This is a genomic window from Massilia agri, assembly GCF_024753255.1.
GTDB classification, from domain to species: domain Bacteria; phylum Pseudomonadota; class Gammaproteobacteria; order Burkholderiales; family Burkholderiaceae_D; genus Telluria; species Telluria agri.
Genome location: NZ_JANUHA010000002.1, coordinates 227401 through 283612, shown reverse-complemented (window position 1 = coordinate 283612; position 56212 = coordinate 227401). Strand labels below are relative to the sequence as shown.

55 protein-coding genes and 1 tRNA gene (1 of these 56 cut by a window edge) are annotated in these 56212 nt (G+C 64.3%); 24 read left to right on the top strand and 32 right to left on the bottom strand.

The features are described from left to right. Positions 1 to 513: the 5' portion of a TetR/AcrR family transcriptional regulator gene (locus NX780_RS04320; protein ID WP_258826616.1), read on the bottom strand. 99 nt of this gene lie to the left of the window's left edge; 513 of the gene's 612 nt are visible here — the first part of the coding sequence; its start codon is at positions 511 to 513; its stop codon lies off the left edge, out of view. A 127-nt stretch (positions 514 to 640) separates the two neighbouring features. On the opposite strand from NX780_RS04320, the gene NX780_RS04315 reads away from it, so the two are divergent. After that, a complete protein-coding gene (locus NX780_RS04315; RefSeq protein ID WP_258826615.1) occupies positions 641 to 1666 on the top strand; it encodes an MBL fold metallo-hydrolase in 1026 nt (341 codons plus the stop codon). Here NX780_RS04315 and NX780_RS04310 read toward each other — a convergent pair whose 3' ends face one another. From NX780_RS04310 to NX780_RS04270, 9 genes are all read right to left on the bottom strand, one after another. Continuing rightward, complete coding sequence (locus NX780_RS04310; protein WP_258826614.1) at positions 1667 to 2977, bottom strand: sugar MFS transporter; 1311 nt, start codon at positions 2975 to 2977, stop codon at positions 1667 to 1669. It abuts the gene before it with no gap. Positions 2978 to 3000: 23 nt separating this feature from the next. Next, entirely contained in the window at positions 3001 to 3969 is a 969-nt protein-coding gene (locus NX780_RS04305) for a glucokinase (protein ID WP_258826613.1), read from the bottom strand. Next, positions 3966 to 6473 (bottom strand): glycoside hydrolase family 3 protein, encoded by a 2508-nt coding sequence (locus NX780_RS04300; protein WP_258826612.1) that lies wholly within the window; start codon positions 6471 to 6473, stop codon positions 3966 to 3968. The genes NX780_RS04305 and NX780_RS04300 overlap by 4 nt, the downstream gene beginning before the upstream one ends. A 41-nt stretch (positions 6474 to 6514) precedes the next feature. Then, on the bottom strand, positions 6515 to 7882 hold the full coding sequence (locus tag NX780_RS04295; protein ID WP_258826611.1) for a GH1 family beta-glucosidase: 1368 nt from the start codon (positions 7880 to 7882) through the stop codon (positions 6515 to 6517). A 97-nt stretch (positions 7883 to 7979) separates the two neighbouring features. Beyond that, positions 7980 to 9014 carry a LacI family DNA-binding transcriptional regulator gene (locus NX780_RS04290; protein WP_258826610.1) on the bottom strand — a complete coding sequence of 345 codons (1035 nt, stop codon included), beginning with the start codon at positions 9012 to 9014 and terminating at the stop codon, positions 7980 to 7982. A gap of 78 nt (positions 9015 to 9092) precedes the next feature. Beyond that, positions 9093 to 10157, bottom strand: a complete 1065-nt coding sequence (locus NX780_RS04285; protein WP_258826609.1) for an ABC transporter ATP-binding protein — start codon at positions 10155 to 10157, stop codon at positions 9093 to 9095. Between the two features lie 5 nt (positions 10158 to 10162). Beyond that, positions 10163 to 11047, bottom strand: coding sequence for a carbohydrate ABC transporter permease (locus tag NX780_RS04280; protein WP_370663578.1), 885 nt, complete (start codon positions 11045 to 11047; stop codon positions 10163 to 10165). An 11-nt stretch (positions 11048 to 11058) separates the two neighbouring features. Beyond that, the gene (locus tag NX780_RS04275; protein WP_258826608.1) at positions 11059 to 11934 is read right to left on the bottom strand and encodes a carbohydrate ABC transporter permease; all 876 of its coding nucleotides are present in this window, start codon (positions 11932 to 11934) and stop codon (positions 11059 to 11061) included. A gap of 6 nt (positions 11935 to 11940) precedes the next feature. Continuing rightward, the gene (locus NX780_RS04270; RefSeq protein ID WP_258826607.1) at positions 11941 to 13191 is read right to left on the bottom strand and encodes an ABC transporter substrate-binding protein; all 1251 of its coding nucleotides are present in this window, start codon (positions 13189 to 13191) and stop codon (positions 11941 to 11943) included. A 348-nt stretch (positions 13192 to 13539) separates the two neighbouring features. On the opposite strand from NX780_RS04270, the gene NX780_RS04265 reads away from it, so the two are divergent. Next, positions 13540 to 14046, top strand: a complete 507-nt coding sequence (locus NX780_RS04265; protein WP_258826606.1) for a lysozyme family protein — start codon at positions 13540 to 13542, stop codon at positions 14044 to 14046. A 228-nt stretch (positions 14047 to 14274) separates the two neighbouring features. Continuing rightward, complete coding sequence (locus tag NX780_RS04260; protein ID WP_258826605.1) at positions 14275 to 14856, top strand: PEP-CTERM sorting domain-containing protein; 582 nt, start codon at positions 14275 to 14277, stop codon at positions 14854 to 14856. Between the two features lie 521 nt (positions 14857 to 15377). Here NX780_RS04260 and NX780_RS04255 read toward each other — a convergent pair. Together NX780_RS04255 and NX780_RS04250 are read right to left on the bottom strand one after the other, a co-directional pair. After that, positions 15378 to 16133 carry a hypothetical protein gene (locus tag NX780_RS04255; protein WP_258826604.1) on the bottom strand — a complete coding sequence of 252 codons (756 nt, stop codon included), beginning with the start codon at positions 16131 to 16133 and terminating at the stop codon, positions 15378 to 15380. Next, positions 16126 to 16686, bottom strand: coding sequence for a hypothetical protein (locus NX780_RS04250; protein ID WP_258826603.1), 561 nt, complete (start codon positions 16684 to 16686; stop codon positions 16126 to 16128). Before NX780_RS04250 ends, NX780_RS04255 begins: the two co-directional genes overlap by 8 nt. Positions 16687 to 16915: 229 nt before the next feature. Here NX780_RS04250 and NX780_RS04245 point away from each other — a divergent pair, with 229 nt between their 5' ends. Then, positions 16916 to 17530: a recombinase family protein gene (locus tag NX780_RS04245; RefSeq protein WP_258826602.1), complete on the top strand. Its 615-nt coding sequence runs from the start codon at positions 16916 to 16918 to the stop codon at positions 17528 to 17530. A gap of 820 nt (positions 17531 to 18350) precedes the next feature. Here NX780_RS04245 and NX780_RS04240 read toward each other — a convergent pair. From NX780_RS04240 to petA, 10 genes are all read right to left on the bottom strand, one after another. Further along, positions 18351 to 21446 (bottom strand): type I restriction endonuclease subunit R, encoded by a 3096-nt coding sequence (locus tag NX780_RS04240; protein ID WP_258826601.1) that lies wholly within the window; start codon positions 21444 to 21446, stop codon positions 18351 to 18353. Then, on the bottom strand, positions 21443 to 22135 hold the full coding sequence (locus NX780_RS04235; RefSeq protein ID WP_258826600.1) for an abortive infection family protein: 693 nt from the start codon (positions 22133 to 22135) through the stop codon (positions 21443 to 21445). Before NX780_RS04235 ends, NX780_RS04240 begins: the two co-directional genes overlap by 4 nt. Continuing rightward, entirely contained in the window at positions 22128 to 23465 is a 1338-nt protein-coding gene (locus tag NX780_RS04230; RefSeq protein ID WP_258826599.1) for a restriction endonuclease subunit S, read from the bottom strand. The genes NX780_RS04235 and NX780_RS04230 overlap by 8 nt, the downstream gene beginning before the upstream one ends. Further along, positions 23452 to 25140: a type I restriction-modification system subunit M gene (locus NX780_RS04225; RefSeq protein ID WP_258826598.1), complete on the bottom strand. Its 1689-nt coding sequence runs from the start codon at positions 25138 to 25140 to the stop codon at positions 23452 to 23454. Before NX780_RS04225 ends, NX780_RS04230 begins: the two co-directional genes overlap by 14 nt. A gap of 217 nt (positions 25141 to 25357) precedes the next feature. Then, positions 25358 to 25433 (bottom strand) — tRNA-Thr (locus tag NX780_RS04220). Between the two features lie 25 nt (positions 25434 to 25458). Then, positions 25459 to 25941 carry a ClpXP protease specificity-enhancing factor gene (locus NX780_RS04215; protein ID WP_258826597.1) on the bottom strand — a complete coding sequence of 161 codons (483 nt, stop codon included), beginning with the start codon at positions 25939 to 25941 and terminating at the stop codon, positions 25459 to 25461. Between the two features lie 140 nt (positions 25942 to 26081). After that, positions 26082 to 26693: a glutathione S-transferase N-terminal domain-containing protein gene (locus NX780_RS04210; protein WP_026354566.1), complete on the bottom strand. Its 612-nt coding sequence runs from the start codon at positions 26691 to 26693 to the stop codon at positions 26082 to 26084. 99 nt (positions 26694 to 26792) lie between these two features. Next, on the bottom strand, positions 26793 to 27554 hold the full coding sequence (locus tag NX780_RS04205; protein WP_258826596.1) for a cytochrome c1: 762 nt from the start codon (positions 27552 to 27554) through the stop codon (positions 26793 to 26795). Positions 27555 to 27576: 22 nt separating this feature from the next. Further along, positions 27577 to 28992, bottom strand: coding sequence for a cytochrome b (locus NX780_RS04200; protein ID WP_258826595.1), 1416 nt, complete (start codon positions 28990 to 28992; stop codon positions 27577 to 27579). A 1-nt stretch (position 28993) separates the two neighbouring features. After that, the gene (gene petA / locus NX780_RS04195; protein WP_258826594.1) at positions 28994 to 29608 is read right to left on the bottom strand and encodes a ubiquinol-cytochrome c reductase iron-sulfur subunit; all 615 of its coding nucleotides are present in this window, start codon (positions 29606 to 29608) and stop codon (positions 28994 to 28996) included. A 225-nt stretch (positions 29609 to 29833) separates the two neighbouring features. Between petA and mscL the strand changes: the two genes are divergently transcribed. The 4 genes from mscL to NX780_RS04175 all read left to right on the top strand — a co-directional run bounded on the left by mscL (position 29834) and on the right by NX780_RS04175 (position 32570). Next, a complete protein-coding gene (gene mscL / locus NX780_RS04190) occupies positions 29834 to 30250 on the top strand; it encodes a large conductance mechanosensitive channel protein MscL (RefSeq protein ID WP_258826593.1) in 417 nt (138 codons plus the stop codon). Positions 30251 to 30313: 63 nt separating this feature from the next. Beyond that, the gene (locus NX780_RS04185) at positions 30314 to 31459 is read left to right on the top strand and encodes a Do family serine endopeptidase (RefSeq protein ID WP_258826757.1); all 1146 of its coding nucleotides are present in this window, start codon (positions 30314 to 30316) and stop codon (positions 31457 to 31459) included. A 26-nt stretch (positions 31460 to 31485) separates the two neighbouring features. Continuing rightward, positions 31486 to 32178 carry a DUF2461 domain-containing protein gene (locus NX780_RS04180; RefSeq protein ID WP_258826592.1) on the top strand — a complete coding sequence of 231 codons (693 nt, stop codon included), beginning with the start codon at positions 31486 to 31488 and terminating at the stop codon, positions 32176 to 32178. Positions 32179 to 32195: 17 nt separating this feature from the next. After that, positions 32196 to 32570 (top strand): cupin domain-containing protein, encoded by a 375-nt coding sequence (locus NX780_RS04175; RefSeq protein WP_258826591.1) that lies wholly within the window; start codon positions 32196 to 32198, stop codon positions 32568 to 32570. Between the two features lie 160 nt (positions 32571 to 32730). Here NX780_RS04175 and NX780_RS04170 read toward each other — a convergent pair whose 3' ends face one another. The 5 genes from NX780_RS04170 to NX780_RS04150 form a co-directional block, all read right to left on the bottom strand. After that, entirely contained in the window at positions 32731 to 33762 is a 1032-nt protein-coding gene (locus tag NX780_RS04170; RefSeq protein ID WP_258826590.1) for an NAD(P)H-dependent glycerol-3-phosphate dehydrogenase, read from the bottom strand. Between the two features lie 19 nt (positions 33763 to 33781). Then, the gene (locus NX780_RS04165; RefSeq protein WP_258826589.1) at positions 33782 to 34222 is read right to left on the bottom strand and encodes an SH3 domain-containing protein; all 441 of its coding nucleotides are present in this window, start codon (positions 34220 to 34222) and stop codon (positions 33782 to 33784) included. Positions 34223 to 34311: 89 nt separating this feature from the next. Then, entirely contained in the window at positions 34312 to 34770 is a 459-nt protein-coding gene (gene secB / locus NX780_RS04160; protein WP_258826588.1) for a protein-export chaperone SecB, read from the bottom strand. A 149-nt stretch (positions 34771 to 34919) separates the two neighbouring features. Then, complete coding sequence (grxC, locus tag NX780_RS04155; RefSeq protein WP_231060583.1) at positions 34920 to 35183, bottom strand: glutaredoxin 3; 264 nt, start codon at positions 35181 to 35183, stop codon at positions 34920 to 34922. A 22-nt stretch (positions 35184 to 35205) separates the two neighbouring features. Beyond that, the gene (locus tag NX780_RS04150) at positions 35206 to 35607 is read right to left on the bottom strand and encodes a rhodanese-like domain-containing protein (RefSeq protein ID WP_258826587.1); all 402 of its coding nucleotides are present in this window, start codon (positions 35605 to 35607) and stop codon (positions 35206 to 35208) included. A gap of 89 nt (positions 35608 to 35696) precedes the next feature. On the opposite strand from NX780_RS04150, the gene gpmA reads away from it, so the two are divergent. The 16 genes from gpmA (at position 35697) to NX780_RS04070 (ending at position 51487) form a co-directional block, all read left to right on the top strand. Next, entirely contained in the window at positions 35697 to 36443 is a 747-nt protein-coding gene (gene gpmA, locus NX780_RS04145) for a 2,3-diphosphoglycerate-dependent phosphoglycerate mutase (protein WP_258826586.1), read from the top strand. Between the two features lie 8 nt (positions 36444 to 36451). Next, the gene (locus NX780_RS04140; protein ID WP_258826756.1) at positions 36452 to 37870 is read left to right on the top strand and encodes a murein hydrolase activator EnvC family protein; all 1419 of its coding nucleotides are present in this window, start codon (positions 36452 to 36454) and stop codon (positions 37868 to 37870) included. 8 nt (positions 37871 to 37878) lie between these two features. Continuing rightward, on the top strand, positions 37879 to 39372 hold the full coding sequence (locus NX780_RS04135) for a S41 family peptidase (protein WP_258826585.1): 1494 nt from the start codon (positions 37879 to 37881) through the stop codon (positions 39370 to 39372). A 64-nt stretch (positions 39373 to 39436) separates the two neighbouring features. Further along, complete coding sequence (locus NX780_RS04130; RefSeq protein WP_258826584.1) at positions 39437 to 40201, top strand: HesA/MoeB/ThiF family protein; 765 nt, start codon at positions 39437 to 39439, stop codon at positions 40199 to 40201. 124 nt (positions 40202 to 40325) lie between these two features. Beyond that, a complete protein-coding gene (gspG, locus tag NX780_RS04125; protein WP_258826583.1) occupies positions 40326 to 40766 on the top strand; it encodes a type II secretion system major pseudopilin GspG in 441 nt (146 codons plus the stop codon). A gap of 9 nt (positions 40767 to 40775) precedes the next feature. Further along, complete coding sequence (gene gspH, locus NX780_RS04120; RefSeq protein WP_258826582.1) at positions 40776 to 41252, top strand: type II secretion system minor pseudopilin GspH; 477 nt, start codon at positions 40776 to 40778, stop codon at positions 41250 to 41252. A gap of 7 nt (positions 41253 to 41259) precedes the next feature. Beyond that, entirely contained in the window at positions 41260 to 41643 is a 384-nt protein-coding gene (gene gspI, locus NX780_RS04115; protein WP_258826581.1) for a type II secretion system minor pseudopilin GspI, read from the top strand. Continuing rightward, positions 41640 to 42260: a PulJ/GspJ family protein gene (locus NX780_RS04110; RefSeq protein WP_258826580.1), complete on the top strand. Its 621-nt coding sequence runs from the start codon at positions 41640 to 41642 to the stop codon at positions 42258 to 42260. The genes gspI and NX780_RS04110 overlap by 4 nt, the downstream gene beginning before the upstream one ends. Then, complete coding sequence (gene gspK / locus NX780_RS04105; protein WP_258826579.1) at positions 42260 to 43261, top strand: type II secretion system minor pseudopilin GspK; 1002 nt, start codon at positions 42260 to 42262, stop codon at positions 43259 to 43261. The genes NX780_RS04110 and gspK overlap by 1 nt, the downstream gene beginning before the upstream one ends. Positions 43262 to 43277: 16 nt before the next feature. After that, complete coding sequence (gspL, locus tag NX780_RS04100) at positions 43278 to 44483, top strand: type II secretion system protein GspL (protein ID WP_258826578.1); 1206 nt, start codon at positions 43278 to 43280, stop codon at positions 44481 to 44483. Next, positions 44483 to 45001 (top strand): type II secretion system protein M, encoded by a 519-nt coding sequence (locus NX780_RS04095; RefSeq protein ID WP_258826577.1) that lies wholly within the window; start codon positions 44483 to 44485, stop codon positions 44999 to 45001. The genes gspL and NX780_RS04095 overlap by 1 nt, the downstream gene beginning before the upstream one ends. Then, positions 44998 to 45771: a type II secretion system protein N gene (gene gspN, locus NX780_RS04090; protein ID WP_258826576.1), complete on the top strand. Its 774-nt coding sequence runs from the start codon at positions 44998 to 45000 to the stop codon at positions 45769 to 45771. Before NX780_RS04095 ends, gspN begins: the two co-directional genes overlap by 4 nt. After that, on the top strand, positions 45771 to 48092 hold the full coding sequence (gspD, locus tag NX780_RS04085) for a type II secretion system secretin GspD (RefSeq protein ID WP_258826575.1): 2322 nt from the start codon (positions 45771 to 45773) through the stop codon (positions 48090 to 48092). Before gspN ends, gspD begins: the two co-directional genes overlap by 1 nt. Before the next feature lie 7 nt (positions 48093 to 48099). After that, entirely contained in the window at positions 48100 to 49521 is a 1422-nt protein-coding gene (gspE, locus tag NX780_RS04080; protein WP_258826574.1) for a type II secretion system ATPase GspE, read from the top strand. 10 nt (positions 49522 to 49531) lie between these two features. Beyond that, a complete protein-coding gene (gspF, locus tag NX780_RS04075) occupies positions 49532 to 50752 on the top strand; it encodes a type II secretion system inner membrane protein GspF (RefSeq protein ID WP_258826573.1) in 1221 nt (406 codons plus the stop codon). Positions 50753 to 50779: 27 nt separating this feature from the next. Beyond that, a complete protein-coding gene (locus tag NX780_RS04070) occupies positions 50780 to 51487 on the top strand; it encodes a hypothetical protein (RefSeq protein ID WP_258826572.1) in 708 nt (235 codons plus the stop codon). Positions 51488 to 51565: 78 nt separating this feature from the next. On the opposite strand, the gene NX780_RS04065 is transcribed toward NX780_RS04070, so the two are convergent. The 5 genes from NX780_RS04065 to NX780_RS04045 all read right to left on the bottom strand — a co-directional run bounded on the left by NX780_RS04065 (position 51566) and on the right by NX780_RS04045 (position 56152). Further along, entirely contained in the window at positions 51566 to 52300 is a 735-nt protein-coding gene (locus NX780_RS04065; protein ID WP_258826571.1) for a helix-turn-helix domain-containing protein, read from the bottom strand. A gap of 323 nt (positions 52301 to 52623) precedes the next feature. Next, a complete protein-coding gene (locus tag NX780_RS04060; protein WP_258826570.1) occupies positions 52624 to 52827 on the bottom strand; it encodes a hypothetical protein in 204 nt (67 codons plus the stop codon). A 29-nt stretch (positions 52828 to 52856) separates the two neighbouring features. Beyond that, positions 52857 to 54191 carry an ATP-dependent protease ATPase subunit HslU gene (gene hslU / locus NX780_RS04055; protein ID WP_258826755.1) on the bottom strand — a complete coding sequence of 445 codons (1335 nt, stop codon included), beginning with the start codon at positions 54189 to 54191 and terminating at the stop codon, positions 52857 to 52859. 14 nt (positions 54192 to 54205) lie between these two features. Beyond that, positions 54206 to 54742, bottom strand: a complete 537-nt coding sequence (hslV, locus tag NX780_RS04050; protein WP_258826569.1) for an ATP-dependent protease subunit HslV — start codon at positions 54740 to 54742, stop codon at positions 54206 to 54208. Between the two features lie 117 nt (positions 54743 to 54859). After that, the gene (locus tag NX780_RS04045) at positions 54860 to 56152 is read right to left on the bottom strand and encodes an STAS domain-containing protein (RefSeq protein WP_258826568.1); all 1293 of its coding nucleotides are present in this window, start codon (positions 56150 to 56152) and stop codon (positions 54860 to 54862) included. Between the last annotated feature and the right edge of the window lie 60 nt (positions 56153 to 56212).

Below are 56212 nucleotides of genomic sequence, written 5' to 3'. Positions count from 1 at the left end.
CTGGGGCCAGAAGGCGAAGGCCTTCACCTGGCCCTGCAGCATGGTGGCGGCGAAGACCGGATCACCGGCTTTCAGTTTGCCATCCGCCTGGGCCGCCCGGATCCAGGCGGTCACCCCTTCTTCGCGCTGGTTCAGGCGCGCGAACACCGGCAGCGCGCGCTCGGGCGCGTGGATCGCCTCCGAAATCGCCACCCGCGCCAGGTCCAGGAAATCCTGCTGTTCGAGGGTGCGCATCTTCAGGCGCAGCAGTTCGCTGAGCTGCTCGCGCAAGGGCAGGTCCGGGCGGTAGGGGAGTTCCAGCAGTTCGGCGCTGGCCTGGAACAGCTGCACGATGGTTTCCGCGAACAGCTCTTCCTTGCTGGGGAAGTGGTTGTACACCGTGCGCTTCGACACTTCGGCAACGGCAGCGATGCGGTCCATGCTGGTCGCTTCGAAACCGTTCGCACGGAATTCGGCAGCCGCGGCTTTCAGGATGGCGTCGCGCTTGAGGTCGGTAAGGCGGGGAGGGCTCATACGCACATTTTACACCGAGTAGTTTACTTTTCAAAAAAGTGAAACTACACTGTGTAGTGTACACCTGACGGATCGACATCCCATGCGCCTCCTCTTCGCTACCCTTTTTCTTGGAATTGCCGCAATCATGAGCTATTGCACCCTTGCCAGCGCGGCTCCCGCGCACACCGAGTCGCCCCAGTTCGCGGACGGGAAGTTCCGCAATCCCGTCCGGATGCGCGAGCACAGCCTGGGCGAGATGGCGCGCCTGTGGTGGAACTTCATGTTCCACAAGCCCCAAGGCACCATGCCCACAGCCGCGATTCCGGTGCATGCGCTCACGCAGGCCGATCTGCTGGCGGCGCCCGACGACACCCTCTACCGCCTCGGCCACTCGACCATGCTGCTCAAGCTCGGCGGCGCCTTCTATCTCACCGATCCGGTGTTCTCGGAACGCGCCTCCCCCGTCCAGTGGGCCGGTCCCAAGCGCTTCCACGCGCCGCCGATCTCGATCGAGGACCTCCCGCCCATCAAGGCCGTCATCCTCTCGCACGACCACTACGACCACCTCGACCATGCGGCGGTCCTCGCGCTGGCGGCCAAGACCGAGCACTTCCTGGCGCCCCTGGGCGTGGGCGACCGCCTGGTCGAGTGGGGCATCGATGCCGGCAAGGTGCAGCAGTTCGACTGGTGGCAGGGCACGCAGATCGGCGGCGTGCGTTTCGTCGCCACGCCGTCCCAGCACTTCTCGGGCCGCTCGCTGAACGACCGCAACTCGACGCTGTGGGCCTCCTGGGTGATCCAGAGCGACGCGCTGCGCCTGTTCTTCAGCGGCGACACCGGCTACTTCGAGGGCTTCAAGGAGATCGGCCGCCGCTATGGTCCTTTCGACGTCGCCCTGCTGGAGACAGGCGCCTACGACAAGCAGTGGCCCGACGTGCACATGCAGCCGGAAGAGACGCTGCAGGCCTTCCTGGACCTTGGCGGGGCCTGGATGCTGCCGATGCATAACGGGACGTTTGATCTGGCCCTGCACCGCTGGCAGGATCCTTTCGAGCGCATCGTCGCGCTGGCCGAGGGCAGGGGAGTGAAGCTGGCCACGCCGGAGATGGGGGAAGCCCTGAACCTCAAGGCTCCCCAGCCGGGCACGCAGTGGTGGAAGTCGCTGGAATGATCAGGCAGCCGCCGCCGGCTGCTTGTGCAGGTTGGCGTACTTCACGCCGAAATAGAGGATGAACAGGTAGCATACGGCCGGCACCATGAAGGACGGCTGCAGGCCGATGGTGTCGGCGAACATGCCCTGCACGAAGGGGATGACGGCGCCGCCGACGATGGCCATGCACAGGATGCCCGAACCCTGGCCGGTGAACTTGCCCAGGCCATGCAGGGCCAGGCTGAAGATGGTCGGGAACATGATCGAGTTGCACAGGCCGACCGCGACGATCGCCCACTTCGCCACCGAGCCCTCGCCGAAAGTCGCAGTGAGCACCAGCACGATGGAGCCGAGGGCCGTGACGGCCAGGGACTTGCCCGGGCTGATGTAGCGCATCGCGGCAAAGCCGATGAAGCGGCCGACCAGGGCGCCGCCCCAGTACAGGCTGACATAGTGGGCGGCGTCCGCATGGCTCAGGCCCGCGATATTGCCCTCGCCGAGGAAGTTGATCAGGAAGCTGCCGATGCTCACTTCCGCGCCCACGTACAGGAAGATCGCGACCGCGCCCAGCACCAGGTGGCGGTAGGCCATCGCGCCGCCCTTGCCGTCGACCGCCGGCTGGCCGTCTTCCGCATGGTCGATCTTCGGCAGCCTGGCCAGGGCGAACAGCACCGCGAGGATCGCCAGCGCGGCGGCCAGTGCGAGGTAGGGCCCCTGCACCGTGGCTGCTTCGAGGGCCTTGTGCGCGGCCTGCTCTGCGGCGGGCAGGGCCGCCAGCTGCTCGGCGCTCAGGGCCACGGTCGACAGGATCAGGATGCCGCCCAGCGCCGGCGCCACCGTGGTGCCGAGCGAGTTGAAGGCCTGGGTCAGCGTGAGGCGGCTCGAGGCCAGGCGCGCCGGTCCCAGCACGGTCACGTAGGGGTTGGCCGCCACCTGCAAGATGGTGATGCCGCTCGCCAGCACGAAGAAGGCGAACAGGAAGAGGCCATAGCCGCCCTTCGAGGCCGGGTAGAACAGGGCGCAGCCGGCGGCCGCGATCATCAGGCCGGTGACGGCGCCGTTCTGGTAGCCGATTCTACGAATCAAAGCGCCGGCCGGCAGCGAGACGATGAAGTAGGCGCCGAAGAAGCAGAACTGCACCAGCATCGCCTGCAGGTAGGTCAGCGTATAGATCGACTTCAGGTGCGGGATCAGGACGTCGTTCAGGGACGTCAGCAGCCCCCACATGAAGAACAGGATGGTGACGATGACGAGCGCGCCGGTGTGCGGGTTGTGCTCGGCCTCGGGGAGGTGCGCCAGCGGCGGCGCCTGGTTCGGGGCGGTACTTTGCATGATGTCTCCGTTCGTAATTGTGGCTATGCGCCCCGGTTCGGCGCGATCTGGTCATCCAGCAGCGCGGACACGCCGTGCAATGCCGGATACTGTTCAGTGACCAGGTAAGTCGGGATGCGCGCCAGGTAGGGGCTGAGGCGTCCCTTGTCTTCGAAGCGCGCGCGGAAACTGGATTCGGTGAACAGCTTGCCCAGGCGCGGCACGATGCCGCCGCCGATGTACATGCCGCCCGTGGCGCCCAGGGTCAGTGCGACGTTGCCGGCCACGCTGCCCAGGATGGCGCAGAAGGTGTCGACCGTGCGCCGGCAAGCAGCCGAAGAACCGTCGAGCGCAGCCCCGGTGATGCCAGGGGCTTCCAGGCGCTCGTCATGCAGCGCCCAGTGGATCAGTTCCAGTCCCATTCCGGATAACAGGCGCTCGGCCGACACGTGGCCAAACTCGCGCCACAGCGCTTCCAGGATCGCGACCTCGTCCTTGTTGGCCGGCGCGAAGCTCACGTGACCGCCTTCGCTGGCCAGCGCGATCCAGCGTCCGTCCGCTGGAATCACGCCGGAGACACCCAGTCCCGTGCCGGGGCCGATCAGGCCAATCGGACGGTCTGGAAGCTCGAGGCCGCCGCCGATGCGTTCGCGGCCAGCGGCAGTCAGGTGCGGCAGCGACATGGCCAACGCGGCAAAGTCGTTCACGACCAGCAGCGTCTCCAGCTCCTGCTCATCGCGCAAGGCGTTGATCGAGAAGCTCCAGTGGTGATTGGTCATGCTGACCCGGTCGTCCTCGACCGGGTTGGCGATGGCCAGCGCCGCCTGGCGCAGGCCCTCGACCGCCAGTCCGCGCGACGCTGCCTTGCCGAGATAGGCGCGCATCGCCTCGCCCAGGGTGGCATAGTCGGCGCAGGCCAGCACCTCAATGTCCGCGAAGGCACTTTGTCCCGGTTCCTGCAGGGCGAAGCGGGCATTGGTGCCGCCGATGTCGGCGAGCAGGCGCAGGCTCATTTCAGTTCCTCGCACTTCACGGCGCCCGCCTCGCTTGCCGCGCCGCCGGCGATCTCGATATTGGCGAAGGCGGCGGCGAAGGCCGCATTGCTGGTCACGCTGAACGGCGCCTCGACTTTCGCCAGATCGGTGCCCTTGGCCTGGAAGCAGGACAGCGGAATGCGCACGACCTGCTTGCCCTTGCCGGCCAGGTTTTTGAACAGGCCGGTCGCGTCTAACGTGCCGCCGCCCATGGCCATGGTGACCTTGCCTGCTGGTGCGTTAGAAACGATGGTATCGAAGCGCAGTGCCGCATCCTTGCCGGCCGCCGCCGGCAGAACCATCGCGCGCGCGCCGCGTGCTTCGATGGTGGCCGGGCCGCTCCAGGTCACCAGCTTGGCATCCTGCTGGGTGTTCACCTGCGAGGTCTGCACGGTGACGCCGGGCAGGCTGAAGGTGGAGTTCAGGTCGGCGCCCAGTACCAGCTGCTGCTCGCCGCTGCGAATGGTCAGCGGGAAGCTGGCGCGGTCGGCCTGGCTGAACACGGGGAAGGTGTTGCTGATGCCGCAGCCGCCGGCCGGGTAGGTGGCGTCCAGCTTGCCGACCTTGGAAAGCGTTGTCGTCTTCAGGCCATGACCGTAGGCGAACAGGGGCGCGTAGTTCTTGTCGCCGACATTGAGCTCGGTCTGGCAGGCCGACTTCGGCCAGGAGAAGGGCAGCTTGCCGGTGAATTCATAGCGTTTCGGGCCGGCGACCAGCAGGTCCGACACGCCCTTGCCCTCGGTGCCCGGCAGCCAGGCGGCCACGAACACATCCGACAGGTTGAGCAGGTCGTTCACGTAGAGCGGACGGCCCGAGACGAAGACGGTCACCACGGGTTTGCCCTTGCCGGCGACCGCCTGCAGCACGGCCAGATCTTCCGGGTGGCGGCCCGAATGGCGCAGGGTGCCATTGGGGCCGATGTCGCCGTCGCCTTCCGCATACGGGCGCTCGCCGATCACGGCGACCACGACGTCGAACTTCGACACGTCGACGCCTTTCGCGTCGAGGCTGAAGCTGACGTTATTGCTGCCGGCGGCTTCGCGGATGCCGGCCAGGATGGTGTCGCCGTTCGGGAAGTCGGCGTTGACGTTGGCGGTGCCCTGCCAGGTGATCGACCAGCCGCCGGTCTGGTTCGACAGGTCGTCCGCGGTCTTGCCGACCACGAGGATTTTCTTGCCGCGTGCGATCGGCAGCACCGGCTTGTCGTTCTTGATCAGCACCAGCGACTCGCGCACGGCGCGGCGCGCCAGTTCACGCGGCTGCATGGCCTCGTCCTTGCCCGCATAGGCGTTCTGGGCCGGGCTCTTGTCGAACAGGCCGGCGCGCAGCTTGACGCGGATGATGCGGGTGACGGCGTCGTCGATGCGCGACATCGGGATCTCGCCGCTCTCGACCTGCTTGATGGTGTTGGCGATGAAGGCCTTCCAGTCGTCCGGCACCATGATCATGTCGTTGCCGGCATTGATGGCCTGGGCGCAGCTGTCGTTGCGGCAGCCCGGCACTTCGCCGATGCCGTTCCAGTCGGTGACGACGAAGCCGTCGAAGCCCATCTTCGTCTTGAGCACGTCGGTCAGCATGGCGCGGCTGCCGTGCATCTTGCCGTAGTCGGTGCCGGTCGAGACGTCGTTCCAGGAGTTGAACGAGGACATGACGGTCTGCACACCGGCCGCCAGGGCCGGGTAGTAGCCGACGCCGTGGATGTTGATCATCTGCGACTTGGTCGACTTGTTGACGCCGCGGTCCTTGCCGTTCTCGGTGCCGCCGTCGCCGATGAAGTGCTTGGCGGTGGCCACCGTGTTGGCGTCGTCCTTCAGCATGCCCTGCATGCCGCGCACATAGGCGCCGGCATAGCTTTTCACCACGTCCGGATTCTCGGAATAGCTCTCGTAGGTGCGCCCCCAGCGGTCGTCGCGCACCACGGCCAGGGTCGGGCCGAACACCCAGGCGATGCCGCTGGCGCGCGTGGCTTTCGCCGTGGCCGCGCCGATTTCCTCGAGCAGCTTCGGATTGCGCGCCGCGCCCAGGCCGATGTTATGCGGGAAGAGGGTGGCGCCAAAGACGTTGTTGTGGCCGTGGACCGCGTCGGTACCCCAGATCACCGGCACCTTGATCGCCATGTCGGTGCTGAGTGACGCCTCGTGGTAGCGCTGGGCCAGGGCCAGCCACTCGGCCGCCTTCGCATGCTTGTTCCCGTTCGGCCAGCTGCCGCCGCCGTTGAGCACCGAGCCGAGGTAGTAGCGCTTGACGTCTTCGGGCGTGGCGGTCTTGATCTCGGGCTGGGTCATCTGGCCGACTTTCTGGGCCAGGGTCATCTTGCTGACAATCTCGGCGACGCGCTTCTCGAGCGCCGCATCCTTCGCAATCGGACTGGCGATGCGCGGCCAGTCGGCGAGCGGCGCGGCAGCTTGCGCGAAGGCGCCGGCGGCGGGGAAGGCGAGTGCGACGGCAAGCGCCAGCACGGGATTGCGAAGGGTGGTTGTCATGGATGTCTCGCTAGTCGTTATTGTGGGTTCTGGCGTATCGCTTATTCGCCGCGCAGGAAGCTGCGGTACCACTTGCCGCTGCTCTTCAGGCGGCGCTGCTGGGTGGCGTAGTCGATGTGGGTAAGGCCGAAGCGCTTCAGGTAGCCTTCCGCCCATTCGAAGTTGTCGAGCAGGCTCCAGGCGAAATAACCCTTCACCGGCACGCCGTCCCTGATCGCCGCGCGCAGCGCGGCCAGGTGCGTCGCTAGGTACCGCCGGCGCTCGACGTCGTCGATCTCGCCATTCGCACCCACCTCGTCGGTGTAGCAGGAGCCGTTCTCGGTGATGTACATCGGGCCCGGGTGGTAGTCGTTCTCGATGCGGTGCAGGAGTTCGGCCAGTCCCTGCGGCGCGACTTCCCAGCCCATGGCCGTGGTTTCCATGCCGTCGGCGGGCGGCAGCACGCGCGCGCCCAGCGGCGCGTGGGTCGGGTCGTTCTGAATGGTCTCGGGGAAGTAGTAGTTCACGCCCAGGAAATCGGTCGGCACCGCGATGGCTTCCAGGTCGCCCGGTTCCACGGTTGGTGCGGCGTCGCCGATGATGTCGAGCGTGGCCTGCGGATAGCCGCGGCCATACAGCGGATCGAGGAACCAGCGGTAGCGCAGGCCGTCGTGGCGCGCCATGGCGGCCAGGTCTTCGGGCGAATTGCTGGCCGGTCGCACCGGGTGCAGGCTGAGGGCGATGCCTGCCCTGGCGTTCGGGACGTTCGCGCGGATCAGGGGCACCGCCTTGCCGTGCGAGAGCAGCACGTGGTGGGCGACCTGCAGTGCGGTCTTGAAGTCGGTGTTGCCGGGCGCGTGCCAGCCTTCGAAGTTGCCGATGATCGAGGTGCACCAGGGTTCGTTATGGGTGATCCAGTGCTGGACGCGGTCGCCCAGGCGGCGCGTCATGGCGTCCACGAACGCCAGGTAGGCATCGACCGTGGCGCGATTGTTCCAGCCGCCGAGGTCTTGCAGGTACTGCGGCAGGTCCCAGTGATACAGCGTGGCCCAGGGCTGCAGGCCGCGTTCCAGCATGCCGTCCACCAGCCGCGAATAGAAGTCCAGGCCCTTCTCGTTCGGCTTGCCGCCCACTTCCGAGAAGATGCGCGGCCAGGCGATCGAGAAGCGGTAGGCGTTCAGGCCCATGTCGCGGCCGATGTCGAAGTCTTCCGGCCAGCGGTGATAGTGGTCGCAGGCGACCAGGCCGCTGGAACCGTCCTTGACCTTGCCCGGGGTGGCGGCGAAGCGGTCCCAGATCGACTCGACCCGGCCGTCCTCCTGGCCCGCGCCTTCGATCTGGTAGGAAGAGGTGGCACAGCCCCACAAGAAGTCGGGGGCGAAATCGCCGCGCTGCGGGGCGGTCGGCTCAAGGGCGTTTGCTGTTGTCATGGTGTGTGTATGTGAAGACCTGATGCAAGAATATTTGGAAAGCTTTCCAACTGCAAGTGAAAAAAAAGGCCGCACTACGGCCAAGGGGCTTGCAGCCTCATTTTTTTCGACTCCGCGACGGCGTGGACGGCAGCTTCGCCAGCGAGGCGCGCAGGGTGACGCTGACCGGAAAGGTGCGCGACACCGGACGCTGCAGGTCGTAGCAGCGGTTCAGCAGGGCGTTGATGCCGTTGAGCGTCATCTCGCGCCAGGGCATGTGCACCGAGGTCAGGCGCGGGGCCGAGAAGGCGGCGCTGGGCGTGTCGTCGTAGCCGATGACGGACAGGTCGCGCGGCACGCTGATGCCGGCCTCCTGGAAATAGGACAGGGCGCCCACGGCCATCTCGTCGTTGGCGCAGAACAGGGCGGTGCACTTGTGGCCGGATTCGATCAGCTCCTTGGCCGCGGCCCAGCCGCCGGCAGGGGAGAAGTCGCTTTCCGCCACCCACAGCTTGCCCGTGTCGATGCCGCCTTCTTCCAGCTCGCGCATGAAGCCGTCGACGCGGGCCACGTTGTCGCTGAGCGCCGCCGGGCCGGAGATGACGCCGATGTCGCGGTGCCGGTAGTCGAGCAGGGTGCGCGCGGCCAGGCGTCCGCCCAGCACGTGGTCGACCGTGAAGCACTGTTCGGGCATCGTGCGGAATTCGTGGTTCAGCGCCACGATCTGCCGCTGCTTGGCGCCGAGGCCGGCCAGGTCTTCGTCGGCGAGGGCGCTGGTCATCATGATGATGCCGTCGCAGCCGCGTTCGATGAGGAACTCGATGCCTTCCATCGCCTGGCGGCGCGCGTCGCCGAGACCCACGCCGAAGGCCACCACCATGTGCAGGCCGGCGGCGCGCAGCTCGGTGTCGATGATCTGCAGGATCGGGGTGTAGAAGGTGCCGCTCAGGACCGGAATGTAGACGCCCACCATGCGGCTGGTGCCGGACAGCAGGGCGCGCGCCGCGTGCGAGGGGCGGAAACCCAGCTCGTCGATCGCCTTGCGCACCTTTTCAAGCGTGGCGGGCGACACCGAACCCTTGCCGCTGACCACGCGCGAGGCGGTGCCCAGGCCGACGCCGGCGAGACGTGCTACATCCTTGATGGTTGCCACTAATGGTCCCTAATCGATAAACGGTTTATTCGAAAAACACTGAAGCATACTGCATTCATCCGACACTGGCACTTGTCTTTACAAGCGCCGGCCGCTGCGCGGCTCGAACAGCGAGACCCGCGCCGCATCGATGGCGAAGCGCACCGCCTGGCCCGGCGCAAGCCGGCGCGCATCGTGCACGATGGCGGACAAGGCGTGGCCGCCGCAGTCCAGCCACACGACCTGGTGGTTGCCCATCGGCTCGACCAGGGTCACGTTCGCCAGCAATGGGCCGTCATCGACCACATGGATGTCTTCCGGCCGCACCGCCAGCGTGACCGCACCCGAGGGTGCGATGCAATCCGGCGCCAGGGTGAGCTGCAGGGCGCCGGCCGTGAAGCGGCGCTGCACGTCCAGGGTGCCGTCGAGGCTCCCCTCGACGAAATTCATCGAGGGCGAACCCAGGAAGCCCGCCACGAAGCGGTTGGCCGGACGCTCGTAGACCTCGGCTGGGGTGCCGATCTGCTGGATGCGCCCGCCCTGCATCACGACGATGCGCGTGGCCAGGGTCATGGCTTCGGCCTGGTCGTGGGTCACGTAGATCATGGTCGAGCCGAGCGCCGCGTGCAGTAGCTTCAGTTCGCGGCGCAGCTCGGCGCGCAGCTTGGCGTCCAGGTTCGAGAGCGGCTCGTCGAAGAGGTAGACGCCGGCCTCGCGCACCAGGGCGCGTCCGATGGCCACGCGCTGGCGCTGGCCACCCGAGAGCTGGGCCGGCTTGCGGTCCAGGAGCGATTCGAGCTGCAGCATCTCGGCCGCACGCTGTACGCGGCGCTGGATCTCCGCCTTCGGCGCGCCCGAGATCCTCAGGCCGAAGGACATATTCTTCTCGACCGTCATGGTCGGGTAGAGGGCATAGGACTGGAACACCATGCCGATGCCTCTTTCACTCGGGTCGGCATGGCTCATGTCGCGCCCGCCGATCTCGATGGCGCCGTCGGCCAGGTCGATCAGGCCGGCGATGCTGTGCAGCAGGGTCGACTTGCCGCAGCCGGAAGGTCCGAGCAGCACCAGGAATTCGCCCGGCTCGACCTGCAGGTCGAGGTCGCGGATGATCTGGTTGCTGCCGCGGGTGATGCACAGCTTGCGCAGGTGGACGTTGGACATGGTCTTTACCCTTTGACGGCGCCGGCGGCGATACCGCGCACGAACCAGCGTCCCGAGATGAAGTAGATCGCCAGCGGCACCGCGGCCGTCAGGATGGTCGCGGCCATGTTGACGTTGTAGAGGCGCGTGCCGGTGGTGGTGTTGATCACGTTATTCAGCTGCACCGTCATCGGCGCATTGTCGCGGCCCGCGAATACAAGGCCGAGGATGTAGTCGTTCCACACGCCGGTCACCTGCATGATGGCGGCGACCACGATGATGGGCAGCGACATCGGCAGCATCACCTGAAGGAAGATGCGCCAGAAGCCGCCGCCGTCGATGCGCGCGGCCTGGAACAGCTCGTGCGGCACCGAGGCGTAGTAGTTGCGGAACAGGAGGGTCATGATCGGCATGCCGAAGATGACGTGCACCAGCACGATGGCGGGCAAGGAACCGAAGACGCCGGCGCGCGCCATCATCCACACCAGCGGATAGATCATGACCTGCACCGGGATGAAGGCGCCGGCCAGCAGCACGCCGAACAGCACATTGGCGCCGCGTGGCTTCCAGAACGAGAGGGCGTAGCCGTTGATCGCCCCCAGCAGGATCGGGATGACGGTGCTCGGCACCGTGATCGCCACCGAATTCCAGAAGCCGCCGCTGACCTGGTTCCAGGCGCTCTGCCAGGGCTCGACCGTCGCGAAGAGCGGCAGGGCGAACACATTGCCGCTCCTGATCTCGTCCATCGACTTGAAGGAGGTGATGATCATGACGTACAGCGGCAGCAGGAAGTACAGTGCGGCGCTGAACAGGAAGGCATAGACGCCGATGCGCGCGGCGCCCAGGCGGCGCTTGCGGCGCGCGGCGGGGAGAGGGGCGTCGAAATGCATCGCGGGGGCGGGCGCTTCCAGGGTGGTCTGGCTCATGCGCGTTTCCTCCGGCTGCGTGCGTAGGCATAGGGCGCCAGCAGGGCCAGCACCGGAATGAGCAGGGTCACCGCGCCGGCCGAGGCCAGGCCGATGTTCGAGCGCAGGAACAGGTGGTCCATGATGAACTTGGCCGGCACCTCGCTGGCCGTGCCCGGACCGCCGCCGGTCATGGCGACCACCGCGTCGTAGAGTTTCACCACAGCGGTACACAGCAGCAGGAAGACGGTGGCGACGGTCGGACCCAGCATCGGCAGCACGATTTGCAGGTAGACGCGCCAGGTCGGAATGCCGTCCAGACGCGCGGCCTTGTAGATCTCCGGATCGACCCCGCGCAGGCCGGCCAGCATCATCGCCATCACCAGGCCCGAGGCCTGCCAGACGGCGGCGATGACGATGGTGTAGATGACCATGTCCTGGTCGATGATCCAATCGAAGCGGAAGTTCGTGAAGCCCAGCGACTGCACCGCGCCTTCGATGCCGGCGCCGGGCGCCAGCATCCACTGCCACACCAGGCCGGTGGCGATGAAGGACATCGCGTAGGGGTAGAGGAAGACGGTGCGCAGGAAACCTTCGCCGCTGACGTTCTGGTCGATGAAGGCGGCCAGCAGGAAGCCCAGCACCATGCAGGCGATGATGAAGCAGACGCCGTAGACGGCCAGGTTGTTCAGCGAGAGCAGCCAGCGCTCGTTGTCGAACAGGCGCACGTACTGGGCGGCGCCGATGAAGTTATCCGACGCGAAGGTGCGCGAGGCGGTCAGCGAAGTCTTGAAGGTCCACAGCGCCGCGCCGATGTAGGCGACCAGCACGGTCAGGGCCATCGGCAATAATGCGATGTGGGGAGTGATCCTGTTGGTGCGGAAGGCAAGCATGGCGGGTCAGTATTTGAGTGCGTTGGCGATGCTCTTCTGGGCCTTCTCGACCGGCATATTCGTGTTCCAGTAGGCGGTCAGGACGTCCTGCATGGCGCCGTTCTGGTCCGGCGTCAGGTAGACCTCGCTGACGCCGGCCTGGCGATCGCGGTCCTTCATGATCTCGATGCCCTTCTGCGCGCACAGGTCGAGTTCCGCGGCATTGACGTCGGTGCGCACGGGGATCGAGCCTTTCAGTTTGCTGAAGCCCACCTGCAGGACAGGCTGGGAGACCACGTTCGCCAGCAGCTGCTGGGCGCGCACGGTCTTGCCGTCGTCCGTCTTCGGGAAGACGAAGACGTCGCCCTGGATCAGGTAGGGCGTCGCGGGGCCGAGGCCCGCCATGCAGCCGTAGTGCTGGCCCGCGACCTGGCGTGCATTCGTGAATTCGCCCTTGGCCCAGTCGCCCATCACCTGGAAGCCTGCCTTCCCGCTGATGACCAGGGCGGTGGCGTCGTTCCAGTTGCGGCCCGGCGAGCCCGGGTCGACATAGGATTTCAGGCGCTTGAAGGCGAGCAGCACGTTGCGGAAGGCCGGCCCGAGCAGGGTCGCCTGGTCGCGGTCGCGGAAGGCCTTCAGGTACAGCTCCTTGCCGCCCATATTCGCGAGGATGGCCGAGAACAGCACGTTCTCCTGCCAGGACTGGCCGCCGTGCGCCAGCGGGATGATGCCGGCCGCCTTCAGCTTGTCGAGGGCGGCGAAGAACTCAAGCATGCTGGCGGGCTCCTTCTCGATGCCGGCCTTCTTGAAGGCGGGCTTCGAATACCAGAACCAGGTCTGCATGTGGATGTTCAGCGGCACCGCGTAATAGTGGCCGTCCACCTTGATCACGTCGATGATGGGCGGGGGCAGCATCTGGTCCCAGTTCTGCGCGCGCGCCACCAGGTCGACGTCGTTGAGCATCCCCGCTTCGATCACGTCGAGGAACTGCTTGGAGGTGTTGAACTGGGCCGCCGTGGGCGGATTGCCGCCGACGATGCGGTTGATGGTGACGGCGCGGGACTGGTCGCCGCCGGCGATCGCGGTATCGATCCAGACGCCGCCGGCTTGTTGGAAGGCCTTGGCCACCTGCTTGACCGCGGCCGATTCGCCGCCCGAGGTCCACCAGTGGATGACCTCGGCTCTCGGCGCCTGTGTGGTGGACGCCGACGCGGCGAGCGCTGGCGCAGAGACGCACAGCCATGCGCAGGCTGCCGCCAGGGTGCGTACTGTGGACATCGTGTCTCCGTTATTCGCCATTATTTTTTTGGTAAGTTGGAAACGTTACCATCGGCTTTGCCCGACTATAGCACCGGGTGAAATCTCGGTCAAACAAATATTGCAATCAGGATTTTGGCACAGTTTTCGTGTTCAGCCGACAAGTTTTGGCCGCCCGCCCGGGCGGCCTGTTTGTTTGCGGGGCAGATTTTCCTGCCAGATTGTTGTACTCGTCCGCAACACGGCTGCGTAAGAAACCGGGCGCGGCCGTGCTGCTTCCTGCGATGCCTCAACTGTCGGACGCGGCCGCTTCCTATGATGGATTCAGGAGGCCGGCGACGGCGCCGGCAGCTTTCGTTGGGAGGAATCATGTCCGACGCAAAACGCAGGGCTTTGCTGGAAACGAACGCCGCGCACCTGGCCCATCCGAATGTCGCGGCCTTTCTCAAGGCGATCGCCGAGGCGGAAGGCGGCGGCTACGACTTCAAATACGGTGCGCTCAGAGGGCGGCGCAACGATCGCTGGCGCTTCAGCGACACCTCGACCCACCCGGGGGCGGGAATCGATGGCAAGACGACGGCGGCCGGGATGTACCAGATCACGCGGCCCACCTGGGAACATCATGGAGGCAAGCTGGGACTGGATGACTTCTCGCCGCGCACGCAGGACCTGATTGCGGTGGAGATCCTGCGGAGTCTCAGGGTAGTTGAACGAATAAAAGCAGGAGAGATCGCCTCCGTCATGCCGACGGTGGCACGCACCTGGGCTGCCTTGCCGAAAGGGCCGGGGCAGGGCAATTATTATCCGCACCAGCGCCACATCGGCTACGAGCAGTTTCTATCGACTTACCTTGCGGCCGGCGGTTCGATGGCATAGCCATTCCAACGCATTGGAGTCATGTGCTCGCGCCCGACGTCTGTTTCCGCTCCTTGCCCGCCGCCGCCAGACGTGTTCGAGTGCGCGTACGAAGGTCAGCCTGTCGGAATTTTTTACATCGACAGGGTTCTATTCGGTACTGAAACAGCAAGCCACTGATTCTACAATCACTTTTATATTGGGCACGAAAATTGCTCAGGAGGATTATCCAATTCTACTGGGGAAAAAATGAAGAACCTGAACGTGCTCCTGGCTGCCGCCGGACTTTGCGCTTCGCTGACCGCCCAGGCTGGTGTTATCGAAACCAGCAATGGCGACCTATGGACCCAGATCGACTTCTTCGAACCGGTCGGGCAATCCTTTGTCGCTGAAGACCAGTCGATCAATTTCGCCTTCTACTACAGGGCAGTGAATTCGCACTATACCAACGGCCCTTTGCGCATCAGCCTGTACTCCGGCGAAGGTGTGGTGGGCACCGCCCTTGCCAGCTTCGAGTTCCAGCTGGCGAATGACTTCACCGGCTTCCACGACGTCGACTTCTCCAGCGTCGTGCTCGAGATCGGTAAAACTTATACGGCTGCGGTCGCCATACCGGGCCAGAACCCATTCTGGGGCATGTCGCGTACCCGCACCAATCTCGCTGGCAGTACGGGCTATCGCTACGGCAATGTGGTGCAGTCGGAAGACTGGACGTTCCGCGTGACCCCGCTGGAACAGTCGAATGACGTGCCGGAGCCGGGTACGCTGGCGCTGCTGGGTCTTGGCTTGGCGGGGCTGGGCGCGGCTACGCGCAAGGCACGCCGCGCCTGATACCGGCAAGCACCGGCTGCCGCGGAAAGCAAAAGAGGCTACGTCCGATCGAACGTAGCCTCTTGCGCTTTGATGGTGCCGACTGCAAACCTCGAACCTGCTTCCCAACCTGCGTGCGAGTGGGTGAGTTGTACCGCAAAACCCAATCATATCAATGACTTACTGATGAGTGCAAGCTATTCGGTGTATGGGCAACGTTGCCTTGTGATACCCGATGTGATGCTCATGTGGTACCTCAGGGGTATTTGCTAGGCTTGTAGTGGCTCGCCTCCGTGGCCGCTTGGTCACCCATCCTACGGGCTGTCTTGTCTTCAATCGGAGGATAAGAAGGGGAGGGGGAATACTGTATCAAGTGTACGAAAAAACCCTCTCACTCGTTAAACGCCCAACAACAACACTGATACGAAAGGGTATAGCGGAATTTCAAATTGATTTGCTGCGGAAGATGGAAGGGGGTCTTTTTCCTTACAAGAAAGAATTCTAAGGCTGATTCCACGTGTGCCCATCCCAGTGCCGAATATTCAAGAAGATTTATTAATTATTTCTTCTGCAAGCATCACCCCAAGAGGCGACAACTTACAAATTCCCTCTGCTGTAATGGCAATTGCCTTTTCTTTTTGCTGCCCTCTGATGATTTTCGTAAAGGCCGACTTGTTCTTATAGTCCACCTTTGCCCTGAGTTCGTCTGCAGATAAGCGATCTTGCTTGTATAGTACGAGTAATATCTTATCGCTTGTCTTCAACTTTTTGTCTAGCACCATGAAAGTTTCATCATCTTCCCAGATTAGGTCGACTTGGCGTTCTAGAATGTTGTCAACAAGCTGAATTGCCTCGGCTGGACTATTTTTACTTGACAATCGGATGAGTTCCGCAAGAACCCATTTTGCTGAATGCAATATGAAAGTAGCATCTAGCTTGTTAGGGGAAATAGTAGAAATGTGCCCGACTCCGCGTTTGTTGCGGATGCAGTACATCGCAAATAAAACGCGAGGGATGAGTATTCGGTATTCTTCGCCCCCCTGTGCCGCTTCATATTTATTCAAAACTCCTTGGTTGAATGAGCTTATTGCTGTATTGAAAGCGGTGAAACTCCCAAAGAGTTTGTTCTCGATGAGCCTTCGCACAGATTCCACAAAATGCCCAGCATCTAGTTCACTGGTTTTCCACTTCTCTAGCCTGAAATTTCCCGCCACCTCCTGATAAGATGTGACAGTATGCTCCACAATTTCTTGCGGATGATCTGCAAGCAATATTGCTTTCAGCAGTTCTTTACGCATCTAGAAGTTCCTTAGCTTTCTTTTTGCCTTGGAAAGTTAGCTTAATATGTTTAGTCCCACCTTTTACTCCATCTGATAAGAAGATGGTTTTATCTTCAAAAATTTTAGCGAAGTTCGTATCAATGCAGCCATGTTCTTCGCAAACTTCACGAATGTCCTTTGAGGTCACCTGCTCATCGCCCATCAGTGCAGCCCCGTAGCAATACAACAATGCTGCATTCGTCTGCTTGGTGCGAGTGGCATCCCCAGGGATGTCGACCGTGAGTTTTAATTTTCCATTTATCTCTGAATAAACCTCGGGATAACTCTCAATCGTTTCTTTAGTAGATAAAGCCGCCGGTTGGTCGTTGCTCTCTGAGTTGGGTGTTACGCTTGCAGTTGGTATGTTGTCGCCGACGGCCGCATCACTCTTCTGCTCGACTATGGTATGCCGAGCCATTATCCGAACAATGTCTGTTAGTCCTTCAAAGTGCTTTGAAACAAACGCTTCCGTTCCTTCAATCTCAAGGACGCCGTCGTGGGCTGAGTATCTGAACTTTGCTCTATCCGTCATGTTTCGCTCCAAGATGTCAAGTAGGTAACATATTGAACTAGACAGTTCTTGAACGCAATAACTTTTGGTAGTACAAAATCGACCATTTATGAACAGGGCTCAGCAATAGGTCTGGCAGATGTTCAAAAATTATATATTTGACTTTTGAACATGTTCATATGTAAGATCAGCCTTATTGAACATTTCTGGGCGCTTATGAACGCTTATGAATATAGGGGGGAGAGCGAAAATGGCGGTCTTTGGCTACGGTCGGGTCAGCACGAAGGAGCAGACGACGGAAAACCAGCGTCGGGAGATCGAGGCGGCCGGCTATGCCGTCGACTACTGGCATGCCGATGAAGGGGTGTCGGGCAAGGTCGCGGCAGCGCATCGCCCGCAGTTCGCTAAGATGCTAGACCAGATTCGCAACGGCGAAACGCTAATTGTGACGAAGCTCGACCGCCTCGGCCGTGACGCCCAAGACGTTGGCGCCACGATTAAAATGCTGGCGACGCGCCGTATCGAGGTTATCGTCCTTCAGCTGGGGAAGCTTGATCTCACTAGCGCCGCCGGTAAAATGATGCTGACCATGCTAGCCGCTGTCGCGGAGATGGAGCGCGACCTGCTGGTGGAACGCACCCAGTCCGGCCTAGCGCGCGCGAAGGCGGAGGGCAAGGTATTAGGGCGCCCGGCTTTGACAACTGAGGAGCAGCGTCAAGCGATCTATGCCCAGCATCACGAAAACGGTATTTCGCTCAGTGCTCTGGCTCGAATCTACGACGTGTCGCGAGCCACGATTATGCGGATTGCCAAGCCAACCCCTGCTTCGCTAGAGCGCTGTCGCGTCACCCGCCAGCCAGCCTAGGAGGCATATGAATTGGTTTTCATGTGGCCGTTCGTCGATGAGAAACCCCCGCGCCTCGTTAGAAGAGCGTCGGTTCCATAACAATCCGTTCAAGGCCGGCATCTGCTAGGAGCAGTTGCCGGCTTTTCCTTTTAATAGAACCACGGGCGCTCTGTGGTCCAAGAGGTAGTGCCGCTAAGTTAGCATGGTGGTTAGTTCAGAAACCTGTGCTTACTTCAGCTATGCGCAACACGCATCATCGAAGAATGGCCCAGCGGAACCGCTACGGAGGCTACTGTGGCTCTAGGCCGGGCAAGTTCATTTCATACTCAGCCCTACTCTCAGCCAGAAAGATGCCCCGTTCAGTCACAATTATTGCTGAGCCGTCCGAGAAGTACTGTGTCTGAAACCTGGATGAGCTGCTCTCTAAGGAATTGTGCGTGCCGCCGCTGATGACCTTGGGTTCCATTCAATCCCATCGCTTCTTGGCAAGTGTGATGGTGAGGCGCTCCTCTTTCGATTTGGGTCGGAAATACTCACGCATATGCCAGCGAAGTCTGCCAAAAAAACTGAGTCCTGGCTCTGGTTCGGGAGGGGCTGACAGTAAAAGTCCTGGGCCATGGCAGCCGCCACCCGCACTCATTCGTTGAAATTCTTCAAAGCTGTCTGGAACGTTCATCAACCGATCTCATGAGTACAAGTTCTTCAGCAGTTGAGCTGTCCGAGTTTGTCAACGTGATAGCCCCATGATGGACACTAACGTTCAGGATGCAGCGCCGGCGCAAGTGCTGTCCGCAGCATCCTATTGTTAGGCCTCTTCCCACCGAGCTAGATCATTCCGCTACTCTGCGTTCTCCGTCGACAACTCGGCTTGGCGCAAAATGAGCTGCGTTGCTTCTTCAGATAGGTCCGGTGGGTAGCCATACATCGCCAACAACCGCCGTACCTTGCGTCGCAGGTCTGCCCGCACGCTTTCCCGCTGGGTCCAATCGAGCCGGGGCATTTTCTTGACCATTTCTGCCAGCTCCCGAGCCATCAAGCGGAGCTGGTCGGACTTCATGATCTCCTTGGCCGAACCGTTCTCTGCCAAAGCGTCATAGAACGCCCCTTCCTCGTCGCTCAGCCCGAGGTCTTGACCTTGCCGCTTCGCGTCGCGGACCCACTTTGCCAGTTCCAGCAGCTGCGCGATTATCTGGGCCGTCGTGACCTGCTTGTTCGTGTAGCCGAGCATCGCCTTCTCAAGCGCCTCGCGGAACTTCTGCGCTTGCACGAGATTGGACCGCTCACTGAGCTTAATCTGGTCGGCCAGCAGTTTGCGCAGCGTCTCCAGCGCCAGATTCTTCTGCTCCAAGGCAGATACCCGTTGGAGAAACTCGTCGCTGAGGATGTCCAGCCGGGCAGCGTCGAGCCCGGCGGCGGCGAATAGGTCGATGACCTCGCCCGCGTCTACCGCCCCCCCGATCACCTGCCGCACTGCGGCGTCGATGTCGGCGAAACCACCGCTTCGACCGTCTGCGGATCCGCCTTCGTCGGCGAGCCGCTTCCGAATCATTGCCGCTACCCGCTGGAAGAACGCCAGGTGCGGTGCGATTTCCCGCGTTTCCTCCCGCGGCACGGCCAACGCGAACGCGGTGGCCAGTCGCTTCACCATGCCCCCGAACCGTTGCCATCCTGTTTCGTCGCCCACCATGTGCTTCACGTCCAGCACATAGTCGATGGCGCCCAGGTACACACGCAACACGTCCGTAGGTTTCACCTCAAGCGCTGCTACATAGTCGAAGTCATGGAAAAAGGCGCGTAGTTGCTCGAACGCCGAGCGCATTGCCGGCACTGCCTCGTCCTGTAGTTCTTTGACTGGCTTGTCAGTCTGACCGGTTGCGTTTGCATAGGTCGCTAGCGCGTCGGCCAGTGGATCGGCCAACCCGATCAGGTCGACGATTAAACCACCGGGCTTTTCGCCGTACACACGGTTTACCCGCGCGATGGCTTGCATCAGGTTGTGTCCAGCCAGCGGCTTGTCCAGGTACATTGTGTGCGCGCTAGGCACGTCGAAACCCGTGAGCCACATGTCCACAACGATGGCCAATCGGAAGTCGTCGGCAGGGTTTTTGAACCGATCCGCCAGTGACTTGCGCTGCGCCTTGCTCCGTGCGTGTCGCACCAAGTGCTCGGGGTCGTTCGGTCCATCGGTCATGATGACCTTCACCGTACCCTTCGAGTCATCGTCGTCGTGCCAAGACGGGCGCAGCTTGCAGATCGCGGCGTACAGCCGTGCGGCGATGTCGCGGTTTATGGTCACGAGGATCGCCTTGCCTTCCATCGCAGCTCGACGCTCTTCCCAATGCTCGACCACGAACTTCGCGATGCGCTCTAGCCGCTCGGGCGCGCCATACAATTCTTCCAGCGGAATGCGAACATTCTCCGGCGTCTCCTGCCCGTTCTCGTCGCGCCTCGCGTACTGCGCGATTTTAGCTTCCGCCTGCTGCGCGCCTGTCTCATCGATCGAGAGCTTTACAATCCGCGGCTCGTAGTAGATTGGCACCGTTGCACCGTCGGCCACTGCCTGCCGGATGTCGTACACATCGGCGTCCTCGCCGAACACATTCCGAGTGATGCGGTCGCCTTTCGTCAACGGTGTGCCGGTGAAGCCGACGAACGTCGCGTTTGGCAGCGCCTCGCGCATCCACCGCGCTCCACCTTCGACGAACCCGTACTGGCTGCGGTGCGCTTCGTCCGCCATCACGACGACGTTCGCCCGCTCACTTATCGTGCCGTGCGCCTCAGTGAACTTATAGATCGTCGTGAACACCACGCCGCCGCTGGCCCGGTCGAGCAGTTGCCGCAGGTGCTCGCGGCTGTCAGCCTGCACGGGGTCTTGCCGCAGCAGCGCGCGGCCCATCGCAAAAGTGTTGAAGAGCTGGTCGTCGAGGTCATTGCGGTCGGTGACAATCACGACGGTTGGGTTGGCCAACTCCGCCGTACGGACTAGAGTGCCGGCCAGCATCAGCATCGTCAAGCTCTTGCCGCTGCCCTGCGTGTGCCAGACCACGCCGCCTTTGCCCGCCGCTTCATCTCCAACGTGCTCTGGGGTCTTGATCGCGCCAACTACGCTCGCCCGTGCCTTGCGCACCGCGCGGAACTGGTGATACCCGGCCACCTTCTTAACGATGTTTCCACGCTCGTCTTCCTCGAATACGACGCACGAACGGAGGTAGTCCAGTAGCGCTGCGGGATTCAGCAGTTCGCGGATCAATGCTTCCAGCGTGGGCTCTCCGCCTTGAGCCGGCCGCCAGAGGGTAAAGCGCTGCCGGCTGCTGGTGATGCTGCCTACCCGTGTCAACAACCCGTCGCTGGCGATCAGCAGCAGGTTCGGCACGAACAGGTCGGGAGCGATGGTTTTGTAACGCCCGAGCTGGTCGATCGCTACATCCAGCGTCGCCGCCGCGTTAGCCGGGTCCTTCAACTCGATCACAACCAGCGGCAGGCCGTTGATATAAAGCACGAGGTCCGGCCGAATGGTCTTGCCGTTAACTCCGGCGACTGTGAGCTGTCGCACAATGAGAAAGTCGTTGTTGGATGGGGTGTCGAAGTCAACCAGTCGTGCCCGGCCACCGCGCATCTCACCGGTGGCAACCTCCTTGTACTCCACCGGCACGCCGTTAGTGAGGAGATCGTAGAACCAGCGGTTGTTCTCAACCAGCGTGGGATGGGGTGGACGACCTATTGAAGCTACGACGTTTTCGAGAGCTTGTGCGGGAATATGAGGGTTTAGCCTAGAGATAGCCATACTCACTCGTCGCCTCAGCTGCGTACATGACGGATCGACACGGTCGTTCGCGTCATCTACCTCTGCGCCGCGGTTGACTTTTAGGCCAACGATACTGAAATAGACGCCAGCAACGTCCTCCACCAGCTGCTCGTTTGGAGATTTGATCACCCAGCGCCTCCGCCTTCTGCGTCAGGGGGCGCAGTAAGAAAGTCAGTAAGAGCGACCTTGTATGCCGCGATCGCTGTGTGATAAAGAACCTTACTCGGCGACAAAGTTTCGCGCCCAATCATGATAGGGTCGATTTCCTCGTCCAGCCACTGATTGAAATCTGGATGGTCCTCGTAATAAACACGATCAGCCGGCGCCTCTGCTAAAGCATCTCGATGCGTGCGATAGAGGAAAGAGGCAATTGTGTCTGCCGCTTGCGCCGCCAGAGTCGCCTGCCGCTTCTCCAGCCGAGCGGCAGCAGCGTCGCGTCCGTGCGATGCCATGCCGTAGCTGTTTCTCAGTTCGCAGAGTCCTTGGATCGTCTGCAGCAAGCCACGAACCGTGCGTTCTATGGACTCGCGGGCGGGGCCGGCATTTGGGAGGCCGCGGGGAAGCAGCGTGAGTCGGTTTGTCGTTTCACGAAGCAGCTTGGGGCAATCCCAGTTCGGGTCTGACGGCGAGCCGAGATCAGCCAGCACAGTTCGACAGACCGACTCTACTAGGGTTTTTGAAAGGTCAAACGCAAAGTCAGGTACGCGTTGAACTGAGTCCTCAATTGCTTGAATCTGTGGCTCAAACACATTGGCGACGGGCAGAACGCTAGCCCTGCAGCCATGCATCTGAAATTCGATGGGTGTTAGTTCAGACATGATGACCTTTTACTCGGATCGCTCCTGAAACTAAGCGAGGTAAGAGATAGTCTCGAAGTTCGGAAAGCTTGTCCGACTCATTCGATAGCGCGAGGAGGAGGTCAAACCAAGGCGCTGTGACATTCTCAAATTCCGCAAGCACCTCTGGAGGAGGAAACACGACGTTTACGGTATCGAAAGTTTGCCGCGTGATAGTGTCAAAAACCGAGCCGTGAGATCGCTGTTTAAGTTCGTCGACAACTTCACGGAGCAACAGATAGAGGTGACGATAGGAAACTTCATCGCTTGGCAATAGTCCGTAGCACGATTGGTTAAACGCCATTGGGCGAGCTACTAACCCGAGACGGCCGACTGTCCCGCGCGCGGAGATGATCGTGCAGCCAATAGGGGCGAGCGTTGCCGCACTTCCGGCCAGACCTGCCTGCGATATGTGCTCACTAGTAAAGTAAACCCAAGGCTCGCCATTCGGCGGTGCATCCTTAATCGAATACCAAGGGATATCGCCTCCCCAGTAGGCTGCCTCTGAACGCTTGGGAGTTCCGCCGCTAATGATCTGGCAAACCTGCGATAAAGCTCGTACCGACCATCCCTCCGGCGCTGGGCCGATTGGCGAGTCGGTCAGGCGGTCGGCTAGCGCAGCAAAGACGGTGGACGGCATGCCCGGGAAGCTCGTTTGCCCGGCAGCCTTGGCTTTGATTGGCGCGAAATCAACGAACCACGCCTTGAACGTCGCCTGCGCGAGTTCGTCCAGCGCTCGGCTAGTCCGCCGGTTCTGCTCGATCTTGTCGTCCAAGGCGCCTAGGACTGCGGCGATCGCTTTTTGCTCGGGAAGTGGTGGAAGTGGGAATCGCAAACCACGTAACTGACCGAGATTGAATCCGGGAACGGAACTGCCGATGCTGACATTGCTGATAGCAGCCTGCAGGTCTGGCGATTTAAATAGGTAGTAGAGAAACAGGCTATCTGCCTTCGTGGGGTCGGGCGACAGCTTCATCTGCTTATTTGAGATCAAATACCGGTCAAACCGAGCCCGACCATCGATCAGCCCAACTTGCCCGATCGTGCCCCAGCAAGTAAATACCAAGTCACCTGGACGCGTTACAGCGCGCGGGAACTCTGCTGCTTTCTCTTCAGACACAAATACGTAGTCATCTTCGACGAGTCGTTCACCGACGGCTTCCGAAAGATTGCTGCCGCGAATAAGTGGTACGCCGTCGTTTTGGAAAAACTTAGCACTAACACTGGAGCCAAATGGTCCAGTTGCAAGACCATCTTTTGTGTCTCTGCGAACATCGTCAACGCCACTCACTAGCCATTCAGCCGGCCACATTGATCATCTCCAACATCGAGCGAACACGGTCTTCGACAGCTTTCGAGTTTGCCAAGCATTCTTCCAACTCTGCCACCAGCCGCGGGTACTTTTCAGTGAACGGCTCGGCGTCATCGAACTGCTCTTCAGCACCAACATAGCGGCCTGGCGTAAGCACGTGGCCGTGCTCGGCGATTTCTTCAATCGTCGCAGGCTTGGCGAAGCCAGGGATAGGGGCGAACACCCAAGGGCCGTGTTCGACCTCGTTCCACCACTCCGGTGCGGGCTCGCCGCGCCAACGGCGGTAGCTGTAGACAATGCGTCCCACGTCAGAAGCGGGAAGAGGATCACTTGTGCCTTCGATGCACTCAGCGGGTTCGATGCCGGTCAGGACGCGTAGGACGCGTGTCTGCATCGTGCCGAGTTTTCTTGCGTCGATAAAAAGCGTTTCACCTGCACGGCCGCCGGGGCGATTCGGCGTGCCGCGGCGGATGTTGCGCCCGGTTTTGTCGCGAGTAAGGAACCAGAGACACACTGGAATGCCGGTGGTGAAGAAGAGCTGCGGAGGCAGGGCGACGATGCAGTCAACGAGGTCGGCTTCAATGATCTTGCGGCGAATGTCTCCCTCTCCACCGGTGTTGCTCGATAAACTCCCGTTCGCCATCACGAACCCGGCTGTACCCCCACCCTTCCCGTTGGGATAAGCAAGGTGGTGAATGAAGTGCTGGATCCAAGCGTAGTTGGCGTTGCCAACAGGCGGGTCGCCATAGTCCCAACGCTTGTCGCCGCGCAGCAGCTGGCCGGACCAGTCACTCACGTTGAACGGAGGATTGGCAAGCACAAAGTCGGCCTTGAGGTCGGGATGCTGGTCGCGCAGGAAAGTGTCGGCGGGCTGCTCGCCCAGCTTGGCCTCGATGCCGTGAATGGCCAGGTTCATGTGCGCTAGACGCCATGTGGTTGGGTTGCTCTCCTGTCCGAAAATTGAGACGTCGGTGCGCCGGCCGCCATGGGCCTCAACAAACTTTTCCGACTGGACGAACATGCCACCGCTGCCGCAGGCAGGGTCGTAGATGCGGCCCTCGTAGGGTTCGAGCATTTCCACCAGTACGCGCACAACGCTGCGCGGCGTGTAGAACTCGCCCCCCAGCTTACCCTCGGCGGCGGCGAACTTGCCGAGGAAATATTCGTAGACACGGCCCAGCATGTCTCGTGCGCGTCCATGGCTGCCTTTGAAGCCGATGTCAGCGATCAGGCCGACCAGCCCAGTCAATCTCACCGGCTCTATGCCGCGACGGGCGTAGTCGCGTGGGAGCTTACCCTTGAGGTTCGCGTTATCCCGTTCGACGGCTAGGATCGCGTCGTCGAGCAGCGTGGCAATATCGGCGCGCGTCGCTTGGTTCTGCAAATTCGACCAGCGCGCTTCGGGTGGGACCCAGAACACGCGCTCGGCGGTGTACTCGTCGCGCGACTCAAGCAGGCGTTCCAGTTGTTCGCCCTTGATGCCGTCTTTCGTCAGCTCTTCACGCAGGTCATCGCGTCGGCTGTCAAAGCTGTCGGAAATATATTTGAGAAATAGTAAGCCTAGAACTACGTGTTTGTACTCGGCAGCGTCCATCTGGCCACGTAGGGAATCGGCGGCTTTCCAGAGTGTATCTGCGTAGGTGAAATCGCTAGTGTTTGCTTCAGTACTCGCCATCAGTGTTCCGTTCTGGTTTTATTTATGGGCCGCATCTCTAATAGGGGACCTGTTCAGAAGGCCTATGTACCAAAGCTTTTCTGCTTGGCCACTACAGTATGGCCTAATCAACTTTGAAATTGTACTGTTTCCAACTGAAATGGATTACACAGCGGTTACATGGGCGCATAAAGCAAAAAGCCCAACCATAAAGGCTGGGCTAAGTGCTTGATTTAACTGGTGCCGACTGCAGGACTCGAACCCGCCACCTGATGATTACAAATCAACTGCTCTACCTGATGAGCTAAGTCGGCTTAATCTTAGAACAACGATTATACGCTATTTGATGCGGGTCAAGGTTGGGCGTCCGCCCTTCTTCGGCGGCTCGTCGTCGCCATCCGGTGCGCCAGTCGTCTCTGCCGGCGCATCCACCTTCGCAGGCACCGCCGACAAAGCCGGCGCAGACGCTTCTTCAGCAGACGCAGCCGGCGCCGGCATCTCCGCCGCCGTCACGTTCACCTCGAAAGCCATGCCCTGGCCATTCTCGTTCGCATAGATCGCCAGCACGTTCTGCACAGGAATGTACAGCTCGCGCGAGACCCCATTGAAACGCGCGCGGAAGTGGATCGCGTCGTTGTCCATCTTCAGGCCCGAGGTGGCGCCGTAGCTGATGTTCAGGATGATCTCGCCCTTGCGGACGTATTCCATCGGCACCGTGGTGGCCGAGTCGACCTTGACCGCGAGGTAGGGCGTGTAGCCGCTGTCCGTGCACCATTCGTAGATGGCGCGCAGCAGGTAGGGCTTGGTGGAGATCTCTGACATTTGTTGGGGTCAATAAACAATACTTGTCGTCCACGCCAGTTTAACGGAATCGCCATCAGGGCGTCCGAAACCGGCGTGTATCGGATCGAGATGCGCGGATCGTGCTGCCGGTGGCGGACCAAGAAGTCCGCCACGCGCCATCAGCGGCGCATCACCTTTTCCGACGGGGTCAGCGCTTCGATGTAGGCCGGACGCGAGAAGATGCGCTCGGCGTACTTCATCAGCGGGGCGGCGGTCTTCGACAGTTCGATGCCGTAGTGGTCCAGGCGCCAGAGCAGCGGGGCGATCGCGACGTCCAGCATCGAGAATTCGTCGCCCAGCATGTACTTGTTCTTCAGGAACAGCGGCGCCAGGGTGGTCAGGCGGTCGCGGATTTCCGAACGGGCCTTGTCGTGGCTCTTGTCGTTCGTCTTGTTGCGTTCGCTTTCCAGCGTGTGCACGTGGACGAACAGTTCTTTCTCGAAGTTGAACAGCATCAGGCGGGCACGGGCGCGCATCAGCGGGTCGGCCGGCATCAGTTGCGGGTGCGGGAAGCGCTCGTCGATGTACTCGTTGATGATGTTCGATTCGTACAGGATGAGTTCGCGCTCGACCAGGATCGGCACCTGGCCGTAGGGGTTCATGGTCGAGATGTCTTCCGGCTTGTTGAACAGGTCGACGTCGCGCACCTCGAAGTCCATGCCCTTTTCGAACAGGACCAGGCGGCAGCGTTGGGAGAAGGGGCACGTGGTGCCGGAGTAGAGAACCATCATGGTTTGTAGTCCTTCAAGAAACAATGGGGTGAAGCGCCTAGCGATTCACCCCGAAAAATGATTGCCCGTATTATAGCCAACCGGGCAATGAAAGCGAATTTACTTCACTTCCTTCCAGTACGATTCGTTCAGGCGCCAGGCCAGGAAGGCGAAAATGGACAGGAAGATCAACACAATAACGCCCAACTTCTTACGTTGGCCTTGCGCTGGCTCAGCCATCCAGCTCAGGTAGGCAACCAGGTCGGCAGTCGCGGTGTCGAATTCCTGCTGGCTCATCGTGCCCGGCGAAACCTGCTCGAAACCGACGAACTTGTGGATCATCTTGCCGGCGTCGTGCGGGTCCTTCTCTTCGGCGAATTTCGCCTGGCGGATGCCCTGCTGCTGCCACATCACGTGCGGCATGGCCACGTTCGGCACCACCATATTGTTCCAGCCGGTCGGGCGGGTATCGTCCTTGTAGAAGGTGCGCAGGTAGGTGTACAGGTAGTCCGCGCCGGTGCCCGAGGGCGAGGATTTCGCGCGGGCGATCACCGACAGGTCCGGCGGCACGGCGCCGAACCAGGCCTTGGCGTCGTCCGGGCGCATGGCCGTCGTCATCATGCCGCCGACCTTGTCTTGCGAAAACAACAGGTTGTCCTGGATCTGCTTCTCGGTCAGGCCAAGGTCGCGCAGGCGGTTGTAGCGCATGGCGGAGGCCGAGTGGCAGTTGAGGCAGTGGTTGATGAAGAGCTTGGCGCCATTCTGCAGCGACGACAGGTCGTGGCGGTCCGGGGCGCGCTCGAGCGGGAAGCCGCCTTCCGCGGCGAATGCCAGTCCCGGCACCAGGGCCAGGACCGCGATCAGTTTCTTCGCAAATTTCATGTTCTTGTCCTTGTGCTCGTGATTAGTGCGGCGTGAAGGTCAGGCGCGTCGGGACCGGCTTGAACCGGCCCATCGTGCTCCACCACGGCATCAACAGGAAGAACGCAAAGTACAGCAGGGTCGCCACTTGCGAGATGATGGTGTAGGCCGGCGTCGGCAGCTGGGTGCCCAGGTAGCCCAGGGTCACGAAACACAGGCCGAACAGGGCGTACACCCACTTGTGCCAGTCCGGACGGTAGCGGATCGAGCGCGCCGGCGAGTGGTCCAGCCACGGCAGGAAGGCGATGATCACGACCGAGGAGCCGAACAGCACCACGCCCCAGAACTTCGCATCCAGCACCTGCGGCAGCATGCCGACGATCAGGACCAGGCCGATGACGGCGATCGCGATCTTGGTCTTGTAGGCCAGGCGGGACTTCAGCCAGATGAACACGACGTAGGCGGCGACGGCCACCATCAGCACGTACATGAAGTCCGCGGTGGTCGCACGCAGCACCGAGTAGAACGGGGTGAAGTACCAGGTCGGCGCGATGTGCGGCGGGGTCTTCATTGAGTCGGCCGGGAGGAAGTTGTTGTACTCCAGGAAGTAGCCGCCCATCTCGGGCGCGAAGAACACGACCGCCGAGAAGATCAGCAGGAACACCGACACGCCGAAGAAGTCCTTGGTCGAGTAATACGGGTGCGACATGATGCCGTCGACCGGGTGGCCGTCCGCGTCCAGGTTGTCCTTGATCTCGATGCCGTCAGGATTGTTCGAGCCGACTTCGTGCAGCGCGATCAGGTGGGCGGCGACCAGGCCGAGGATGACCAGCGGCAGGGCGATGACGTGGAAGGCGAAGAAGCGGTTCAGGGTCGCGTCCGAGACCACGTAGTCGCCGCGGATCCACAGCGACAGGTCCGGGCCGATCACGGGAATCGCGCCGAACAGGTTGACGATCACCTGGGCGCCCCAGTAGGACATCTGGCCCCATGGCAGCAGGTAGCCGAAGAAGGCTTCCGCCATCAGGCACAGGAAGATCGCGAAGCCGAACAGCCAGATCAGTTCGCGCGGCTTGCGGTAGGAGCCGTACATCAGGCCGCGGGCCATGTGCAGGTAGACCACGATGAAGAACATCGAGGCGCCGGTCGAGTGCATGTAGCGCACCAGCCAGCCCCACGGCACTTCCCGCATGATGTATTCGACCGAGCCGAAGGCCAGGTTGGCGTCCGGCTTGTAGTGCATGGTCAGGAAGATGCCGGTGACGATCTGCAGCACCAGCACCAGCATGGCCAGGGAGCCGAACAGGTACCAGATGTTGAAGTTCTTGGGTGCGTAGTACTTGCCCCACTGGTCGTTCCACAGCTTCGACAGCGGGAAGCGGTCGTCGACCCAGGCCAGCGCCTTCTGGCCGACCGGCGCGTTGGCCGGCACTTGCGTTTCCTTGAATGGACCGCCCATGTTATGCCTCCCCTTTTTCGTCTTTGCCGATCACCAGCTTGTTATCGGACAGGTACATGTACGGTGGGACATCCATATTCGTCGGCGCAGGCTTGTTCTGGAACACGCGCGCGGACAGGTCGAAGGTCGAACCGTGGCAGGGGCAGAGGAAGCCGCCCGGCCAGTCGTCCGGGAGGTTGGGTTGGGGGCCGGCGGCCAGGCGCGAGGAGGGCGAGCAGCCCAGGTGCGAGCAGATGCCGACGGTAACGAGCACTTCCTTGTGCTCGGTTCTGGCGCGGTACGGGTTCTTCGCGTACTCGGGCATCGGCAGCTGGAAGACTTTTTCGGAGTTCGGGTCAGCCAGCTCGCCGCTGACCTTCTCGAGGGTGGCCAGCATCTCCGGGGTGCGGCGCAAAATCCAGACCGGCTTACCGCGCCATTCGACGACCTTCATCTCGCCGGGCTTGACGTCGGAGATGTCGACTTCGACGGGGGCGCCGGCGGCTTTCGCGCGCTCGGACGGCTGGAAGGTGCTGACGAGAACCCCCGCCGTGGATACCCCGACGACGCCGCCTGCGGCGCATGTTGCGACCAGCAGTCCGCGTCGGCCTGAATCGACCTGCTTTTCATTACTCATACCAACCCCACTCCGTGAAAATACGAATCTTAAGAATTAATAAAGAGCTTCCAGCAACACAAAATTATATGTGAAGGGCAATACCGATTGGAAAAAAATTATCAAGCGGACACATCTAGAGCGAATATTCGTGCTTGTCCACGCGCGAACACGGATGTGCATCCGCAGCATAAAAGCTTGGGGTATCATGAAACATAGCGGTTCAATAACAATGAAAGGAAAGCCATGTCCATGTTGGGAGAGTTCAAAACGTTCGCAATGCGCGGCAACGTCGTCGATCTTGCGGTCGGTGTCATCATCGGGGGCGCGTTCGGACGCATCGTCGATTCCCTCGTCAAAGACGTCATCATGCCGCCCATCAGCATGTTGTTTGGCGGCCTCGATTTCTCCAATTATTACCTTCCCCTCAACGGCCAGAGCACGTCCTTGCCGCTGGCGGAGGCGCAGAAGGCCGGCGCCGTTCTCGCCTACGGCAATTTCCTGACGATTTTGTTGAACTTCATCCTGCTGGCATTTGTCATCTTCCAAATGGTGCGCATCGTGAACCGCCTGCGTGGTCCGGTCGAGGCGCCCACGGCCGCCGAGAAGGAAGAGATCCTGCTGCTGCGTGACATCCGCGATTCCCTGAAAAAGTCAAACTAAGTGAACGACAGCGTCCACGAGCTTCGCCCGCAAGCCATCCGCCCCCGGCGCCAGCCCGGGGCGATGAGGCGCCTGTGGCTGCTGTTCGCCCAGGTGGTGACGGTGGCGCTGGCGCTCTATTTCGTCGTTGCCACCATGCGGCCCGAATGGCTCGAGCGTGCCCCGACCCAGGTCCGGATCGGCTCGGGCAATGCCGCCGTGCCGGTGCTGCAGGGCGCGGCGCTGCCGGCCTCCGGCAGCTACCGCGAGGCGGCCGGGCGCGCCATGCCGGCCGTGGTCAACATCCTCACCAGCAAGGCCTCGCGCGAGACCCATCCGCTGCTGAAGGACCCCTTCTTCCGCCGCTTCTTCGGCGACCGCATGCCGCCCGACGAGCAGATGGCCAGCCTCGGCTCGGGCGTCATCGTCAGCGGCGACGGCTACATCCTGACCAACAACCACGTGGTCGAGGGCGCCGACGTGATCGAGGTGGGCCTGGCCGACGGCAGGAAAGCGGCGGCGCGCATCGTCGGCACCGACCCGGAAACGGATCTCGCCGTGATCCGCATCTCGGCGCGCAACCTGCCCGTCATGGTGCTGGGCAACCCGGAAGCCGCCCGCGTGGGCGACGTGGTGCTGGCGATCGGCAACCCCTTTGGCGTGGGCCAGACCGTCACCCTCGGCATCATCTCCGCGCTGGGCCGCAACAACCTGCACATCAACAATTTCGAGAACTTCATCCAGACCGACGCCGCCATCAACTTCGGTAATTCGGGCGGTGCGCTGGTCGATACCAACGGCCATCTATTGGGAATCAACTCGGCGATCTATTCGCAGACCGGCGGCTCGGTGGGCATCGGCTTCGCCATCCCCGTCAGCACGGCGAAGAACGTGCTGGACGCCATCGTCAAGCACGGCCAGGTGGTGCGCGGCTGGATCGGCATCGAATCGCAGGACATCACGCCCGAACTGGCGGAGAGTTTTGGCCTGGGCAAGAACAGCGGCGCCATCATTGCCGGCGTCGTGCGCGGCGGACCGGCCGACCGCGCCGGCATGCGCCCGGGCGACATCCTGGTCGCTGTCGGCGGCAAGGAAGTGGCGAACACCAGCGAGATGCTCAACCTGATCGCCCAGCTCGAGCCGGGCGAAAAAGCCCCGCTGCGCATCCTGCGCCAGAACCGCGAGTCCACGCTCGACGTCACCGTCGGCAAGCGCCCGCGCCTCAAATAGCCATTCAAAACACTTCGGACCATTGCATGCACCTGCGTGACCTGACGCAATTTTTAAGCGAGCTCAGCGAGAACAACAACCGCCCCTGGTTCATCATGAACAAGCCGCGCTACGACATCCTGCGCGCGGAATTCCTCGACGTCGTCACGGAACTCATCAAGGAGCTGGGCGCCTTCGACAAACAGGTGGCCGGCTGCGACCCGAAGAAGGCGCTGTTCCGCATCCACCGCGACGTGCGCTTCGCCAAGGACAAGCGCCCCTATAAAACCCATTTCTCGGCGGGCATCGCACCCCTGAACAAGCGCCGTCCCAGCGCCGCGGGCGGGCCGACCTACTACTTCCACATCGAGGCCGACGGCAAGCTGCTGTTCGGCGCGGGCGAGTACCTGCCGCCGGCGCACCGCCTGAAGGCCATCCGCGAGCACGTCGTCAACGATGCGACAGGCTTCCAGAAAATGTTGAAGAATAAGCATCTCCGCGCGACCTACGGCGACCTGCAGTTCGAAGACACCTTGCAGCGCCCGCCGAAGGGCATCGACCCGAACCACCCGCTGGTCGAGTACCTGAAGCTGAAAAGCTATTTCGTGTGGATCGAGGTGCCGCTGCTGCTGAACCGCCCCGAACTCCTGGTGCCGCAGCTGGCCAGCGGCATGAAGGACGCGTTCGCGCTGGTCACCTGGCTGCGCAGCGTGCCGGAGGTGTTCCAGGAAGAAGACTAGACAGAGGAGGGCGACACATGGCCTTGCAACATGCAGTATCGGGCGAACGCATCGCCTTGCAGCGCGGCGACGACGACATCGCCCACTTCACCTCGATCGCGCTGGTGAAGACCGAGCACATGGAGCTGATCCGGCTCGTGCTGCCGAAGGAAAAACCGATGCCCGAGCACCGGGTCGAGGGCGAGATGACCCTCGTCTGCCTGGAAGGGGAAATCGCCTTCGATGCGCACGGACGCACGACGATCCTGCGGCCGAACGAGATGGTTTATCTGGCGGGCGGCGAGCCGCATGCGATCCGCGCCAACAAGGACGCGGTCGCCCTCATGACCATCCTGCTGGGCCCGGTGCGCACGGGCGGACCGACGCGGGATCCGCGCGGTTCCGGCAACTGACACCCTATGGTAGGGTGGACGGCTATGCCGTCCGCGCGTTCAAACAGTGTGTGAACTGCATATGCAGCATCCATTCACATGGGAGCTGAACGCGCGCACGGCAAAGCCGTGCACCCTACTAAACTGAACAGCACTAGCGCCGCCAGCGCCCCTCAATGTTTTAGGCCAGCTCGTCGCGCGGATCGCGCGCCAGCAGGCGTTGCGCCATCTCGGTGGCCGGTACTCCATCGAACAGCACCGCGGCCACCGCCTCGGTGATCGGCATGTCCACCCCCAGCCTGCGCGCCAGCTCGCGCACCGACTTCGCACAGGGCACGCCTTCGGCCACGTGACCCAGTTCCGCCACGATGGCGTCCAGCTGCTTGCCCTGCGCCAGCGCCAGGCCGACGCGCCGGTTGCGCGACAGGTCGCCGGTGCAGGTCAGGATCAGGTCGCCCATGCCGGTCAGGCCCATGAAGGTATGGGCCTGGGCGCCCAGGTGCACGCCCAGGCGGGTGATCTCGGCCAGGCCGCGCGTGACCAGGGCCGCGCGCGCATTCAGGCCCAGTCCCAGGCCGTCGGAAGCGCCGGTGGCGATCGCCATCACGTTCTTGACCGCGCCGCCCACTTCCACGCCGATCATGTCGTCGCAGGAATAGACGCGCATATTGTTGCCGTGCGCCGCAGCCACCACGCGTTCACGCAGCTGCTCGGAGGTCGAGGCCACGGACAGGGCGCAGGGCAGGGCGCGCGCCACTTCCTGCGCAAACGAGGGGCCGGACAGGGCGGCGACGGGGATGTCATTGCCCAGCACCTCGGCCGCCACCTGGTGCGGCAGCAGGCTGGTGCCGGCTTCGAAGCCCTTGCACAGCCACACGGCGTTGGGGATCTTGCGGCCTTTCAGCTGGCCCAGCAGGGGGCGCAGGCCGGCCACCGGGCAGGCCAGGATCAGGAGCGGCGCATCGTCGACACCGGCGTCGATCACGTGGGCCAGGGCTTGTTCGAAATCGGCGCTCACGCGCAGGGCGCCAGGGAGCGGATGGCCCGGCAGGTAATGCAGGTTCTCGCGCGCGGCCTCGGTCTCGGCCATCTGGGCCGGGTTGCGGCCCCACAGCAGCACGTCGTGGCGGCTGGCGAGCGCGATCGCCACGGCGGTGCCCCAGGCGCCGGCGCCGAGGACGGTGATTTTGGTAGGTTTTTTCTGTTCTAGCATGTGGTTTCGCCTTTGGGCATCACAGGCCCCAGATATCGTTCGACCGGACATAGCCGTTGATGCCGTCGCGGTGGCGCACACGGATCCAGGCGAGCGCGGTCGGGTCGACCAGTTCCAGCACGACGCCCTTGTCGGCCGTCATCAGGACCTGGGCATTCTCGTCGGGCCCGGCGAACACCTTGGCGCCGGGCGTGCGCACGATCACGTTGCGGCGGGCGCTCAATCCCTTGGCTTCGGTCCAGGCCAGCTCGCCGTTGGCGTCGCGCACCTTGACCCAGTCACCGTAGCTCGACACGACCTGCAGCGGCATGCCGCGCGGGGCGACATACATCTTCGTTCCCTTGGGCGACGGCGTGTCATACAGGATCACCGAAGGCGCGCCGACGCTCTTGAACTCGAAGGCGGACACGGCTGGCGCTGCCACGAGCAGCAGGCTTGCGAGAAGGCGGTATGGGTTCATGGCGGGTCCAGGAGGATCATGCCGCCGCGGGGAAGCGGGACGCCGGGGAGGCAGCGGACGCCGCAGTGCGGCGTCCGCAAGGGGACAACTTATTGTGCAGGTGCTGCGGCAGCTTGTGCCATCGCCTGCTGGCGCTGTGCGTAGAAGGCTTCGAAGTTGATCTCGGCCAGGTGCACCGGCGGGAAGCCGGCGCGGCTGATCACGTCGGCGATGTTGGCGCGCAGGTACGGGTACACGATATTCGGGCAGCCGATGCCCAGCAGCGGATCCATCTGCTCGGCCGGGATGTTGCGGGCTTCGAAGATGCCAGCCTGCTTGCCTTCGACCAGGAAAGCGACCTTGTCCTTGACCTTGGCGGTGACGGTGATGGTCACGGTCGACTCGTAGATGCCTTCAGCGATGCCTTCGGCGCCGACGTCCAGCGACACTTCGATGGTCGGGGCTTCCTGCTCGAGGAAGATGGCCGGGGAATTCGGTTGTTCCAGCGACATGTCTTTCAGGTAGACGCGTTGGATTTGGAATACTGGTTGCAGGTTTTCGTCGGACATGGAACGCTTTCGTTTTAAGTAATGGTGGACGGACGCGCCGTCCCGGTGCTTTGGTCAAACGCGAGGGCAATTGTATCAAAATCAATTTGGATGCAATACCCCCGCCGACGCAGGCGCCGAAGCCCGTCAAAGCGGGCCGAAGTACGTACTTACTGTCCAGCCAGCAACGGATCCAGGCGGCCCGCCTGGTCGAGCGCATACAGGTCGTCGAAACCGCCCACATGGGTGTCGCCCACGTAGATCTGGGGCACGGTGCGGCGGCCGGTGCGCTGCATCATGATCTGGCGCTGTTCCGGGTCCAGGTCGACGCGGATGCGTTCGATGTCGGTCACGCCCTTGGCTTCGAGCAGGCGCTCGGCGCGCACGCAATAGGGGCAGCTGGCGGTGTGGTAGAGAACGACGTGTTGGCTCATGATGCTTCCTTCCTAAAAGGTTTTACTTGGTTACCGGCAGGCCGGCCGCGACCCAGGCTGCCTGGCCGCCTTCGAGCGCGTGCGCGTCCTCGAAGCCTGCGGCCTGCAACTGGCGCACCGCCTTGTCCGCGCGCGCGCCGGTCTGGCACACAACGATCACGGTGCGGTTCTTCGACTTTTCCAGCTCGCCGATCCGATTGCCCAAGTCTGCCAGCGGGATGTGTTTCGCGTCGCGCAGGTGGCCGGCCGCGAATTCCTCGCCCGTCCTGACGTCGAGCACGAGGGTCTTGCCGCGGTTGATCATCTGAGTCGCCTGCAGGGCGGTGGCGCGCTTGCCGCGCGGGGCGAGGGCTGGCCAGAGCAGGGCAAGACCGGAAATCACGGCGATCGCCACCACGAAGATATTATCGAGAATGAATTTCACAAGGGTTCCAATGGTTGAACTGAATCGGCGCATTATAAAATAGATGCCGGACCGGATTTCAATCGCACCTTTTAACCGAAGAAGAGCTTATGTACAAAATCGTATTCATGCGCCACGGCGAATCCACCTGGAACCTGGAAAACCGCTTCACCGGCTGGACCGATGTCGACCTGACCGAGAAGGGCATCAACGAGGCCAAGACCGCCGGCCGCGTGCTCAAGGAAGCCGGTTTCACCTTCGACGTGGCCTATACCTCGGTGCTCAAGCGCGCGATCCGCACCCTGTGGCTGGCGCTGGACGAGATGGACATGATGTACCTGCCGGTCAAGAACGACTGGCGCCTGAACGAGCGCCACTACGGCGCCCTGCAGGGCCTGGACAAGGCCGAAACCGCGGCGAAATTCGGCGACGAGCAGGTGCTGGTCTGGCGCCGCAGCTACGACACCCCGCCGCCCGCGCTGGAAGAAGGCGACGAGCGCACCTCCTTCAACGATCCGCGCTATGCGAGCCTGTCGAAAGAACAGATTCCGCTGACCGAGTGCCTGAAGGATACCGTGGCCCGCGTGATGCCGGCCTGGGACGAGGAAATCGCCCCGGCCATCCGCGCCGGCAAGAAGATCCTGATCTCGGCCCACGGCAACAGCCTGCGCGCCATCATCAAGATGCTGGACAACATCAGCGACAGCGACATCGTCGGCCTGAACATCCCGAACGGCCAGCCGCTCGTGTACGAGCTGGATGAAAACCTCAAGCCGATCAAGCATTACTACCTGGGCGACCAGGACGCGATCGCCGCCGCCATGGCGGCCGTGGCCAACCAAGGGAAGGCGAAGTAAGCTTGCGTTTGCCATCCACGAAGTCCGCCGGCAGCGCGCTGATCTGTGCGCTGTTGGCCCTGGTCCTTTCCAGCCCCGCCAACGCCCAGCGCCAGACCGAACGCAGCCGCCAGAAGGCGACCGCGGAGAAGCAGCGCGCCGGGGTCAAGCAGAAGCTGGAGGCGATCCGCAAGGACATCGCCCGCACCGAGGACGCGCGCGAGGACGCCGCCGACGAACTGGCGGAGTCCGAAGCGGCCATCTCCGACGCCAACCGCGCCTTGCGCGACCTGGCCGAGGAGCAGGACGCCACCAGCACCCGCCTGCACGACCTGTCGACCCAGGGACAGAGGCTGCAGGAGACAATTGTTAATCAAAAGAAACAGTTGTCCCAGCTGCTGCGCGAGCACTACGTGGCCGGCAACGAAGACCGGATCAAGCTGCTGCTGTCCGGCGACAACCCGAACCGCATCAACCGCGACCTGCAGATGATGGCCTACGTCTCGCAGGCGCAGGCGAAGCTGCTGGATTCCCTGCGCGCCAACCTGGCCGAGGTCGAGGCCAACCGCGACAAGGTCGAGAACGCCCAGCTCGAGCTGCAGGAAATCGCCCAGGAGCAGCAACAGCAAAAGACCAGGCTGGAACAGGAAAAGGGCAAGCGCGCGGCGCTGCTGCAGAACCTGTCGACCCGCCTGGCCGACCAGCGCAAGCAGGCCGACCGCCTGCAGCGCGACGAACAGCGCATGGCGGCCCTGGTGGACCGCCTGACCATCCTGATCCGCCAGCAGGCCGAGGCCGAGCGCCGCCGCCAGGCCGCGCTCGCCGCCGCGAAGGCCAAGGCCGAGGCGGAAGAGAAGGCGCGCGCCCTGGCGCGGGCCAAGGCCGCCGCCGAGAAGGCCGAGCGCGAACGCATCGCGCGCCAGAACGCCAAGCCGGGCACCAGGCCGGAGCCGGAACCGGAACCGCCGAAGGTGGCCGAGCAGCCCAGGCCGGTGGAGAAGCCGAGCGCGCCGCCGCCGCAGGAAGTCCCGCTGGCGCCGCCGGCCCCGGCCGGCGCCTTCGCCGCCCTCAAGGGGCGCTTGAGCCCGCCGGTGAACGGCACCGTGGCCGCCCGCTTCGGCGCGCGCCGCGGCGAAGGGGTGAGCTGGAAAGGCATCTTCATCAAGGCGCCGGAAGGCACCGAAGTGCGCGCCGTCGCAGCGGGCCGCGTGGTGCACGCGGACTGGATGCGCGGCTGGGGCAATATGCTCATCGTCGACCACGGCGGCGAGTACTGGTCGGTCTACGGCAACAACTCGGCCCTGCTCAAGCGCGTGAACGACATGGTGCGCCCTGGCGAGGTGATCGCCAGCGCGGGCAATACCGGCGGCAACGAGGAATCGGGGCTATACTTTGAGCTCAGGTACCGCGGCAAGGTCTTCGACCCCGCAAGCTGGGTCAAATTCTAAGGACACACATGGGTAGCAAGGCGAAGAATCTCGGACTCATCGGACTTGGCATGGTGGCCGGCGTGGCCGCCACCTTCCAGCTCTCGGCCCATGCGCAGAAAGGCGTCGAGTCGCCGCTGCCGCTCGACGAGCTGCGCCAGCTGGCCGACGTCTATGGCCTGATCAAGACCGACTACGTCGAACCGGTGTCGGACAAGAAGCTCCTGTCCGAAGCCATCGGCGGCATGGTCGCCTCGCTCGACCCGCACTCGACCTACCTCGACCAGAAAGCCTTCCGCGAGATGAAGGAAGCGGTGGCCGGCAAGTTCGTCGGCGTCGGCGTCGAGGTGGCCAGCGAGGACGGCTACGTCAAGATCGTCGCCCCCATCGAGGACACCCCGGCGCACAAGGCCGGCATCAAGGCGGGCGACCTGATCACCCGCATCGACAATGTCCCGGTCCGCAACATGTCGCTGGACGAGGCGATCAAGCGCATGCGCGGCAAGGCCGGCAGCAAGGTCACGCTCACCATCGCGCGCCGCGGCGAGGACCGCCCCTGGGTGGTGCCAGTGCAGCGCCAGGAAATCGTGGTCCAGAGCGTCAAGGCCAAGATGGTCGAGCCCGGCTATGCCTGGCTGCGCGTGAGCCAGTTCCAGGAAAACACTGTCGAGGAGCTGGCCAAGAAGGCCAAGGCCCTGTACGCCGAGAACCCGGAGATCAAGGGCCTGGTACTCGACCTGCGCAACGATCCCGGCGGCCTGCTGCCCGGCGCGATCGGCGTGTCGGCCGCCTTCCTGCCGAAACCCGACCAGCTGATCGTCTCGACCAAGGGCCAATTGGCCGACTCGAACCAGCAGTTCTACGGCCGCCGCGAATACTATGCCCAGCGCGGCGCCGACCCGCTGGCGGGCCTGCCCGCGGGCCTGAAAACCGTGCCGATGGTGGTGCTGGTAAACGGCGGCTCGGCCTCGGCATCCGAGATCGTCGCCGGCGCCCTGCAGGACTACAAGCGCGCCATCATCATGGGCAGCCAGACCTTCGGCAAGGGCTCGGTGCAGACCCTGCGCCAGCTCTCGCCCGACACCGCCGTCAAGCTGACCACGGCGCGCTACTACACCCCGAAAGGGCGCCCGATCCAGGCCGTCGGCATCGTGCCCGACATGCGCGTGGACGAGACCGCCGAGGGCGACGCCCTGGCCGTGCTGCGCGTGCGCGAATCCGACCTGCAGCGCCACCTGGCCGGCGAGGCCGAGAAAACGCCGGCCGCGAAGGACCAGAAGGAGGGGGCGGCCCGTGCCGCGCTGGAAGCCCAGCAGCGCGCGGTCGCCCAGCTGAAGGACCGCAAGCCGCTCGACTACGGCAGCAAGGACGACTTCCAGCTGGCGCAGGCGATCAACCACTTCAAGGGGCAGCCCGTGCAGCTGGCCCAGTCGGATCCGGAAGAGGCGAAGCCGGCGGCGCCGAAGGCATTGCCGGGGGCGGAGACCAAGCCACCCGAGATCAGGGCGCCGGCCAAGAAGTAGTCCCTCATTGCCTGACGGAACCGGGCCCCGCGCAGCGGGCCCGGTCCGACGTTCCCCGCATCCCATGAACGACCACCAGCTCCTGCGCTACTCCCGCCACATCCTCCTCGACGACATCGGCATCGACGGCCAGCAGCGTCTGCTCGACGCCCACGCCCTCGTCATCGGCGCCGGCGGCCTCGGTTCGCCCGCCGCCCTTTACCTAGCCTCGGGCGGCATCGGCCACATCACCCTGGTGGACGACGACGAGGTCGACCTGACGAACCTGCAGCGCCAGGTCATGCACACGAGCGAACGCGTCGGCCAGCCCAAGGTCGAGTCCGGTCGCGCGGCCATGCTGGCCATCAACCCGGAGATCGACGTGACGGCGCTGCGCGAGCGCGTCGCCGGCGAGCGCCTGCGGGAACTCGTGCGAAGCGCCACGGTCGTACTCGATTGCACCGACAACTTCGCCACCCGCCACGCCATCAACCGCGCCTGCGTCGAAGAGGGCAAGCCGCTGGTGTCCGGCGCCGTGATCCGCTTCGACGGCCAGCTCGCCGTCTTCGACACGCGCCGGCCCGAGGCCCCGTGCTACGCCTGCCTCTTTCCCGAGGACAGCGGCTTCGAAGACGTGGCCTGCAGCACCATGGGCGTGTTCGCGCCCCTGGTCGGCGTGGTCGGGGCCATGCAGGCGGCCGAGGCGATGAAGCTGGTGGCGGGCATCGGCGAGCCGCTTGCCGGGCGCCTCCTGCTGCTGGACGGACGCGCCATGGACTGGAACACGGTCCGGGTCGCCCGCAATCCCGCCTGTCCGGTGTGCGCAAACCGTGCAATAACACATGAATAAGACCGCATTAAGACAGGATTAAACTGGTCAAAATCTTTACAATTTCCTACGTGCACACGGTAGCCCCTGCCCGCATGTGGCCTTATACTGTCAGCCTTCAACCGACATCCTTGTAAAGACATCCATGCACATCGATTCGCAACGTTTCAAGCGCGCACGTGGTTTCACCCTGGTCGAGATCATGGTCGTCGTGGTCATCATCGGCATCCTCGGCGCCCTGGTCGTGCCGAAGCTGCTGGGCCGTACCGGCGAGGCGCGCGTGACGGCCGCCAAGACCGACATCGCCACCATGATGCAGGCGCTCAAGCTCTACAAGCTCGACAACCAGCGCTATCCGAGCACCGAACAGGGCCTGCAGGCACTGATCACCAAGCCGACTTCCGGTCCTGCCGCCAACGGCTGGAAAGAAGGCGGCTACATGGAAAAGCTACCGAAAGACCCGTGGGGCAACCCTTACCAGTACCTGTCGCCTGGCATCCATGGCGAGGTGGACGTGTTCTCGCTGGGCGCCGATGGCCAGCCCAGCGGTACCGGCGAGGATGCCGACGTCGGTTCCTGGGAATAAGGTTTTTTCATGCGCGCCCAGCGCACCCGAGCTCCACGCGGCTTTACCTTGGTGGAGCTGCTGGTCGTGATGGTCATCATCGGCATCACGCTGGGCCTCGCTTCGCTCAATGCGATTCCCTCGCCGCGCCAGAACCTGCAGGAAGAGGCCCAGCGCCTGGCCCTGCTGCTGCAGCTGGCGCGCGACGAGGCGATCGTGCGCAACCGCCTGGTGGCCTTCGAGGCCAATTCCGAGCGCTACCGTTTCATCGTGCGCAATGACACCGGCTGGGAGCCGGTCACCCGCGACGACCTGCTGCGCGAACGTCCCTTCAAGCAGGCCCCGCTGCGCCTGGTGCTGGAGCCGAATCCCGGCGCCGATCCGAACCAGCTGCGCATCACCTTCGGACGCGAGCCGGTCGACAAGCCTTTCGTGCTGACCCTGGCGTCCGGCAACAATGCCGTGGCGATCCGCGCCGACGGCGTCGGCCATTTCACTGTCGAGTGATGCGACCATGAAAATGCGCGCCTCTCCTGCCGGTTTTACCCTGCTCGAAGTGCTGGTCGCCCTCGTCATCGTCGGCACCGCCCTCGGCGCCGGCCTGCGCGCCGTCGGCAGCCTGACCAGCAACAGCGCCGGCCTGCGCGCCTCGATGATGGCGACCTGGTCGGCCGAAAACCGCCTGGTGCAGATCCGCCTGGGACGCGAATTCCCCGAAGTCGGCAAGCGCAATTTCCCCTGTCCGCAAGGCGACCTGAACCTGATCTGCGAAGAGCAGGTGCTGACCAGTCCGAACCCGCTCTTGCGCCGGATCGAAGTCTCGGTGTTCGATGCCGAACGTCCGCAGCGCCGCATCGTCAAACTGGTTCAGCTCGTGCTCAGGCCATCCAGATTATGAGACCGCAGAAACGGCGCCGCGGCTTTACCCTCGTCGAACTCCTGGTGGCGATCAGCATCCTCGCCATCCTGGCCGTGCTCGGCTGGCGCGGGCTGGACGGCATCGTGCGCGCCCGGATCGCCCTGACCCAGCAGATGGAAGTCACGCGCGGCATGCAGCTCGCCTTTGCCCAGATGCAGAGCGACTGCGAACACCTGGCGCCGCGCAGCCTGCTCGGCAACCGCGTCAACCTGCTCTGGGAAGACGACCGCCTCACCCTGGTGCGCAAGGTCTACAACGAAAATGAGCCGACCCAGCTGGTGGTGGTGTCCTACCGCGTGGTGAACGGCACCCTGGTGCGGCGCGAATCGCGCGGCACCCGCGACCTGGTCCAGCTCGACGCCCTGTGGCAGGCGGTCGCCAGCGACGCGCCCACCGAGTCGGCCACCCCGGTGGTGCTGCAGACCGGGCTGGCGGCGATGGGCATCCAGGTCTGGCAGGCCAATGCCTGGCGCAAGGAAGCGGCCCCAGCTACCGAAGGCGGCCAGCCGCTCGAGCCGGACGGCATCCAGGTCAGCCTCACCTCGCAGGGACTGGCCGCGCCCATGGTCAAGGCTTTGCTGCTGGGGGGCACCTGATGCGAAGCTTCATTCGTCGCCAGAGGCAGCGCGGGGTCGCAGTCGTTACTGCGCTGCTGCTCACGACGCTCGCCATCTCGATCGTCGCCAGCCTGTTCTGGCAGCAGCAGGTGCAGGTGCGCACCCTGGAGAACCAGCGCCTGCAACTGCAGACCAAGTGGATCCTGCGCGGGGCGCTGGACTGGGCCAGCGTGGTGCTGCGCCAGGAGCTGCCCTACACCTCGCTCGACCAGGTCTGGGCCACCCCGCTGGCCGAAACCCGCCTGGACCAGTACATCGAGCGCGAACGCCTGGAAGGCGAAGCCTTCGACGCTTCACTGTCCGGTAACATTATCGACGCCACGTCGCGTTACAATCTCGCCAACCTGGCGCAGCAGGGTGAGCCGGACCCGGCGCAGCAGGCGATCTTCCTGCGCCTGCTGAACGTGCTGCGGCTCGATACCCGGCTGGCGCAAAGGGTGACCATCTTCGTGGCGCAGGGCCAGCGTTCGGCGCCGGCGGCGGCGCCCGGGCAGGGAACGCCGGGGGTGGACGAAGACGAGAAGACGCCGCAGACGCAGCTGCCGCCGGCCAGCGGCCTGCCGGTCCCGCTGGTGCAGGTCGACGACCTGCTGGCGGTGCAGGGCATGACGCCGGCGATCCTGGCGCAGCTCAAGCCCTTCCTGATCGTGCTGCCGGAGAAGACGCCGCTGAACGTGAATACCGCACCGGCCGAGCTGCTGGCGGCCCTGATCCCGGACATGTCGCTGTCCGAGGCCGGCAGCCTGGTGGCGCGGCGCAAGACGGCTGCCTGGCGCGACGAGGCCACCTTCCGCAGCCAGGTGCGCGGCGGCGAGGGCATCCCGCAGGATGTATTTGATGTGAAAAGCAGCTGGTTTTTGGTGCAGAGCCGGATACGGCTCGATCGCGCCGCCCTGAACGCGGAATCGCTGATCCAGCGCAAGCCGCTGATCAGCAGCGGCGGCGGTGGCACCACCGTGATCTGGACCCGCCAGAACTAGAAGAAAGCGAGACAGTTTGACTACACTTTATATCCGGCACCCGGCCAGAGCCGAAGGCGAAGGCGCCCTGTGCCGTTTCGCCCTGGTCGACGACGGCGGCGCCATCGCGCAGCAGGGCGAAGGCCTGTTGCGCAACCTGGGCGACATGGTTGCCGCCAGCCGCCGCGTGGTGGTGCTGCTGGCCGGCGCCGACGTCACCCTGCTGGCGGTCCAGGCCCCGCCGCTCACCGGTGCCCGCCTGCGCGCGGCCCTGCCGGCCCTGGTCGAAGAACATATCCTCGGCGACCCGCTCGATGCCGTGCTGGTCGCCGGCCCCGCGCTGCCCGACGGCCGCCGCCCGGTCGCCGTGGTGCAGCGCGACTGGTTCGAACCGCTCGTGAAAGCCCTGCTCGGCATGGGCGCGCGCGCGGTCGCCGCCATGCCTTCGCAGCTGTGCCTGCCCCTGCAGCCGGGCAGCGCCAGCGCCGCCATCGGCGCCGGAGAGTTGCTGCTGCGCCAGGGCCAGTACGAAGGCCTCGGCCTGGCCCTCGACGGCAACCCCTCGGCCGTTTTGCAGACGGCGCGCGCGCTGGCCGGCGATGCCCCGCTGGTGCTCTACGTGCCGCACGAGCAGCTGGGCGAATACCAGGCCCTGCTGGCCGAAGCCGGTCCCGGCATCGCGCTGGAAAGCGATGCCTGGGCTCACTGGATCGCAGGAAGTAAAAGCAGCACCCTGGACCTGGTCCCGGGCCTGGGAACGGCCGGCGTCGCCCAGCGTGACTGGAGCCGCTGGCGCTGGCCGATCCGCCTCGCCATCGCCGCCATCGTGGTCAACATCATCGGCGTCAACATCGAATGGCTGCGCCTGAAGCGCGAAGCCACCGCCGTGCGCGAGGGCATGAGCCAGACCTTCCGCAATGCCTACCCGAACCAGCCGGTGATCGATCCGGTGGCCCAGATGCAGCAGAACATTGCCCGCGCCAAGGCGGCCGGCGGCCAGGTCTCGAGCGGCGAATTCGGCTGGATGGCCGGCGTGCTGGGCGAAACGACACGCACGCTACCGCGTCCGCCCGGCATTGCGTCAATGGAGTTCCGCGAACGCACCCTGACTGTTCGGGTCAAACCTGAAACCGTCGACCCCGCTACAACGGGCCAGCTGCGCACCGCCTTGAGCGCGCGCAACCTGAGCCTGGAAGAAACCGCGCCCGCGACCTGGGCGATTCGCAGCACCGGAGCCCCTTGATGAAAGCAGCAGCAACTATCGTGGCCCTGCGCGAACGCGCGCTCGCCTACTGGCTGGCCCGCACCGAGCAGGAGCGCAAATTCCTCGCCATCGGCGCGGCCGTGGTCCTCGTCGCCCTTGTGTATGCGCTGCTGCTGGCGCCCGCCATCGAAGGGCGCGACCGCCTGCAGCGTTCGCTGCCCCAGCTGCGCCAGCAGGCCGCCCAGCTGCAGACCATGGCCGCCGAGGCCGGCGCCCTGGCCGCCAACCCGGCGCCGCCGCCGGCGCCCATGACCCGCGAGGCCTTGACGGCCAGCCTGGCCCAGCGCAGCCTGGTGCCCGGTTCGCTCACGCTCACCGGCGAATACGCCAAGGTCCAGTTCAACAACGTCTCCTTCGCCAACCTGGTGGCCTGGCTCGATGCCCAGCGCCGCGAGAACCGCATCCAGGTGCAGGACGCCGCCTTCACCGGGCTGCCGGCGGCGGGGCAGGTGGATGCCACACTCACCTTGCGCCAGAACCTGGGCACGCCGCAATGAAGCGCCTGCTTGCCTGGTCGGCGCTGGTCGTGCTGGCGGTGCTGGTCACGGTCCTCGCCTTCCTGCCCGCTTCCTGGCTCGGTCCCATGGTCGAGCGCCAGACGGGCGGCCGTTTGACTCTCGGGGATGCGCAGGGTACGCTCTGGAACGGCTCAGCCTTTATCGGCGGGGCGCCCGGCGAGGGCGGTGCGGTGACGCCGCTGCTGCCGGGACGTTTCGCCTGGCGCCTGTCGCCGCTGGTGCTGTTCGGTTCGGTGAGCATGACGGTCGAGAACCCGCAGGCGCTGGCGGGTCCGGTACGCATCGAAGGCAGCTGGTCGCAGTGGCAGGTGAGCAGCGGCGAACTGCTGCTGCCGGCCGAGGGCCTGGCCGGCCTCGGCGCGCCGCTCAACACCCTGGCGCCCACCGGCAGCATCCGGCTGGTGTGGAACACCCTCGACCTGCTGCGCCAGCCCAATAGCGTGACGGTGCAGGGCCGCACGGTCTTGAGCCTCACCGACATGGGTTCGCGCATGGCGCCGATCCGGCCGCTCGGCAGCTACGAGATGGTGTTCGACTGGCGCGGCAGCCAGGCCGACCTGAACCTGCGCACGGTGCGCGGCGCCCTGGTCCTGTCGGGCGCGGGCGCATTGCAGAACGGCCGGCTGCGCTTTTCCGGCCAGGCCTCGGCCGCCGACGGTTACGAAGAGACGCTGGGCAATATGCTCAATCTGCTGGGCCAGCGCCGCATGGTGAACGGCAAGAACATAATCGCACTCGAGTTCAGATAATGAAGAAAATTTCCCGTACCACCTTCGCCCCCGCCATCCCCTCGCTGCGCCGCATCGCGGCCGGCGCCATGCTGTGCTGCGCGGCGACCCTGGCCGTGCCGCCTGCACCCGCCTGGGCCCAGGACAATCCGAATGCCGCCGCGCTGAGCTTCGTCAATGCCGACATCGAGTCGGTGATCAAGGCGATCGGCCACTACACCGGCATGACCTTCATCATCGACCCGCGCGTCAAGGGCACGATCACCCTGGTCTCCGAGAAATCGCTGACCAAGACCCAGGCCTTCGGCCTGCTCACCTCGACCCTGCGCCTGCAGGGCTATGCGGTGGTGACCAGCGGCGACGGCTATGCCAAGGTGGTGCCGGAAGCGGAAGCCAAGGCCCAGTCCGCGCCGACCCAGGTCGGCGGCGTGCGCGCCAGCAAGGCCACCGGCGACCAGATCGCCACCCAGGTGTTCTACCTGGCCTATGAGTCGGCGGCCAACCTGACGGCCGTGCTGCGTCCCCTGATTTCGCCGAACAATTCCATCATGGCGAACCCGGGCAACAACACCCTGGTCATCACCGACTACGCCGACAACCTGCGCCGCCTGGCCAAGATCATCGCCGCGCTCGACACCCCGGTGGCGGCCGACCTCGAGGTCATCCCGGTGCGCAACGCCATTGCCAGCGACATCGCCACCCTGGTGCAGCGCCTGATGGAACCGGCGGCCGGCGGCGACTCGGGCCGCGTCACGGTGCTGGCCGATCCGCGCACCAACTCGGTGGTCGTGCGCGCGCCTTCGCAGGCGCGCGCGAATCTCGCCAAGTCCCTGATCGCCCGCCTCGACCAGCAGACCTCGACACAAGGCAATATCCACGTCGTCTACCTCAAAAACGCCGACGCCAGCCGCGTCGCGCAGACCCTGCGCGCCGTGGTCTCGCAGGATGCCTCCGCCGTGCCGGTGCAGCAGCAGGGCACCTCGGGCGGCTCGATCCAGGCGGGCGCAACGAGCGGCACCGGCCAGGGCGGCCTCGGTGGCCAGCAGGGCCAGCAGAGCAGCACCGGCATGGCCGGCACCGGCAACACCTACGGCCAGCAGAGCCAGCTCACCGCGGGCGGCGCCGGCGGCGGCCAGGGTTCCGGCTTCATCCAGGCCGATGCTTCGACCAACAGCCTGATCATCACCGCGCCGGACGCGGTCTACCGCAACCTGCGCAACGTCATCGACCAGCTCGACGTGCGCCGCGCCCAGGTCTATATCGAAGCGCTGGTGGTCGAAGTCACCTCCAACAAGGCCTCCGAATTCGGCGTGCAGTGGATCGGCGCCAGCGGCGACTCCGACAGCAAGTACCGCATCGGCGGCCTGCAGTCCTTCAGCAGCGGCACCAACAGCAATATCGTCAACCTGGTCGCGGCCGCGCGCAACGGCCTCTCCGCCGATACCGGCGTGCCCTCGGTGCCGGGCCTGACCATCGGCCTGTTCCGCCAGGTCGGCGGCGAGCTCGGCCTGGGCGCGGTGGCGCGCGCGCTGGAAAACGACGGCAACGGCAACATCCTGTCGACGCCGAACATGATCACCCTCGACAACGAGCTGGCCACCATCAAGGTCGGCCAGAACGTCCCGATCATCACGGGCTCCTACACCACCAACTCGACCACCGGCGGCGGCAATCCCTTCACCACGGTCGACCGCCGCGACGTCGGCCTGCTCCTGAAAGTGCGCCCGCAGATCTCGGAAGGGGGTACGATCAAGATGGCGATCTACCACGAGAACTCCAGCGTCGACCAGTCCACCCGCAATGCCGCGTCCGGCCTGACGACCAATGTCCGTGCGATCGAGACCAATGTGCTGGCCGACGACGGCCAGATCATCGTGCTCGGCGGCCTCATCGAAGACACCGAGGGCGATGGCGAAGAGAAAGTACGCGGCCTGGGCGACATCCCGGTGCTGGGCAACCTGTTCAAGTACCGCAGCCGCACCCGGACCAAGACCAACCTGATGGTGTTCCTGCGCCCGGTCGTGGTGCGCAGCAAGGAAGCATCGAATTCGATCGCCATGGACCGCTACGAATACATGCGCGCCGCCGGCGCCGCCGGCCAGGCACAGGAAGAACAGACCATCCTGATGCGCAGCCTCGGCGCGCCGCTGCTGCCGCCGCTGACCAACGGCCAGCCTCCCGTCGGCGGCACCATGGCGACCGCGCCGGTGCAGACGGCCCCGGCTGCGGGCGCCGCGCCCGGCGCAGCCAGCGGCCAGCCGGTGCCGCCCCAGCAGCAAGGTCAGCAGGGACAGCAGCCGGCCTCGCAGTTCCGTCCGGTGACGCCATCGAACCAGAAGTGATGTGAACATGAACAATCTCTTGCCTTTCGCCTTCGCCCGTGACCACGGCGTGCTGGCGCGCGGCGGCGAGGAAGCGGGACAGCCGATCGAAGTGCTGGTCTCCAGCGCCACGGCGCCCGCCGCCATCGCGGAGGTGTCGCGCCGCTTCGGCCGCATCACCCTGCGCCGCCTCGAACGTGGCGAGCTCGACGATGCGATCGCCAAGGCCTATGCCGGCGCCGGCGGCGACGCCTCGCAGGTGGTCGATGAATTCGATGCCGACCTCGACCTCACCAGGCTGCTGCAGGACGTGCCCGCCATCGAAGACCTGCTGGAATCCTCGGACGATGCGCCCGTCATCCGCATGATCAACGCGCTGCTCACGCAGTCGCTGCGCGAAGGCGCCTCGGACATCCACATCGAGCCTTTCGAGCAGACCTCGGTGGTGCGCTTCCGCGTCGACGGCGCGCTGCGCGACATCGTGCGTCCCAAGAAGGCGATCCACGCCTCCCTGATCTCGCGTATCAAGATCATGTCGCAGCTCGACATCGCCGAGAAGCGCCTGCCGCAGGACGGCCGCATCACCCTGCGCATCGGCGGCAAACCCGTCGACGTGCGCGTCTCGACCCTGCCGACCGGCCATGGCGAGCGCGCCGTGCTGCGTCTGCTGGACAAGGAAGCCGGGCGCCTCGACCTCGGCCACCTCGGCATGGCGCCGGACATGCTGCCGCAGTTCGACCGCCTGATCAACCAGCCCCACGGCATCGTGCTGGTGACGGGCCCGACCGGCTCCGGTAAAACCACCACCTTGTACGCGGCGCTGTCGCGCCTGAACGCGTCCACCACCAACATCATGACGGTGGAAGACCCGATCGAGTACGACCTCAACGGCGTCGGCCAGACCCAGGTCAATGCGCGCATCGACATGACCTTCGCCAAGGCCCTGCGGGCGATCCTGCGCCAGGACCCGGATGTGATCATGATCGGCGAGATCCGCGACCTGGAGACGGCGCAGATCGCGGTGCAGGCCTCGCTCACCGGCCACCTGGTGCTGGCGACCCTGCACACGAACGACTCGGCCTCGGCCGTCACCCGCCTGCTGGACATGGGCATCGAACCGTTCCTGTTGTCGTCCTCCCTGCTGGGCGTGATGGCCCAGCGCCTGGTCCGCAAACTCTGCGTCTACTGCAAGGTCAATGATGCCAGCGGCTGGCATGCGGTCGGCTGCGAGCGCTGCGGCCACACCGGCTACCACGGCCGGGTCGGCGTCTACGAGCTGCTGGAAACCACCGAAGAGATCCGCGCCCAGATCCACAACCAGGCGTCCGAAGCCGAGATACGCGAGACGGCCCAGAAGAACGGCATGAAGACCATGCGCGAGGATGGCGAGCGCTGGCTGGCGGACGGCACCACCACGCGCGCGGAACTCGTGCGTGTCACCAAGGATTAAAGGCTGAACAATGCCGGCATTTCGCTATGAAGCCGTCGACGCCGGCGGCGCCACCAGGAAGGGTGTCGTCAATGCCGACAGCCCGCGCTCGGCGCGCGCCGACCTGCGCACGCAAGGCCTGACGCCGCTGTCGGTCGAGCAGATCGCGGCCCAGGTCGATGAAACCGGCGCCACCCGCTCGCGTGGCCTGGGCGAGCGCCTGTCCCAGGTCGAGCTGGCCCTGTTCACGCGCCAGCTGGCCAGCCTGCTGGAAGCCGGGCTGCCGCTCGAACAGGCCTTCACCGCCCTGCTGGAACAGGCCGAGCGCCCCTATGTGCGCGACCTGATCGCCTCGATCCGTTCCGAGGTGATGGGCGGCGTCTCCTTCTCGTCGGCGCTGTCGCGCCACCCGCGCGACTTCGCCGAGATCTACCGCGCGCTCGTCTCCTCGGGCGAACAGATCGGCCAGCTGGCGCGCGTGCTGTCGCGCCTGGCCGACTACATCGAACGCCGCAATGCCCTGGTGCAGAAGGTGCGCCTGGCGTTTACCTACCCGGCGATCGTCACCGTGGTGGCCTTCGCCATCGTGATCTTCCTGCTCACCTATGTGGTGCCGCAGATCGTCTCGGTGTTTGCCAACACCAAGCAAAAGCTGCCCTTCCTCACGGTGATGATGCTGGCGATCTCGGACTTCGTCCGCGCCTACGGCATCTACATGGCCATCCTCATCGTGGGCGCCTTCTGGCTGTGGCGGCGCGCGCTGCGCAACCCGGACCTGAAGCGGCGCTGGCACACCTGGCTGCTGAACGCGCCCGTCTACGGCAAGTTCGAGCGCAGCCTGAACACGGCGCGCTTCGCCAGCACGCTGGCGATCACGACCGGTTCCGGCGTGCCCATCCTGCGGGCGCTCGAGACCAGCCGCGACACCCTGTCGAACGTCGCCATGCGCGAACTGGTCGAGCAGGCCACGGCCAGCGTGCGCGAGGGCGTGAGCCTGGCGCGCGCGCTGTCGGCGCAGAAGCATTTCCCGCCCATGCTGGTGCACATGATCCGCGCCGGCGAGATCACCGGCGAACTGCCCTCCATGCTCGAGCGCGCGGCCAGTTCCCAGCAGGCCGATCTCGAGCGCCGCACGCTGACCATCGCCGGCCTGCTCGAGCCGGTGCTGATCCTGGCCATGGGCCTGGTGGTGCTGCTGATCGTGCTGGCGGTCCTGATGCCGATTATCGAAATCAACCAGCTGGTGCAGTAAGACATGAACACGGAAAAACAATAAGACATGAACAAGCGCTTGCCCCTTCTCCTCACCGTGCTGGCCCTGATCCTGCTGGCGGCGTCGGTCGCCTACTGGTTCCTGCAGCTGTACCGGCCCGAGCAGCGTCCGCTGGCGCCGCCGCCCGCCGTGGTGCAAGCCGAACCCAGCATGGACGCGGCCGCCACCCTGTTCGGCGGCCAGCCGGCGGCGGTGGCGATCTCGAATTACCAGCTGACCGGCGTGGTGGCGGCCGGCGCGAACAGCGCCGTCATCCTGGTGGCCGACGGCTCGCCGCCCAAGGCCGTGCGCATCGGCCGCGAGATCGTGCCCGGCGTGACCGTGGCCGAGGTGCATCCGCGCTATGTGATGCTGTCCGAGGGCGGCGTGATGAAGCGGGTCGACCTGGCGCCCGATACCGGGCCGTCGCAAAATGGCGGCGGCGTTCCGCCGGCCCCGCGCGCGGAGCCTGTGGCAACCGAACCGGCCCCGGGCATCGAACCCCAGACCTCGCCGGGCGCCGTGGTGGCGCCGCCGGGCATGCAGCAGGGTGTGCCGGCGCAAGCCGTGCCGACCACCGGCCAGCCGCAGGTGGTGCCCGAGCCGCAGATGGACCCGGGCGCGGCCGACCAGTCCGGCCCCCCGCCCGACCAGCCGCCGCCGCCGCCGAACCAGACGCAGATGCCGCCGCCGACCAGGAACGTCAATCCGGGCCAGCCGGCGCCGGTGCAGTAAAAACCCATTCTTATGGGATAGGTTCCAAGCACCAAACGAAGAAGGCCGCAACGATGCGGCCTTCTTCGTTTGCTGCGGCTAGCTGCGCCTCAGGGCCGTGAAGGCCGCGAATTCCCAGGACCGGAAACCGAGCAACAGGGTGTAGCCTTCGCGGTCCTCGGGCGGCAGGCGGCGGTCGTTGCGATGCAGGCGCGCCAGTTCGCCGGCCAGTTGGGCGATCTTCTGGGCCAGCTCCTGGGCGCTGGCGCTGGACAGGCGGGCAGGCAGGCACATCAGGGCTTCACCCGGGCGGTTGAAGCCGCCCGCGAAGTAATCGGCCACCACGTGTTCGCGGAAAAAGCGCTGCACCGGGCCGTCCGGCAGCCAGCGGAAGGCATTCGAGACGCGCAGGCTGTACCTGTTCAGGGGTTTCAGCTCGATCAGGCCCAGCCGGTCGAGCTCGGCCAGCAGGGTGATGCATTCGGCTTCCGTCAGGCGATAGGTCTCGATCACCTGTTCCAGCGACCAGTGCCCGAGGCAGCAGATCGCCATCAGGAGCAGGCGCGGATTGGCCACCAGCGAGGTCTCCTGGGGCAGGGTGAGGGCATCCGCCTGGGGCCGCGCATCGGCGGCCCGGCGCAGCACGTCTTCCATGGCGATGCCGGTCACCTGGCAGATCTGCGCCAGGCGCGACAGCGCCATGTCCTTCTGCCCGAACATGCGCTTGACGCTCGATTCGCTTACCCCGATGCGCTCGGCCAGGCCCTTGTAGGTGATGCCGGTGGCGCGCAGTTCGGCGCGCAGGACGTCGAGGACCTGTTCGGGGGAGCTCATGGTTTTCCTATGGATGGGTAATCTCGACTGAATGTACCTGCGAACGATACATTGAGCAATACCGCGGGCGTATGCATCGCCGGGGACCGTAGGGTGGCGCGGCTCCACCCGACGATGTGATCAGCCCGCGTCGTAACCGCCGCCCACGCGTTCAACCAGTGGATGAATGGACGAGCGGGCAGCAGCACCGTGGTTTGAACGCGTGGGCGGCGTTAGTTCCCCAGGTATGCACGCGTCCGGGTGGAGCCGCGCCACCCTACAAAAGCAAAAAAGGCGGACACGCTCGCGCGGTCCGCCAAGGGGATTCTTCAGGAAAGTGCGGCTTACTCGTCGTCGTCCGCGACCAGCTTGGCCTTCTTCAGCATGCGCTTGGCCTCCTGCCGCTCGCTCGAGAGCGGCTTGGCGTGCGGCCCGGCGGACCTGGCCTTGGCCAGCGCGGCGATCGGGTTGCGCGGCTTGCCGAATTGCTGCGACGGCTCCACGCGCAGCCGCATCTTCTGCCGCGTCGCCAGTGCCTTGTTCGCCATGCGCTTCTCCTTTGAATGAATAAACGCGATTACAGGACGTACCTGGACAGGTCTTCGTTGACCGACAGCGCGTCCAGGCGCCCGTTGACGTAGGCCGCGTCGATCGTGACCACCTGCTCGCCCGCGGCGCCGGCCGTGAACGAGACTTCCTCGAGCAGCTTTTCCATCACCGTGTACAGGCGGCGTGCGCCGATGTTCTCGGTGCGCTCGTTGACGGAGAAGGCGATCTCGGCCAGGCGGTGGATGCCTTCATCCGTGAAATCGACCTTCACGCCCTCGGTCGCGAGCAGGGCCTCGTACTGCTTGGTCAGGCTGGCGTCGGTCGAGGTCAGGATGCTCTTGAAATCCTCGATCGACAGCGATTCCAGCTCGACGCGGATCGGGAAGCGGCCCTGCAGTTCCGGGATCAGGTCCGACGGCTTCGACAGGTGGAAGGCGCCCGAGGCGATGAACAGGATGTGGTCGGTCTTGATCATGCCGTACTTGGTGTTCACCGTCGTGCCCTCGACCAGCGGCAGCAGGTCGCGCTGCACGCCGGCGCGCGAGACGTCGGCGCCGCCGTGCTCGGAACGGGTGGCGATCTTGTCGATCTCGTCCAGGAACACGATGCCGTTCTGTTCGACGTTGGCGATGGCCTTCTGCTTCAGCTCGTCTTCGTTGACGAGCTTGGCGGCCTCTTCGTCCACCAGCAGCTTCATCGCATCCTTGATCTTCAGCTTGCGCGGCTTCTTGCGCGCATTGCCGACGCCGGCGAACATCGACTTGATCTGCTCGGTCATTTCTTCCATGCCCGGCGGCGCCATGATTTCCATCTGCGGCGTGGGCTCGGCCACGTCGATCTCGATCTCGCGGTCGTCGAGCGAGCCTTCGCGCAGGCGCTTCCTGAAGGTCTGGCGGGTGGCGTCGCCCTCCTTGCTGTCGCCGTTGCTCACATTGAAGCCGAAGTCACGCGCCGGCGGCACCAGGATGTCGATGATGCGGTCTTCGGCCGCGTCCTCGGCGCGCTGGCGCACCTTTTTCTGCTCGCTCAAGCGGGTCTGCTTGACGCCGATGTCGATCAGGTCGCGGATGATGGTGTCGACGTCGCGGCCGACATAGCCGACCTCGGTGAACTTGGTCGCTTCGATCTTGATGAAGGGCGCGTCGGCCAGCTTGGCCAGGCGGCGCGCGATCTCGGTCTTGCCGACGCCGGTCGGGCCGATCATGAGGATGTTCTTCGGGGTGATCTCGTGGCGCAGCGGTTCCTGTACCTGCTGGCGGCGCCAGCGGTTGCGCAGCGCGATCGCGACCGCGCGCTTGGCCTTGCCCTGGCCGACCACGTGCTTGTCCAGCTCCGAGACGATCTCGGGCGGCGTCATGTTCATGATGGGGGACGAGTTCATTCCAGGGTCTCGATGATGTGGTTCAGGTTGGTGTAGATGCACAGCTCGCCGGCGATGGTGAGCGATTTTTTCACGATCTCCGCCGGCGCCATCTCCGTGTTCTCGTACAGGGCCTTGGCGGCCGAATGGGCGTACACGCCGCCCGAGCCGATGGCGCCGAGGCCGTCCTCGGGTTCCAGCACGTCGCCGTTGCCGGTGATGATCAGGGTCGATTCGCGGTCGGCGACCAGCAGCATGGCCTCGAGCTTGCTCAGCATGCGGTCGGTGCGCCAGTCCTTGGCCAGTTCGACCGAGGCGCGCAGCAGGTTGCCCTGGTGTTTTTCCAGCTTGGCTTCGAAGCGGTCGAGCAGGGTAAAGGCGTCGGCGGTGGCGCCGGCGAATCCGCACAGGACCTTGCCCTGGTACAGCTTGCGCACCTTGCGCGCCGAGCCTTTCATGACGACGTTGCCCAGCGTGACCTGGCCATCGCCGCCCAGCGCGACTTGCTCGCCGCGCCTCACGCTGACGATGGTGGTGCCGTGAAATTGTTCCATATTAAGCCTCGTGGTTGTCTAGCCACCCGCAGATGGGGCGCATGGACCGGATTGCAAGACGGCCGACTTCAAAAACTGTCGAGCTGGCAAAACGACCGGTGTGGGGCCGGGAAAGACTCAGTAGCGGTGCGGATACAGGCGGATGGCGCCGGTTTTGACGTCGCCCGCTGCGCCGTCCTGGGCGAAGCCGAGCAGCCGCAGCAGGGCTGCGACGAGGTGGTTCAATTCGCGCAGCTCGATGTCGCGCCCCTGGGCGGCATGCGCATGCAGGCGCGACTGCAGGGCGGTCGCGCAAGCGTAATCCATGCGCGCCAGGCGCGAGCAGTCCAGCACCAGCAGTTCGCGTCCCTCGGCATAGGCGTCGACCGCGTCCAGCAGCGCGGCGCTGGGGCCGCCCGCCACCGGCGGCAGCAGGAAGCGGTCGCCCTTCACCGGGGCCGGCGCGGCGGTGCTGACGCGCCTGGGCGTCTCGAAGGAGGGCGGCGAGACTTCGAAGGTGACGCAGTAATCCATCGCCGACTCTTCGAAATCCTTCTCGCGGTTCGAGAGCAGCAGCAGTTCGAGCAGCAGCAGCCAGGGCGCTTCGCCGGCGCTGCGGTCGCCCACGACCAGCATCGGGCGCAGCGCGCCGAGGAGGGTGTCGGCGCCGGCCAGCACAAGCTCGCGTCCTTCCTTGCGCAGCGCCTGCAGGGCGGACAGCAGGCCGGCGCAGCCCTCCGGTGTGACGCTGCGCACGGCGCCCAGGTCGATCCGGACGAGGGGCGCGCTGGAAGCGAGCAGGCGCTGCAGGCGCGGTGCGGCGCCGCTGTCGAGCACGGCGCCGAAGGCCTCGCTGGCGGCGACGCCGGCGCCAAGGGCAGGCGCCTCGACCGGCAGCAGGGGTTGCCAGGCCGGCGGCGAGGTTTCGAAATGGCTGGCGTAGTCGATCGCGAGGCTTTCGAAGTCCGCTTCACGCCCGGTGGCCTGGTAGAGGTCGAACAGCATCCACCAGGGCAGGCGCTCGCCGCGGCCGAAGTCCTGCAGGCTGTCGCGCAGCAGGCTTTCCGCGGCTGCGGCCTGGCCATTGGCATACAGGATGGCGCTTTCCTCGACCGCCGGCGCGCTGGCGGGCGGGACGGGGGCCTCGAGCGCTTCTTCCGGCTCGGGCGGGGACATGACGGGCGCATTCGCGGCCGCGGGACGGCGCGCGCTGCCCCAGGCCGGCTCGTCGTCGAAGATGTCGGAGGCCATGGCCAGCTCGATCTCGTCGATCTTGGCGGCGGTGGCGCGTGCGATGGCGCGCTGGCGTTCGCGCTCTGCTTCACTGTCGAGGCGCGAGGGCTCGCCCGCGCGCAGGCGCGAGTCCGGCATGACGAGGATGTCGTCGGCCGGCGCGTCGTTCTTTTTCTTCAGGAAGGAGAACAGCCCCATGGTCGATAGTAGAGGATGAAGGAGTCAGCGTGCAGAACGGTAGCACGGCTGCGCTGGATG

Excerpts from the sequence above, each read along its gene's own strand:
- NX780_RS04315 (WP_258826615.1), top strand. The coding sequence starts at position 641 with ATGAGCTATTGCACCCTTGCCAGCGCGGCTCCCGCGCACACCGAGTCG.
- NX780_RS04310 (WP_258826614.1), bottom strand. The coding sequence starts at position 2,977 with ATGCAAAGTACCGCCCCGAACCAGGCGCCGCCGCTGGCGCACCTCCCC.
- NX780_RS04305 (WP_258826613.1), bottom strand. The coding sequence starts at position 3,969 with ATGAGCCTGCGCCTGCTCGCCGACATCGGCGGCACCAATGCCCGCTTC.
- NX780_RS04300 (WP_258826612.1), bottom strand. The coding sequence starts at position 6,473 with ATGACAACCACCCTTCGCAATCCCGTGCTGGCGCTTGCCGTCGCACTC.
- NX780_RS04295 (WP_258826611.1), bottom strand. The coding sequence starts at position 7,882 with ATGACAACAGCAAACGCCCTTGAGCCGACCGCCCCGCAGCGCGGCGAT.
- NX780_RS04285 (WP_258826609.1), bottom strand. The coding sequence starts at position 10,157 with ATGTCCAACGTCCACCTGCGCAAGCTGTGCATCACCCGCGGCAGCAAC.
- NX780_RS04275 (WP_258826608.1), bottom strand. The coding sequence starts at position 11,934 with ATGCTTGCCTTCCGCACCAACAGGATCACTCCCCACATCGCATTATTG.
- NX780_RS04270 (WP_258826607.1), bottom strand. The coding sequence starts at position 13,191 with ATGTCCACAGTACGCACCCTGGCGGCAGCCTGCGCATGGCTGTGCGTC.
- NX780_RS04265 (WP_258826606.1), top strand. The coding sequence starts at position 13,540 with ATGTCCGACGCAAAACGCAGGGCTTTGCTGGAAACGAACGCCGCGCAC.
- NX780_RS04260 (WP_258826605.1), top strand. The coding sequence starts at position 14,275 with ATGAAGAACCTGAACGTGCTCCTGGCTGCCGCCGGACTTTGCGCTTCG.
- NX780_RS04255 (WP_258826604.1), bottom strand. The coding sequence starts at position 16,133 with ATGCGTAAAGAACTGCTGAAAGCAATATTGCTTGCAGATCATCCGCAA.
- NX780_RS04250 (WP_258826603.1), bottom strand. The coding sequence starts at position 16,686 with ATGACGGATAGAGCAAAGTTCAGATACTCAGCCCACGACGGCGTCCTT.
- NX780_RS04245 (WP_258826602.1), top strand. The coding sequence starts at position 16,916 with ATGGCGGTCTTTGGCTACGGTCGGGTCAGCACGAAGGAGCAGACGACG.
- NX780_RS04235 (WP_258826600.1), bottom strand. The coding sequence starts at position 22,135 with ATGTCTGAACTAACACCCATCGAATTTCAGATGCATGGCTGCAGGGCT.
- NX780_RS04230 (WP_258826599.1), bottom strand. The coding sequence starts at position 23,465 with ATGTGGCCGGCTGAATGGCTAGTGAGTGGCGTTGACGATGTTCGCAGA.
- NX780_RS04225 (WP_258826598.1), bottom strand. The coding sequence starts at position 25,140 with ATGGCGAGTACTGAAGCAAACACTAGCGATTTCACCTACGCAGATACA.
- NX780_RS04215 (WP_258826597.1), bottom strand. The coding sequence starts at position 25,941 with ATGTCAGAGATCTCCACCAAGCCCTACCTGCTGCGCGCCATCTACGAA.
- NX780_RS04210 (WP_026354566.1), bottom strand. The coding sequence starts at position 26,693 with ATGATGGTTCTCTACTCCGGCACCACGTGCCCCTTCTCCCAACGCTGC.
- NX780_RS04205 (WP_258826596.1), bottom strand. The coding sequence starts at position 27,554 with ATGAAATTTGCGAAGAAACTGATCGCGGTCCTGGCCCTGGTGCCGGGA.
- NX780_RS04200 (WP_258826595.1), bottom strand. The coding sequence starts at position 28,992 with ATGGGCGGTCCATTCAAGGAAACGCAAGTGCCGGCCAACGCGCCGGTC.
- petA (WP_258826594.1), bottom strand. The coding sequence starts at position 29,608 with ATGAGTAATGAAAAGCAGGTCGATTCAGGCCGACGCGGACTGCTGGTC.
- mscL (WP_258826593.1), top strand. The coding sequence starts at position 29,834 with ATGTCCATGTTGGGAGAGTTCAAAACGTTCGCAATGCGCGGCAACGTC.
- NX780_RS04185 (WP_258826757.1), top strand. The coding sequence starts at position 30,314 with ATGAGGCGCCTGTGGCTGCTGTTCGCCCAGGTGGTGACGGTGGCGCTG.
- NX780_RS04180 (WP_258826592.1), top strand. The coding sequence starts at position 31,486 with ATGCACCTGCGTGACCTGACGCAATTTTTAAGCGAGCTCAGCGAGAAC.
- NX780_RS04175 (WP_258826591.1), top strand. The coding sequence starts at position 32,196 with ATGGCCTTGCAACATGCAGTATCGGGCGAACGCATCGCCTTGCAGCGC.
- NX780_RS04170 (WP_258826590.1), bottom strand. The coding sequence starts at position 33,762 with ATGCTAGAACAGAAAAAACCTACCAAAATCACCGTCCTCGGCGCCGGC.
- NX780_RS04165 (WP_258826589.1), bottom strand. The coding sequence starts at position 34,222 with ATGAACCCATACCGCCTTCTCGCAAGCCTGCTGCTCGTGGCAGCGCCA.
- secB (WP_258826588.1), bottom strand. The coding sequence starts at position 34,770 with ATGTCCGACGAAAACCTGCAACCAGTATTCCAAATCCAACGCGTCTAC.
- grxC (WP_231060583.1), bottom strand. The coding sequence starts at position 35,183 with ATGAGCCAACACGTCGTTCTCTACCACACCGCCAGCTGCCCCTATTGC.
- gpmA (WP_258826586.1), top strand. The coding sequence starts at position 35,697 with ATGTACAAAATCGTATTCATGCGCCACGGCGAATCCACCTGGAACCTG.
- NX780_RS04135 (WP_258826585.1), top strand. The coding sequence starts at position 37,879 with ATGGGTAGCAAGGCGAAGAATCTCGGACTCATCGGACTTGGCATGGTG.
- NX780_RS04130 (WP_258826584.1), top strand. The coding sequence starts at position 39,437 with ATGAACGACCACCAGCTCCTGCGCTACTCCCGCCACATCCTCCTCGAC.
- gspG (WP_258826583.1), top strand. The coding sequence starts at position 40,326 with ATGCACATCGATTCGCAACGTTTCAAGCGCGCACGTGGTTTCACCCTG.
- gspH (WP_258826582.1), top strand. The coding sequence starts at position 40,776 with ATGCGCGCCCAGCGCACCCGAGCTCCACGCGGCTTTACCTTGGTGGAG.
- gspI (WP_258826581.1), top strand. The coding sequence starts at position 41,260 with ATGAAAATGCGCGCCTCTCCTGCCGGTTTTACCCTGCTCGAAGTGCTG.
- NX780_RS04110 (WP_258826580.1), top strand. The coding sequence starts at position 41,640 with ATGAGACCGCAGAAACGGCGCCGCGGCTTTACCCTCGTCGAACTCCTG.
- gspK (WP_258826579.1), top strand. The coding sequence starts at position 42,260 with ATGCGAAGCTTCATTCGTCGCCAGAGGCAGCGCGGGGTCGCAGTCGTT.
- NX780_RS04095 (WP_258826577.1), top strand. The coding sequence starts at position 44,483 with ATGAAAGCAGCAGCAACTATCGTGGCCCTGCGCGAACGCGCGCTCGCC.
- gspN (WP_258826576.1), top strand. The coding sequence starts at position 44,998 with ATGAAGCGCCTGCTTGCCTGGTCGGCGCTGGTCGTGCTGGCGGTGCTG.
- gspD (WP_258826575.1), top strand. The coding sequence starts at position 45,771 with ATGAAGAAAATTTCCCGTACCACCTTCGCCCCCGCCATCCCCTCGCTG.
- gspE (WP_258826574.1), top strand. The coding sequence starts at position 48,100 with ATGAACAATCTCTTGCCTTTCGCCTTCGCCCGTGACCACGGCGTGCTG.
- gspF (WP_258826573.1), top strand. The coding sequence starts at position 49,532 with ATGCCGGCATTTCGCTATGAAGCCGTCGACGCCGGCGGCGCCACCAGG.
- NX780_RS04070 (WP_258826572.1), top strand. The coding sequence starts at position 50,780 with ATGAACAAGCGCTTGCCCCTTCTCCTCACCGTGCTGGCCCTGATCCTG.
- NX780_RS04065 (WP_258826571.1), bottom strand. The coding sequence starts at position 52,300 with ATGAGCTCCCCCGAACAGGTCCTCGACGTCCTGCGCGCCGAACTGCGC.
- NX780_RS04060 (WP_258826570.1), bottom strand. The coding sequence starts at position 52,827 with ATGGCGAACAAGGCACTGGCGACGCGGCAGAAGATGCGGCTGCGCGTG.
- hslU (WP_258826755.1), bottom strand. The coding sequence starts at position 54,191 with ATGAACATGACGCCGCCCGAGATCGTCTCGGAGCTGGACAAGCACGTG.
- hslV (WP_258826569.1), bottom strand. The coding sequence starts at position 54,742 with ATGGAACAATTTCACGGCACCACCATCGTCAGCGTGAGGCGCGGCGAG.
- NX780_RS04045 (WP_258826568.1), bottom strand. The coding sequence starts at position 56,152 with ATGGGGCTGTTCTCCTTCCTGAAGAAAAAGAACGACGCGCCGGCCGAC.